Here is a 57,671-nt window from a genome sequence, read left to right as displayed (position 1 = left end):
TAAAATTAAAAACCTTCCCATCAATTATTTTTCATTTCGTTCTTTGAACAAGGTTTTTGATTATTACACGCCGACCCTCATTGGCAACAACCAATTTTTAAAGGCCCATCCTAAACTGGCTAAAGATTTCATGAAAGCAACTGCTAAGGGATATACCTATGTGGCTAACCATCCCCATCAATCGGCCACCATTTTAATGGATCAGGTGCCTGAGCTTAAAAGCAACCAAAAGTTAATTTATGCGAGTCAAACCTACCTTTCCAAACAGTACACCTTAGGTTCAAAGCAATGGGGAAAAATTTCATCAACTCGCTGGAATCGATTCTATCAGTGGCTAAATCAACATAAACTTGTTTCCGTCAAACTCAAGAAAAATCAGGGATTCACAAATCAATATCTTTCTAAATGAGGTCTTAACTATGGCGTTATTACAAACGCATCATATTTCTAAAACATATTCGGATCACCAGATACTTGCCGATATTAATATTCAGCTAAATCAAGGTGAATTAGTTAGTATTCTTGGTGTCAGCGGTATCGGGAAAACCACTCTTTTCAACATTATTGCTGGTCTGCTTTCCCCAGAAAATGGTGAGGTTCTGCTTAAAAATCAACCCATTACAAATAAAACGGGTCAACTCAGTTACATGCTGCAAAAAGACCTTCTGCTACCCTACCGAACAATTATGGGCAACGTTATTCTACCGGCTTTGATGCGGGGCACCTCAAAAAAAGTAGCCGAAGCGAAGGCCGCTCCGTTGTTTAAACTCTTTGGATTGCAACATACCGAAAAACGGTACCCTCAGGCTTTATCTGGCGGGATGCGCCAACGAGCTGCCCTATTGCGAACTTACATGTTCAATAAAGAAGTCGCTTTATTGGATGAACCTTTCAGTGCTCTAGATGAAATCACAAAACATCAGGTACACGCTTGGTATCTCAACTTAATGAGTAAAATTAATTTATCAACTTTACTCATTACACACGACGTTGAAGAAGCGATCCTCTTATCTGACCGAATTTACATTTTAAGTGGCACACCCGCATCAATTACAAAGGAAATCATAATTGATTCTGAACTAAAAAAACAACCCGATTTCGAGTTGAGCACGTCGTTTCTCGACTACAAACGCCAAATTCTAAACTTATTATAAAGTGGGTTAAAAAGTCAGCAGTAAATTAACCAAATCTTTTGCTTTCTATAATGTTTTAGTTTATATTCTAGTTAAAGCACAGACAAGTTTATTCAAATAAACTGATTTCTAAAGTTTGCTTGTGTTTTCCAATATTTTTGATTGTCCAAAGGAGCTGTTAGTTATGGCAAGTGAAATTGTATTTTTTAATCCTGGTGATTCTTTAGGAAATTTTCATGATTACAACGAAGCAGTCCGTAGTGGTCAACTATACCGGCATAAGGATGAAACGCCTCATGAATTAGTGATCGCAACGGATCCTAAAAACGATGAAGAGTATCTGATTTTTTACGCCAAAGATGCGGTTGATCCTGCGAATAATAAAGATAAACACGGAACCAAATATAACATCTCTAAACACTTATAAAAGTTACTACCATACTCTGTGCCAGAAGGAGGACTCGTTATGACTTTTGCAGACCAACTGACCAGTCAACGAAAACGGGCTGGTTACACGAGAAGTGCCTTAGCCAAAGAACTGGGTGTTAGTCTTAATCAGGTTGCCAAGTGGGAAAGTGGCGAATCTGAGCCAAGTCTAACTATCTTGCGTCAGTTGCATTCAATCTATGAAATTAGTATGGATGAACTTATCTTAAATGAGACAACTAGTCAATCGGTGAGTCCTTCTCGCTGGCTGACACGATTTGATAAAGATTTTAAGAAAAAATAAAATCTGTGATCAGGGTAGTTGAAAAACTACTGGTGATCACAGATTTTTTATTATCGGCCTACAGGTTGAAAGTATCAAAATTATTATATCAGTGCGTTGCTTGCAAAGATTAGACTTAGTCTGGAAGCAAATGGGCTCAATAGTGTCTTTATCTTAGCGGGTTTCGCTTAGATAAAGGCCGAGCTTGGAGACGTGGCTTGTGGCCCCAAGTCGTGCCCCCCACGTTCCAGCCCAAATTTGCTGGAAGACGGCCTTTTAATCTGATTTTATTGCCATGAACGTTTTCGTATCAAGCAACAAGATAAGTTTTTGTAGTTTCAACCTTTTATTATCGGTGTCACTTGAAACTGTACTTCTCTATTTTTGAAGCATTTCATAAGGATTCGGTAAATGATTGGCTACCTTATCGGCTATCGCTAGGGCAATTTCGTTAGAAACTGACTTTTCGGCATCTGGCGCCGTATACATATTAATTTTATAATCAACTTCCGCTAAATTTTGTTCAATCTTTTTCTGTTGAGCCACAACTTCCTGGCGATGTTTAGGCAATAATTCACGCCGTTGCTTCACTGAAGCTGGTCCCGCCATTACATAATCAATGTATTTGCGAATATCTTTAATTTTCATGCCAGTATTTTTCAAACAACAGATGGTTTTAAGGAGATTCAAATCCCCAACTGTAAATTCACGATAACCAGCCGCATTACGTGCCACGAACGGTAGCAACCCTTGTTTATCATAAAAACGTAACGTGTAAATCGACAGATTAACTTTGGCAGCAACCTCTTTTATTGTGTATGTCATAAAATAAGCTCCACTTTTTCCTTGCCCTAGAGTAATGTCTAGGGTTTAACATGGCTATCATAACGTAAAACAATAAAAATCACAATCAATTAGAGGAGAGTCAAAAAATGACATAAAAAGTATTAGTTACAGGTGGAAACGGCTTTTTAGCACTGCATATCATCAAGCAGTTACTCGAGGCAAACTACTCCGTTAGGGCAACTCTGCGTTCACTCAATAAAAAAGAAGAGGTCCTTCAAACGCTTAAATTTCATGAGGTTCCAAATCTTGACCGTTTAAGTTTTGTCCAAGCTGATCTAACCCGAGATGATAACTGGTCGACAGCCATGGCCGGCATTACTTACGTCATGAGCGTGGCTGCTCCAGTTTTTGTAAATGGTGAAACTGCCACCAAAGATGTCGCCCGTGCCGCGACTGATGGCACGTTACGGATTCTAAAAGCGGCAGTTACTAGCAACGTAAAACGGGTTATCATGACTGCCAATTTGGGAGCTGTGGGTTTCAGCAATAAAAATCAGCAACATACCACAACCGAAGCCGACTGGACTGATCCAAACGAGTCCGGTCTATCGCTCTATGAAAAATCTAAACTCATTGCCGAGAAGAGCGCCTGGAATTATCTTAAAAAAACGAACAGTACTCTCGAATTTGTAACTGTGAATGCGGGTGCTATGCTTGGCGGCGCCTTAGATGATCATGTTTCAGGCAGTTTTTGGATTGTCCGTAATTTAATTAATGGCACTGTGAAACGCATCCCTAACATCAAAATGAATATTGTCGATGTTCGCGATGTGGCTGATATTCATATTCGTGCCATGCAAACATCTGCTGCAGCAGGAAAACGTTTCTTAGCTGTTGGCGACAAACCGATTTCAATGCCAGAAATTGCGGCGCTCATCAAAACTCACCGACCAGAATTAGTTGCTAAAATTCCCACAAGAACCTTACCAAACTGGATAATTCGTATTGGTTCTCATTTTAATCAACAGGCAAAAGAAGGCCGTTTATTCCTAGAAGTGAACCACAACGTTAGCAATCAGCGCGCAAAAACACTATTAGGTTGGCAACCAATCGGTAGTAACCAAGAAACGATTTTAAACACCGTTGATTCTTTAATCCGCGCTAATCAAATTTAAATCAAAAAAAGATCGATCGTAATTTTTGCAATTACAATCGACCTTTTTTTAACACTGCGATTTAATAAACATCGACATTAGCGCCGAATTCAGCTTCTAAATCTTCTAACAGTGTATGTTTGTCGGACTTACATTCTTTTTCAGAATACTTAATAAATAAAACCTCGCTTTATGTTTTGCCTAAGCAATCACAACTATGCGAGAATGTTTACTGTTTTTGAACATTAACAGCTTGTGGTCCACGGTCGCTGTCTTCTACATCAAAAGTAACTTCTTGGTTTTCTTCCAATGTCTTAAAACCGTCGCCTTGAATTGCTGAAAAATGAACGAATACATCGTCACCATTTTCGCGGTTGATAAAACCAAATCCCTTATCAGGGTTAAACCATTTAACTTTGCCTTTTTCCATGTGAATGAATCCTCCTAGCGCAGTGCGCTTTTTTAATTTTGTATCCCACGAGCCAATTACGAAAGGAGTCACGCTCTTAGAACTTCGAACCCTTAATAACCAAACTGATAAAACACATTAACATAACCTTAACAGGAACTAAGTATGAATACAAATGAAACGACTTCTAAAAACTCTTATAAGTCGATCACTCTCTATTGTTTTGCATTTAAAACCCAGGTATTATTAACTTAGGGAAGTGATTTTTATCATGAATAGTTTTTTTGCTGTCTTAATCGCATTAAGCATTCTGGGTTTTATAGTGTTGGAAGCTATAACCCTCTACAATAAAGTTACGCATCAAATGCTTTTTCATGTACCAACTACTAAATATAAAAGTTATATTTTAGGTACCGTACTGTTATTTTGCGTCGCCATTTTTGGTTTTCAATTCACTAATCCACAACCCGTAACGTCAGCCCCATCTGTCAAAAGAATTTACAAAACAAAAACGGTTGGCAAAAAAGAACTGGAGTCTGCTAAACTACGGGCCTATGCGCTCGCAAAAATATCATCCAAGATCACTTCTCAATCAAATTCAGTTGAGGATTTGTCAGATAAGGTTGAATCGGCTAAAAAAGCATCTTCACAGTCAGTAAATTCAAGACAAGAATCGGAAAGCAAACAGGCCAAAAAAGAAGTTCAACAATCAAGTGTTGCCTCACAAAGTTCAACACAAGTTTCAAATTCAACCAGCGCCGACAAGACTTCTAAACAGGGAGATCTAGACACAACCACCAAGAAGAGAATTATTGGTAATAAAAATTCACGAATCTACCACGTTCCTGGTCAGGCAGGCTACCATATGAATTCTCAAAATGCTGTCTACTTTCAAACGGAAGCCCAGGCTCAATCTGCTGGCTATCGTAAGGCAAAAAGATAGTAAGGGGAGAAATTAATGATGTTTATTGGAATTATCTTTTTAATTATTGGTCTCTTTGCTATCGTCGTTGCTTTCCGCCAACGAAAAGATCGCCTTTGGTTCGTTTTATTAGCCGTAATCACTTTACTGTTAAGTTGGAATCAAGCGGGTTCTTACGCGCGTCGAAAATACTTTAGTGTGAATAGTGTGATGTCCACAAAAGTCATCACTAAGGTAAATTCCAGTGCTAAAGTTTTGGCCAACTCTTTGGAATCTAAAAATAGCAAACTAAATCGTGCCCTATCCTCCCAGTCTGCCTCGATCAAAAAAAGGGCCAGCAGTTTGCATATTAATTTTGCCAAAACACAATCAAATGCAGACAAGACGAGTAGCCAGACTTCCGATGATACCGAATTAGCCAACAAATCATACGCTGGTCAACAAACCATCACCATTAACCAAAACAACCCCAACTTTTCGACTGCCGATCTTTCCACCAGTAAAGGTGCTTGGCAAACTTATGGTAATCTAGATCGCTATAATCGGGTTTCAGCAGCAAATGCACTTCTAAACAAAAGTTTAATGCCTAAAACGGAACGCGAGTCTTTGGATGTAGACCCCACTGGCTGGCATAACAAAAAGACTAGCAACGGTTGGCTGTACAATCGCTGTCACTTAATTGGTTATCAATTAACAGGGCAAAACAACAATGCCAAGAACTTAATGACTGGCACACGTTCCCTCAACGATCCTGAAATGACAACTTATGAAAATGAAGTGGCAGACTATGTAAAAGCCAACAAAAATCATTACGTGCGCTATCGTGTGACGCCCGTTTTTCGTGGAAAAGAATTAGTTGCCCGTGGCATTCACATGGAGGGCCAGTCGATTGGCAGTAACGCCGTCCACTTTAATGTTTATATTTTTAACATTGAATCTGGTTATACCATTAATTATCAAACTGGTACCAGTGTTAAGAAATGAGGTTTGAGAAATGAAAATTGTCTTTCATATTGACGAAAACTCAAAGTGGCAAACTGCCTTGTCAAACGTGGCAAATGCCCTGAGCTATGCTAAACAAAAGCAACTGACTATTTCCATCGTGGTTGTCGTTAACGGATCTGCAATCACTGAGTATTTGGCAAATGATGTTCAAGTATTCATTAGCACCCATCAAGGAACCGTCGAATTCCATGCTTGTCAAAACGCCATGGCTAGTCACCACATTTCAGCTGAGCAATTGCCCAAGACCGTTAAAGTGGTTCCTGCCGGTGTGATTGATCTTGTGACGTTACAAGATCAAGGTTTTCGTTACATTAAACCTTAGTATTAAAACCTTATTTTGGAGATGACCATTATGAAAAAAGAAAGTTTGCTTTTAAAAATAATTTTATTCTTAGTTACCCTCGCAATTATTGCTGGCTGGGGCTTCGGTACTTATGGCTTTACCATAGTGGGTTTTGATTTCAATAATCATTATGCCTACGTCTTTTATAATCTTGCCGTTGGCGTTTTTGCAGCAGGAATTTTTCTTTTGATCACGAGCTACCTTTGTTTTCATCTCTTACTTGCCATTGATAAAAATCAATTCTACAGTAGTTTAACGTCAACAAGGTTGGCTCAAATTAGTCATCTTTTTTGTGGGTATCTCTGTTGTTGCCATTCTGGACCTGCCCGCCTTGTACGTCGTGGCGGATCACACGGATGCTCCTGGAATTTTGTTGATAGGTATTATTTTTGCCGGTGTAGCAATTACGTTAACCATTCTTGCGCGACTGTTTTCTAAATTAGTAACTGCAGCGCTCACCTTAACAAATGAGGAAGCTTAATCTAACTTTTTTGTTCCTATCGTTTTGTATCGTGGTAAGATAGTAAGCATGGTCAAAAAACGAAAGGCGAACTAGCATGGAAAACAACCGTTTTACTCAAGACGAACAAGTCTCAAAAAAATTATTTTATCAATTGTTGGAACTGGAATGATGTCATTTTGTGGCGTCCTACTCGAGACCTCAATGAATGTCACCTTCCCCACTCTAATGAAACAATTAGGGGTATCAGTCTCCAGCATTCAGTGGATTACTTCTGGATATCTCCTAATTGCTGCCCTTGTCATGGCCCTGGCTTCTTATATTCACAAACGATTCAAACTGAGAAACATTTATACCGTTTCCGTAATTTTATTTATATTAGGTCTGCTCCTTTGTGTGTTTGCCACCAGTTTCCCAGTCCTTTTAGTTGGACGATTAATTGGCGGCGTCGCAACGGGACTTACAACGCCTCTCATGTTTAGTATTATCAATCATGAAATTCCCGTTCAAAAACTGGGAAGCTACACGGCGATTGGGGCAATCATCATTTCAATGGCGCCAACGATTGGCCCCACATATGGTGGGCTCGTGTCTTACTACCTTGGTTGGCGATTAATCTTTTGGATCGTCCTTCCCGTTTCATTAATTGCTGCTGTAATTGGGATCCTAAACATTGAACAGCATCGTGATACCCTACGACCTAAGCTTGATATTTTGGGATTTGCCTGGATTGCAGCTGCTTTTATCTTAATTGCCCTAGCTTTCAACGAAGCTTCTACTCATGGTTGGGCAAGCACTGGTTTTTGGTTAATGTTGGTTATTGGCCTGTTAGCTGTTGGCTTGTATGCTTGGCACGCCACCCATACCAAATCACCGTTAATCAATGTTAAAATTTTTACATACCAACCTTTTGTGTTCAGCTTTTTAGCTTATGCCCTTTGTCAGTTAATTAATCTGGGTATGAGTTTCCTACTACCAAACTTTGGTCAATTAGTTTTAGGCACAAACGCCTTATTAGCAGGGTTTTTACTTTTACCAGGAAGTGTATTACGGATTTTTATTATGCCATGGGGCGGTAACTTGCTAGACCGCAAAGGTCCGTCCTTGCCAATCCTAACTGGAATTGGTTGCATCTTAATCTCAGCCATTTTATTTTTATCCTTCATGTCATTTTTAACAATTCCCTTGATGACATTTTTCTACGTATTCTTTAGCGTTGGGTTTTCACTCACGTACAGTAATACACTGGCAAACGGGATGAAACAATTGCCAATGCATTTAAAAGATGACGGTAATGCTGCATTTAATGCTATTCAACAATATTCCGGCTCAATTGGGACTTCATTGATGGCCACTTTAATCGCCATTAGTCAAATGAATGCAACTGGAATTTCCACTAAACAGGCCATTGCTCGTGGAAGTTCCCATGATTTCATTTTGCTGATTTTTATGGCCGTTGCCATGTTAGGCATTCAGGCTTGGAATTTCAAGATTCAAAAAAATCAAATCGTAAAATAAAGTTTAAGGCAAGTCGAACCGAATCGACTTGCCTTTTTGTGTCTAAAATTAGATTTAACGTTTCATGATATGATAAATTAAGAAAGAATTTAGAGGTAAAACAATGCAAACAGATCAATTTATTCCAAACAACAAAGTTTCTAAGAAGACAATTCTAGCAATTATCGGAACCGGTGTAATGTCTTTTTGTGGCATTTTATTAGAAACGGCCATGAACGTCACTTTCCCCACGCTGATGCACGTTTTCGGGGTCTCAATTTCGGCCGTTCAGTGGATCACTTCTGGGTATTTACTGGTAGCATCCCTTGTGATGACCTTATCTTCTTATATGCATAAACGGTTTAAACTCAAGCAAATCTTTGCTTGGGCAGTGATCCTTTTCTTTATTGGCTTATTTCTCTGTGTCAGTGCCACTAACTTTCCAGTCTTACTGATTGGCCGATTAATTAGTGGTGTCGCAACCGGGATGACGACCCCTCTTTTGTTTGGCATTATCAATCATGATATTCCCCTTCAAAAACTCGGACGCTATATGGCCATTGGCGCCATTATTGTATCCATGGCTTCCGTGGGTCCAACGTACGGTGGCATTATTCTTTATAGTTTAGGTTGGCGCGCCATTTTCTGGATTGTCCTGCCAATTGCCTTGATTGCTACAGTGATTGGGTTATTAAACATTGAACAAACGCGCCCTGTGGAAAAACCACGCTTAGATCTAATGGGTTTTGTCTGGTTGGCTGGGGTTTTTATCCTTATCTCTCTTGCCTTCAATGAGGCTGCTGTTCACGGCTGGGGTAGTTTGAACTTTTGGATTTTGTTACTCTTAGGCCTCGTTACCGGTGTTTTATATGTTTGGCACGCCCGGCATTTTGCATTTCCATTGATTAATATTACTATTTTTAAATACCATCGTTTTGTTTTAAGTTTTGTTGCCTATGCGCTTTGTCAATTGATCAATATTGGGATGAGCTTTTTGCTACCCAACTACGGCCAATTAGTTCTCGGTGTCAACTCCTTATTGGCCGGTCTCCTGCTCTTACCCGGTAGCTTGTTACGGCTGTTTCTGATGCCTTTTGGCGGAGTTGTTTTGGACAAACGTGGCGCCGCTCTTCCAATCATCACTGGGATTAGTGCCACTTTGATTTCTGGAATCCTGTTCTTTAGTTTTCAGTCTATTTTATCAATTCCACTAATGACCATTTTTTACGCGTTATTCAGTGGCGGGTTTTCGTTAACCTTCAGTAATCTTTTGACCGATGGCATGAAACAGCTGCCTGGCAAACTAAAGGGAGACGGCAATGCCGCATTTAATGCCATTCAGCAGTATTCTGGATCTATCGGTGCCTCATTGATGGCGGCGTTCATTTCTATTAGTGAAATAAACGCTCACGGCCTCTCCACGGTAAGTGCAACCGCCCGCGGAAGTCAAAATGATTTTCTTGTCCTGATTGGCCTAGAATTGGTCATGTTAGTGCTACAGATTGTTAACTTTCGGAAAGCACGGAAACAAATTGGTGCAAACTAACTAAAAAATGCTTGGACTAACCTAACTACAAGTAGTTTGAGCCAAGCATTTTTTCTTTACTGATTCACGTTTGTACTTAAGTTAGGATTCCGCTGAGCTCTAGGACGGCTCGACAAAGCAAGAAAGACAAGATAAGCATGCCTCCCGCGGGATTGCGATCCCGCATACGTCTTTTGTACTGATTTTTTCCGCTGAGCTCTAGGACGGCTCGACAAGTCAGTAAGTAAAATATAAGAAGGACTCCCGCGGGATTACGATCCCGCATACGTCCTCCTTATATTTTACTTACTAGCGACTTGTCTCGCCCACTAATCTTTTTTCCACCAACTTCTCCGCAATTTGCACCGTATTCCACGCTGCTCCCTTCAAAAGATTATCCGACACTACCCACATATGGTAATTGCCTGGATTCTCCTCATCCGCTCGCACCCTTCCTACAAATGTATCACGCTTTCCTTCCGCATAAATTGGCTGTGGATACAACTGCTTCTCCGGATCATCCTGCAACACTACCCCAGGCGCCTTCGTCAACAACCGCTGAATCTTCTCCCGACTCGCGTTCTTCTCATCCTTCACCTCAAAGTACACCGTCTCGCCATGACCAATACCCACCGGTACCCGCACACAAGTTGCCGTAACCTTGATATCCTTTGCATCCATATCATCCAACATAATCTTCTTGGTTTCATGAATCATCTTCCACTCTTCATGCGTATAGCCACCATCTTCAAACACATCAATCTGTGGCAACAAATTAAACGCCAATGGATAATGCTTCTCTCCACCCTTCACAGGATAAATCGTACTCGTCATTTTTTCGCCATTTAAATGCTGTTGCGCCTGCTCGTTCATTTCATTCCAAGCCTGCTGACCAGCACCCGATGCCGCCTGATACGTTGACACAATCACCTGTTTTAAACCAAATGCCTTCCGAATTGGTTCCAACGCCACCACCATCTGAATCGTTGAACAATTTGGATTTGCAATAATTCCATGATGCCGTTCCAATGCATCTTCATTAACCTCAGGTACCACCAATGGTACCTCCGGATCCATTCGAAAAGCACTTGTATTGTCTACGCAGACTGCACCACGTTTTACAGCTTCTGGCAAAAGCCGCTTTGAAACCGCACCTCCAGCAGATGCTAAAACTAAATCAACACCTTCAAATGAATCTGGTGTGGCCTCTTCAACAACTACCGGTTCACCTTTAAATGCCAACTCTTTGCCAGCCGACCGCGATGAAGCCAAAAATTTCACTGACTTAACCGGAATGGTAGATTGCTCTAACTGCTGAATTAGCCGTGTTCCCACGGCACCAGTTGCCCCCAAAATTGCTACATTGTATTCTCTCATCAACTTAACCTTCTCATTCGCTTTTTTGTCAATTATGCAATAGTTGCGTCTGCATTCACAAAAGCAGCCATATTAGTCATTGCGGCATGTAAATCTTCGACACTTGCCGCATAAGAAATTCGAATATAACCTTCACCACCAGGTCCAAACGCACTCCCTGGAATGACACCAACCTTACCTTTCAGGGCAAGGTCGGTAGCAAAATCTACCGAGTTTTGTGTATATCTTTCTGGAATTTTCGCGAAAATGTAAAACGCCCCTTTAGGAGGAACCGTTTCAAATCCCAATTTGTCTAAACAACCAATGACATAATCCCGACTCTTTTTATACTGGACACACATTTCTTTAGGATCATCTAGCCCGTTTGCCAATGCCTCGGCAGCTGCAGCTTGTGCTGGATTAGACGGTGCGGTGACCAAAAAGGCATGCATTTTAGCTGCATTTTTTATAAAGTCTGCCGGTGCGGCAATATAACCAACTCGATAGCCAGTCATCGCATGCGACTTTGATAACCCATTAATCAAAATAGTTTGTTCTGGAATCATTGAAGCGATTGAATGATGCGTCACACCATATGTAAGTTCACTATAAATTTCATCTGCAATGACAAACATCGGCAGGTTCGCAATCACGTCAGCGAGATCCTGTAATTCTTTTTCGGAATATTCCACACCAGTTGGGTTATTCGGATAAGTCAAAATTAAGGCTTTAACGGCATCCCCCTCGCGGTCTAGAGTTTCTGTTAACTTTTTAGCAGTCAACACAAAGTTATCTTGTGATGTATCAACTTCCACTGGAATTCCACCAGAAATGACGACCAAAGGCACATATAAAGCAAAAGCAGGGGTAGGGATAATTACTTTATCACCAGGGTTTAACATGGCTGATAAACTAGCCGCTAACGCTTCTGTGGCGCCAATTGTTGCCACAATTTCTGTTTTGGGATCGTAGTCTAATCCATGCCGCTTTTTCAAAAAGCCACTAATGGCGTTGCGCAATGCGGGGGTTCCTTTTTGTGCTGAATAGTGAGAATCATTTTCACGAATACTGCGAATCCCAGCTTCTTTAACATGTTCAGGGGTGTTGAATCCAGGTTCCCCTAGCGTTAATTTAACCAATCCCGGCGTGCCTGTAATCTTTTGATCAAACGCCCGAATTCCTGAGGGTCCAATTGAGTTTAGTTTTTGATTGACTGTTCCTTGTAGTGCTGCACTTAACTTTGGCATATAACCACTCCTTAATTTTTACGATAAAACATTTTCTAGACCAACCGTTAGTTCCTTTAATGAACCAACTTTATGAACTGCAATGGCCACACCTTTCATAAAGGAATCACGATTAAACGAATCTTGACGAATTGTTAGCGCTTCGCCTTCGCCACCAAACAAAACTTGTTCATGAGCCACATAGCCTGGCAACCGAACTGAATGAATTCGGATCCCTTTATAATTAGCGCCTCGTGCACCCTCTAACGTCTCTTTAAATTCTGGGGCATCATTGGCCTCGCGAACCTCACTAATTTGTTTAGCAGTGCTTAAAGCTGTTCCAGAAGGTGCATCCAACTTATCTTCGTGATGCATTTCAATAATTTCAACATCTGGGAAGTAAGTTGCCGCTTCTTTAGCGAATTTCATCAACAAAACTGCTGAAATTCCAAAGTTAGGAACGATCAAACCGGCTGTACCTTGTTCTTTAGCATAGGCTTTTAAATCAGCAACCTGCTGATCCGTCAAACCACTAGTCCCAATCACTGGTCTGATATGGTTTTTCAATGCAAATTTAGCATTATCAAACACCCCAGCAGGCGTACTGAAATCAATCCACACATCTGCTTCGACAGGTTTGGTCGTTAAATTATTGAAAATCTGGACATCCTCATCTAATCCATAACTTGCAGAATTTATATCCGTTGCGTCAGGACTGAATGCCCCAACCAATTTAAAATCCTCAGTTTTTTTGATAAGGTTGAGTGTTTTTTGCCCCATTGATCCACGAAAACCCGCTACAATTATTTTAATCATGATTAACTCCTAACTCGGCCAAACTACCCTTGTTTTCTAATGCATCCTCATTCAAATCCAAAGCTTTTGCTAACGTAGCCCGTTCCGCTTTGTTCAAAGGCAAAATTGGTAAACGACATCCGCCGACCTGATAACCTTGTGCGGTTAAGACAGCTTTTACAGGGGATGGTGAAGGATACAAGAACAACGCCTGCATTTTTGGTGTTAATCTTCGTTGTAACTTGCCAGCTAACGCAGTGTTACCTGCATAAAAAGCATCTAACATTTGGCGCATATCTTGGCCATAAACGTGGGCTGCCACAGAAACAACCCCTTTAGCACCAATCGCAATTCCAGGTAAGGCTTGGGCATCTTCACCGGTATAAACCATGAAATCATCTGGCGTATGTTCCACTAAAAACTCCAGATCTTCCAATGAAGTACACTGTTTAACAGCTTGAATATTAGGATGTTGGGCAAGTTTAACGACCGTTTCGTTTGCCATCGTGACACCTGTTCGACCAGGAATATTATAAATGGCCACTGGAATCGGCGAAGCATCCGCCACCGTTGTAAAATGCGCAATCATGCCGCGTTGATTTGGTTTGTTGTAATAAGGAACCACAACAAGTGCCATATCAATCCCTTCAATTTGACCAACTTCTTTAGTCAATTCAGTAGTTTGTAAAGTATTGTTGCTTCCAGTTCCGGCAATAACAGGCACCCTGCCATTCACAATTTTGCCAAATTTCGTATATAATTCAATTTTTTCATCGTGCGTTAAATTGGGCGTTTCCCCCGTCGTTCCGCCAATGATAAAGCCATGACTACCAGTTTCTAATAGGTGATTGGTCAACGTTTCAAGGGCGTCAAAATCAATGTGGTTTTGGTCGTCAAATGGCGTCACAATTGCGGTTAAAATATCTGCATCTTTAAACATCCGTATCCTTCTTTCCTAATTTTCTTTTGTTTGCATTCGATTTAATAGAAATCCTTTAATAGCCTGAATGCCAATCTCAATTGCTTTTGGATTAGGCTTTAATGTGGCTGAATGAAGTTGAGAATCATCGTCAACTCCTAGCCAAAACATGGTTCCTGGAAATTTAGCGAGCAAATAACCAAAATCTTCACCTGTCATTGCGGGTTTCGTTTCAACAAATTGCACATCTTCTGTTTGTTTCATATAGGTAATAAAGTTTCGAGTAAGTTTCGGGTTGTTTTCAACTGGCCAATAGCCGCCCTGATTAAGCTTCACCACTACTTTGGCCTGATAACTTTGCGCAATGCCATCCGCAACCTCTTGAATTCGCTGATCAATATGTTCAATCATCTTTTGTGTTAACCCACGAATCGTGCCTTCCAAACGGGCATGACCCGCGATCACATTGCGAATGCTACCAGCATCAAATTTACCAAAAGTAATGACGCCGCCTTCAATTGGATCCACACTGCGGGAAATAATGGTCTGCACTTGATTAATAAACTGGCTCGCAGCCACCACCATATCATTTGCATCCTGTGGAAAAGCCGCATGACCACCCTTCCCATAGAAATCCACGTCAACTTCAGTGGTTCCGGCAAACAAAGTCCCCATCCGACAACCAATCGCACCAGTGGGTAAATCAGGATTGTCATGCAATCCGTAAAACTCATCTGGACACCATTTACCAGTGAAAATCTGCTTTTCATAAGCAGTTTTGCCACCGTTCAAGCTTTCCTCAGCCGGTTGGAAGAAAAACAACAAGTTATCTTTCGGCTGGTTAGCTGCAAAATAGTCGAGTAAGCCAAGTGCAACACTCATATGAATATCATGGCCACAGGCGTGCATCACATTGGGATGTTTAGAAGCAAATGGCAATCCAGTTTGTTCTGCAACTGGTAGTCCATCAATATCTGTTCGATAGCCAATTGTCCGTTCAGATGCACTCCCGTGAACTAACACGAGTAACGCGGTCGGCATTTCTGCCGGAGTTTGAATTTCCAAATTAGTTTGGTCGAACTGAAGCACCGTTCTTTTAATGAAAGCATGGGTTTCCGTTTCTTGCATCGCAAGTTCTGGAATCTGATGCAAGCTTTGATAAATTTTGATTAATTGAGGCTCTGTTAACATTGCTTGTTTGTTCATAACTTTACAGCTTTCTTAAAGTGTCCTCGAGTTCTGTCTTTGACCGAGTTTGGTCATCAATATCTTTCATTTTGCGGGCAGGCACACCAGCCACCATCGTGTAGGGGGCAACATCATTCGTCACAACCGCACCAGCAGCCACAACTGCCCCTTCTCCAACGTGAACACCTTCCAAAACAACGGAATTTGCCCCAATCATGACATTATCATCAATGCGCACGGGTTGGGCAGACGCCGGCTCAACCACGCCAGCTAAAACAGTTCCGGCACCAATATGAGCATGTTTTCCGACAATCGCACGACCGCCCATGACAACTCCCATATCAATCATGGTGTCTTCACCAACCTCAGCGCCAATGTTGATCAATGCTCCCATCATAATGACGGCATTGTCACCGATCACAACTTGATCCCGGATAATTGCCCCGGGTTCGATGCGCGCATTGATATTCTTAGTGTCCAACAATGGGACCGCTGAATTACGTCCATCATTTTCAACTTCATAATCTTCAATAACTGCTTTGTTGTTCTCAAGAAATGGTTTAACATCTGCCCAATCGCCAAAAACGGTTCCGGTTTTGGTTTCTACAAACGCTCGGACGCCTTTTGGAACATCAAGTTTAGTCAAATCACCTTTTAGAGTGACCTTTACGGGTGTTTTTTTCTTGGCGTTACTGATAAAATCAATGATTTCACGTGCATCTAACTGTGCCATGGATAAAATCCTTCCTTTATATAAACTTTTTTATTTTTCGTTGTCAGGTTATCATAAGGCTCAATGGTTATTTGAACTTTAAAAATTCTCGATTCTTCTATATTATATGGCATTCAGCAACTAAACAAAACTGCAATCCAGTTTGACCAAATCTTCATAACTTTCTCGTTTAACAATGACTTGTGCTTTACCTTTTTCGACAAACACCACCGCTGGCCGCGGATTTCGATTATAATTTGACGCCATTGAATACCCGTAAGCACCAGTAGCTGGAATTACCAAAACATCACCAGGCTGCGATTTAGGTAAGGCTTGTTTTTGAATCAAAATATCGCCTGATTCACAATATTTACCTGCAATTCTAACCGTTTCATCTGGTTTAGCCGTTGCCTGATTAGCTAAAACGGCTTCATATTTGGCCTCATAAAGCGCCGGTCGAATGTTATCGCCCATCCCGCCATCCACCGTCACATATGGGCGAATGCCAGGTACTTCTTTTCTTGAGCCAATTGTATATAAACTATATCCCGCGGGGCCTGCAATGGAACGGCCCGGTTCAATCCAAATGGCCGGCATTTTTAGCTGACGTAACGTGACCTGCTTTTGGACGGCCTTCACAATTGCGTCAACAAATTCTTCGGGTGCCAGCGGATCATCTTCTTTGGTGTACTGAATCCCAAAGCCCCCACCAATATTTAAGACTCGGGTTTCAAAGTTAAACTTCTTTTGCCAGTCAGCAGCCAAATCAACTAATTTTTGGGCTGCCATGACAAACCCATTAACCTCAAAGATTTGTGAACCAATGTGAGCATGAATACCAAGCATCTCTAGTTGTGAATTTGCTAACACCTGCTGCAACGCTTTTTGCGCTTGCCCAGATTGAATATCAAAGCCGAATTTGCTATCCTCTTGACCAGTTTGGTCATACTTATGGGTATGCGCTGAAACACCGGGCGTTAAACGTAACATGACTTTAATTGTCTGTTGTTTTTCTTTCAAGATTTCGCTTAGTAACTCAATTTCGTGAAAATTATCTAAAATCACAACCCCGATATGATGATCCACGGCCATTTCCAATTCTGCGCGTGATTTGTTATTGCCGTGAAAACTAACTTTTTCCATTGGAAAGCCAGCTTTGATGGCCGTATATAACTCGCCACCTGATACCACATCAATGTGCGCGTCCTCTTGATTGACAAGTTGAAACATCCCAACTGTGGCAAATGCTTTGCTGGCATAACTCACGGCGTAATCGACTTGATTACGCTCAAACACCTTTTTAAACCGCCGAATTTGTTGGCGGATTGCTGAGACATCATAGGCAATTAGCGGCGTCCCATAAGTATGCGCCAATTCTACGGCATCAGCCCCATCAATCATTAAATGTCCTGCTTCGTTTACTTGTTGCTCCCCTTGAGTACCCATTTATTTACCCCACTAGTTTTATAATTATTTTATTAAACAAAAAAGAGACCTTTTTGTTTAGCGCAAACAAAAAGATCCCAGAATGAGTTCATTATTATTCTGTATCAATTGTCGATAGCGCCCCGCAGCCGACATGTTTTGCTGCGACAGTCCGCAGTCTGTTAAACTACGTCCCAGCACACCAAACCCCTATCCAGATTTGACGCTTCGGCAACCGCCCCTTTCACTAGCTTCATAATTTGATAGAAATTCCACTAATTACTCTTGTTGGTTGCGACCTCTTAAATTATTAAAAAGTTTATAATACTTCTCACAGATAGTCAACCCCTTTACTCCAATAAAATTCCCTGTAGCTCTTTTGTATCAGTTAAAACAACTTTATCTCCATTTAATTTAGAGCTGCTAATATCGAGCTTGTTTAGTTCTAACATTGCTTTCACATGTAGTTTTGAACTGCGGCCAGCCGCATTGTTTTCCTAAATCAAAAATAAAAAACTTACTACTAAGTATTTCTTATAATTGATTAATTCAAAGAATAATTTAGTTGCTATTCATCAAAAAAATGCTAAAATTCACAATAACTAATCAAACTTTAATAAAATATAATTTTTGAAAACTAGAAAGGATTTTTTTACTCATGAAGGTTGTTAAATTTGGCGGTAGCTCATTAGCAGACGGCGCCCATTTTCAAAAAGTCATCTCCATCATTAAGGCTGATCCTGCACGACAGATTGTCGTTGTTTCCGCACCAGGGAAACGATTTTCTGAAGATACAAAGGTCACCGATCTCCTAATCACCTACGCTCAAAGGGTAATTGATCATCAAGATCCAAAAACGGTTGTGGATAAAATTAGTCAACGCTACCAAGCGATTAGTGATTTCTTTGGATTGCCAGCTAGACCAATTGACAAAATCATCAAAAAGCTTCGGTCACTACCCCTTGAATATTATCCAAGCAACACGTATTTGATGGCTGCCTTCAAAGCGCATGGTGAACGTCTTAATGCCATGTTGTTAACCGCCGTGCTCAATCATCTGAACATCCCTGCTCGCTTTGTGGATCCTTTTGAGGCAGGAATTATCGTAACTGACGATCCGAGTGACGCCTCTGTTTTACCAGAAACTTACGAAAATTTAGCGCATCTAAAGGTTACAGAAGAAAAACTAATTTTTCCTGGTTTCTTTGGGTTTACGCCGAATGGCCAGATTGCCACCTTTTCCCGCGGTGGTTCCGATATCACCGGCGCAATTGTTTCCCGAGGACTAAAAGCCGATTTATACGAAAATTTCACTGACGTTGATGCCATTTACGCGGCCGATCCACGGATTGTAGATCATCCCCATGCCATTAAGAAAATGACCTACCGCGAAATGCGCGAACTTTCTTATGCAGGTTTTTCCGTGTTTCATGATGAGGCAATTATTCCGGCAATTGAAGGCCAGGTCCCAATCAATGTGAAAAACACTAATCATCCCGAATTACCGGGAACTTTAATCGTTCCAGAAGATAGTTTTGAGCCCCACCGCACCATCACGGGTGTAGCAAGTTCCGATCGATTTGCGGCTCTATATCTGCACCGTTACCTGCTAAATAAAGAAGTTGGTTTTACATTAAAACTCCTTCAAATTTTATATAAATATGATGTTTCTTATGAACATATGCCTTCTGGAATTGATGACTTAACCATAATCTTTGACAAAAACCAGTTAGACAACGAAACTATTCATGAGATGTGTCATGACATTAAAAATACGTTGCATCCAGATCAACTTGATTGGATTGATGATTATGCGATTATCATGGTGGTTGGTGAAGGTATGCGGTCAAAAGTTGGGACAATTGAAAATATCATCCGTCCCCTCGCTGAAAACAACATTGGTGTTCACATGATCAATCAGGGTGCTTCACGAATTTCAATTATGTTAGGCACCAAACAAGCAGACGCCAAAAAAGCCGTCAAACAAATCTATCAACAGTTTTTCACATGTCAAACTGACACCCACGAAAGGAGCACTACTCATGCAGATTGATAAAGTTCATGGTTCCGAAAACCACTTCTTTTTACTCGATCAAACTCAGCTACAAACTAAATTAACTGACCAAGAATTAATTAATTTCGCCACAAAAATTACAAATCCGCAAACCGGACTTTTACAGGGAGCAGATGGCGTTTTAGTCATTGACGAGCCCACGCACGAAACGGCCTTGGCCCAGATGCGGGTCATTAACGCTGATGGCAGTGAAGCCTCAATGTGTGGAAATGGGTTACGGACCGTTTCCCGTTATTTAAGTAAAAAATTTCAGGTAGACCAATTTAAAGTTCAAACGCTTAACGCCGATTTAAAAGTCAGTAAAGCAAAGGATTTTGCGCCAAACGTGCCCGCATTTAGTGTTGAAATTTCACCAGTCTCATTTGATGCGGAAAAGTTACCGTTTCACAATGCAAACCATCAGCAATTAGTTGACGAGCCATGGCCAGAACTACTACCAGAACTCAAATTTACCGCACTCGCAGTGCCTAATCCTCATTTGATCAGTTTTGTCTCTGCTGAAGAATTAGCATCTGATGACCTAGGGACTTTAGGGAAACGTCTCAACGAACCCAACCCTTACTTTCCAGACGGTGTAAATGTCAGTTTTGCGGAAATTTTGGGTCAAAATAAATTATTTGTTCGTACTTTTGAACGAGGAGTTGGCTTCACCAATGCTTGTGGAACCGGCATGTCAGCTACTAGTTTGGCATTTGCCCTCACCCATCCTGATGAAGGTCAGTTTGATCAAGAAATCACCGTTTATAATCCCGGTGGCTTAGTTAAAACCAACGTCCACAAACGAAATGGCATCTATGATATTGATTTAATTGGAAATGCGACGGTCACACATCACCTTGAGATTTCCGAAGCTGACCTGCATGCCGCTAAATTAACTGATGTTCAAATCAACAAAACGGATGAAGAAACAAGTTATCAAAAATTTGTGACACAATTGCCAAAAATCAACAATATTTCCGTTAAATCATAAAAAAAGAGGCCGGACAAAAACTATGTTTTGTCCGGTCTATTTATATTTCCCCAAATATTATTTCTAAAACGTGGGAAAAAGCAGATTCTTCCGCCTATCTTCAGAATCTAACGCCTTTTGTCCACTTTTTATTTTATTGTTTTTGATGAGAAACCTTCTCCAACGTCCAACCAGACATTAAATGGAATTCATAGTCTTGGCTGACAAACTGCTTATTGGGAACGCCATTGCTAAATAACAAGCGCATTTCCTCGTTTTTATAAACGCGTGTTTTACGAGTAATCTTGACTTGATTCAACTTAGAATTTCGTTTAATTTTGGTAGTTCCGGTTGTAGGGTCCGTCTTAGCCAGTTTTTGCTGCAATGGATTTGTGGCGTAATAATAAATTCGCTCATCCTTGGTACCAATTTGTTGATACAAGATGGCATGTTTGCCCTTCACACTTGAGGTCAACGGATAAGTTTGCGTTTGATTAACTTCTTTCATTCCTAAATAAATATTGTAGTTTAACGCGATTAACACGACACTCCCAATACTTAAAATAAGACCCAAAGTTACCCAAATCATTTTATTAATACCACGGTGCATAAAAATCATGCTACAAGCAAAAAGGATTGCACCAGCGAACAAAAAAATAATTATCATGTTAATATCCCCCTCGTGCATCTTTTTTCAAGAAGAACGTTAATAGAAAACCAAGTACCGCAAACATTGTGGCAATTAAAAATGCGTAGCGGAATCCTAAAACATTCGCATTTAAAGCAAGTTTTTTAAATAAGATAGGTGTTGCTTGTGAAACGCCGCTGCCTGGGGTGTGAGATAACGTCACACTTGACATGATGGAAACTAAAATGGCTGTTCCCATGGAAGCAAATACCTGACGGGCCGTATTATTCACGACCGTTCCATCACCAATCAAATTTAGTGGTAAATCGTTCATTCCAGTTGTCGTAACTGGCATCATAACCATTGAAATTCCAAACATTCGGACTGCATACAAACAAGTTAAATAAAACACTGGTGTTTGAGCGGTAATTGGAATAAATGAAGCTGTCGTCAAAACTAGCAGAAACATCCCTGCAATTGACATGTTTCTTGCACCCAAACGGTCAAAAATTCGACCGGTAATTGGGTTCATAACCCCCATGGCAATGGCCCCAGGTAACAGAGTTAAACCGGACGCTAGCGGCGATTCACCACGCACCGTTTGGAGATAAAGGGGCAAAACCAATGTGAATCCATTCATGGACATAAAGGAAACAGAAACCAAAATTGCAGACAAGGTAAAGTCTGAATGTTCAAACACTTTAAACTGTAAAAGTGGATTTTTAATTTTAAGCGACCGTAAAATAAAAATAGCAACTACTAAAACACCGACAATCAAGGTTCCATAGACAATTGGATTAGTCCAAGAATAGGTTCCAACTGATGAAAACGCAAATAACATTGAACCAAAACCAATCATTGATAAAAGCACTGAAGACCAATCAACAGGTGCTTTTTTAGTTGGCAAAACTTTTCGTAAAGTAAAATAGCCCGCAACCAATACAATGAAAGAAATGGGCATGATGGACAAGAACAACATTCGCCACGAATAATGAATCAAAATCCATCCAGCAAATGTCGGCCCAATGGCAGGTGCCAATCCGACAACAATGCCGGCACTTCCCATTGCTGCGCCACGTTTAGCTGGCGGAAAAATTGATGTCATAATGGTCTGATAAACTGGGGATGTGATCCCAACACCAGCCGCTTCAATCAAACGTCCGGCTAAAATAGTCCAGAAATTTTGGGCAAAATAACAAACCACAGTTCCTACGAAAAAAATAACAATCGCAGATAAATAAAGCTTTCGCGAATCGAAACGTTGTAAGAAAAAGCCAGTGATGGGAATCACAATTCCCATCATCAACATAAATCCAGTTGTTAACCATTGAACAGTGTTTGCCGAGATATTAAAGGACTTCATCAAAGTTGGGAAAGCTGTTGTTAACATGGTGGACGTCAGAAATGTACTAAAAGTCCCAATTAATAGGGTAAAAACTAATAAAAGTCGATTATACGGGCGACCATTTTGATCGACCGGTTTATCTTCTGCATTAATACTGTTCATGAAAATGTTCACCTCATTAAATTATTTAATTATGTACCTATAAAAAAGTCACAAAGATTATTGTATCATATAAATCTCATAACTCTCAAAGTGTTGTTTGCAAAACAGCATGTCCACATGGAAACTATTTAATGTTGGTTTAATAAATCGCTACTAGCATAACAACTAGCACGCAAAAATAAACTATTTATGATAATCGGTTTATTTACTCGCAAACCGAGAATAAATAGTTGTATTTTCAACTGAAAAGATTGTATGATTGTTACAGTTAAATTACAAAGATTTGTTAATTTAGCGGATTTCCGATTGATATCGTTTAGCCACCCTTCTATAATTTAGGCATTGTGACTATCTGAATCGTGAATCAAGTTCCTTCAAAAAGGATTCAATTTACGTTATGGGGATCAGATTTTTTAACAACTTAGCTACATATTATGAGGAGGAAAAAAATTGATTAAAAATAATTGGTTAAGATGGGTATTACTCGGCTTGGGGATCTTAATCGTTGGTGGCGGAGTGTTTGCCTGGCAATATGGTCAAACTCATTTTGCCCCCAAAACAACAATTAATGGAAAATCTGTTGCTGGACTAACCGCTAATCAAGCTACCCAAAAGTTGGCATCGTCTTCCTCAACTATAACCAATCGGGTTTATTTAAATGGTAAACTGTTGGTTACCGGAAAACAGCAGACATTAGCAAATGTCACCAAAGCACAAGTAAAAACAGTCCTCAAAAATCATCACGGGTTGTTTGCCAAAAAGGCTAATACTGTTGATTTAACAAGTTCCGATGAGGTTGTTACTTACCGAAGCAATACTTTGGAAAAACAAGTTTCAGACGCCCTGACCGCCTATAACAAAACGGCTACTGCGGCTCATCCAACCTATTATTACTTGAAAGACGGCAATATCAAGACACAGGCTGCTACTAAGGGTACTCAAGTTAACGTCACCAAAGCATTAGCGAGCTATAAAAATCAAATTAAGCAATTAAAAGATATAAAACTAAAAACGAGTTCCTCCACAGCAACCAAGGCTGAAACTGTGGCTGCCGAAAAGGTCAAACAAAATTTAAAGGACAGTTTAACCAAAACGTTGGTCTATCACGTGGGTGGTAAAGACTACACGTTAAAAGGCTCAGACTATATTGTAAACACGAAACCTGGTCAAACACCTACTGTAGATTTAACGGCCTTGGAAGCGAAACTGACCAAGATCAACAACTCTGATAGTACTCAGGGAAAGTCCTTCAGTGTTAAGCTTTTGAACAGTGGCAAAACGATCATGACAAATAACACGACTGATTCAAATTACGGCTGGTCATTAAATGTGAAATCAGAAGCGAAGATGTTAGCTGACAAATTCATTAGTTCAACCATCAAGTCAGGCACCAAGGTTGATATGAAGAACTATTCTGGTCAAAATATCAGTTATAACCGAAGTAGTGCCATTGGTTCAACACGCGTTGAAATTAATTTGACCACCCTGCATGAATATATTTATGTAAATGGCAAACAAAAAGAAGATATCCCTGTAATGAGTGGAACTTTGAGTGGCAGTAATAAGACCCCGACCGGCCTATTCCACATTCTCTATAAACAAAGTCCTTCTACCTTAACTGGTAAGAACGATAATGGCTCGGCCTATGCCAGCAAGGTTAGCTATTGGGAACCTTTAACTGAAGATGGCGTCGGGATGCATGATAGTTCATGGCAACCTTCCAAAGTTTATGGAAACCCAACTTACCGTAGCACGTATCATTCTCATGGGTGTTTAAACAATCCACCAAGCAAAATGAAGTCTGTTTGGGATAATACCACTACTACTGAACCAGTTATTATTTATAAATAAAACAAGAGTGTTGAGAAATTCAAAATTCTCAACACCCTTTTTTGTTTACCATCGATAAATATTTTCAATGTTTGTCTGTTTAAATAAACACCCACCATTTTTGACAACAACCTTGTTAGAAGCTTCATTATCTTTATTAACTGAAGCTTGAACTGGCGAAACTTGTAACTTCTCGCATTCTTGAAGAAGCAAAGCTAACAAAGCATTTCCATAATCTTTTCTGCGCTCATTTTTGGCAATTGCATAGGCAACATTACCACCAGACTCAAGTAACTGGGCATTAAGACGAAGGCGAACTCTTCCGATCCCAACTGGATGCCCGTCCCACATCCAGTAAGTCACTTGTGGCACCATTTTTTCATCACCAAAACTAGGATCTGCTTGTGTGTCAGCTTCAATTAGCCACTGTAAATACTGTTCATAATCATAATCTTTAACTTTGTTTTCGAATCCATTTTCAAATCGACCAATATTTTGTAACAGTTGATAGTACGGTTGACCATCTTGAGGTGTTAATTTGATTAACTTCATAATCCGACCTTCTTCGGCGATTAATTTGGTAACGATAATACTGTCTAAAATCTTCAATAACCTTGTGTTTATCCATATATCCCACAATACCGATATCGTGAAAATATTTATGATTTATATTTTCATCACTTTCAACTTCGTTTAAAAATTCCGGAATTTTTATGATTTACCCGTATCGAATATTATTAGTCTTCCAACAGCTTTTCCAGTGTTGTTTTTAACAACTCAGGGTCGTATGAAATACTTTTACTTTGCAATAAATTAGCATAACCTATGATAAATATCCAGATTTGAATAAAAAAGGAATTTTTATCAATGCGTGAATGTTCATCTAAAACTGCTTTAACGTTACGAAAGGTTAAGTTCAATAATGGCCATTTAGCTAACTCATCATCGGAAAAAGAAACAACTGGCGTTTCCAATACAAAGTGGGCTAAATTTGGCTGTGCCACAATCGTTCTCATCAGGTTGTCTCCAAGAAATAACAAGCGTTCAGTTGCCAATGGAATCCCGGCCAATTCTGGTTCAATAATTGCTGCCCACTCTGAAGAAACCTTATTGGCTAGCTCCCTGAAATAGACTTGCCGATTAGGAAAACTTTTATAGAAAGCTCCTGTCGTTACGCCAGCTTCATGGGCAATTTGCCGTAATGTTAATTTTTGCACCGAATTTACTTTTATCAAACTGATCCCGGCATTAATTAGTCTATCTCGTGTTGCCGTTTTATTTTTCATCACATGCCTCCACAGGTAAATATAACGCTGTTATCTGCATCAAACAATAGGTTTGAACAAACACTATCCTTACAGCTTAAAACTCACATTACCGCACTCATCTGCCACATCAGTTGTTATCTTTAAACCCATTTAATAAACAATTAAGAATTCAATTAACCTCTTGTTAAGAACTCCACGACATACTAAAGATAAGAAATCAGGAGGAGGCAAGAAAAATCATGGAAGACATTTTAAAACTTGACCAAGTATCCAAGAAGTTTGGCCGGCAAACCGTTTTAAAAGATGTCAGTTTAACTATTCATCGTGGCGACATCTACGGTTTAATTGGTCGAAACGGTGCAGGGAAAACCACTATTCTAAAAACAATCATTAGGCTGATTCAGTCGACACACGGGACTATCACACTCTTTGGCGTTTCAAAAGGTTCCGCATACATTCACCAACTTAGCCGAACCGGGAGTATTATTGAATCTCCCGTCGCTGTCGATCAATTAACCGCTCGTCAAAATCTAATTTATTACAGTAAAATTCACGGCGTAGTCGATCCCTCCGCGGTTGATGAAACCCTTAAGTTTGTGGGCCTTAACGCCACTGGTAAGAAAAAATTCAAGAACTTCTCGTTAGGTATGAAGCAGAAGATGGGATTAGCCATTGCACTTTTGAACAAACCAGATTTTCTGATTTTGGATGAACCAATTAATGGATTAGACCCAATCGCAATTGTTGAATTTAGAGAACTACTTTTAAAGCTAAATCAAACTCAACAAATGACCATTCTCATTTCAAGTCACATTCTGGAGGAACTTTATCAGTTAGCCACTCGTTTTGGGATCTTAAATAATGGCACAATTGTCAAAGAAATCACGAAACAGGAATTTGAGCAACAGAGCCGGGAATTTATCAAACTTGAGGTTGACAACCCTGACTTGGCAACAAACGTTTTACGTCAACTGGGTTGCCAAAATTTCAAGGCCATCAATGACCACCTGATAAACATTTATCAACTCGATATTTCCAATGCAAAGATTACCGAAGAATTAATTAATAATCATGTTCAAGTAATAACCATTTCACGAGAAGGCTTAAATTTGGAACAGTACTTTAAGCAACTAATTAAAGGAACAGGAGATGAGCAACATGTTTAATATGATTCGCGGTGATACTTATCGTTTGCTACATTCAAAGGGATTTTATATCACTGAATTTCTTCTTATCATTTTAGTGCTAACTTCTGTTTTGACCGGTACATTAGGAACTGTTGGTGTTCAAACAGAATCTTTAGCCAAAATGCAAGATGTGACATCTGTTTGGAACGCCGTCAAAGCGATGAAGTTAATGACTATAATGGCTAGCTTTTTAATTTATCTCATTTTACCGCTCTTCATCATGACAACCGGTTTTGAATTTTCTAGACGGTCTTATAAAAATTTATTAAGTAGCGGCATGACAAGGTTAAATTACTTTTTTTCAAAATATGCCGTTTTTATCATGATTGTTTGCCTTCAATTTATTCTGTTTTATGGCACTACTTTTTTAGGAACTGGCTTAAAAAACGGTTTCGGTACATTAACGGCAAACTTTGGTCTTAAAATTTCACAGACTATTTTATTACAGATCTTGTTCATAATTGCCATTTTTTCAGTATCAATCCTTGTCCTTTTCGTCACCTTTTCAACCATCACGGCTGTGACCACAACTATCATTTTTCCGCTTCTCATTCAGATTATGAGCGCAATTTTTAATAAAGTTAATTGGATTAAATATTTCGATTTTCAAAGCATAATCGATAATGCCTACTTCACACACCTTTCAGCACAAACACTAACTTATTATATTTTGGCGGCCAGTGGTACCATTCTAATTTGCGGATTCCTATCAATTTATGTATTCAAACAAAAAAACCTGTGATGATGATTACAGGTTTTTTGCTTTATTTAAGTCCCACGTATCCAGTTTTATTGATCAGTTTCTGGCCTTCTTTACTTGTTAGCCACTGCACCAACCGCTTACTATTTTCAGTTTGATCACGACGACTAATTGCGTAAACGTTAGCGATAAATGGATACTTCCCATTTCGAATATTTTTGGTAGTTGGCGCATACCCATTTATTTTGAGCAACTTAACATTCTTATTTTGTTTCATTTGCGTTGTATAGAATCTAAATGAGTAGCCAATTGCATTCGTATTATTATTGTAACCGGCAACGTCATCAATCAAACCGCCCATGCCATCTTCTTCTTGATAGCGCATGGGTGTTGCCATTTTCTTACCTTTCATGACCAAACCTTCCATCGCTGTTTGGCTACCAGAGTTCTTGGAACGTTGAAACGCCTGAATTAATGTTGGTTTGCCACCAACACTCAGCCAGCTGATTGTTTTTCTTTGATAAATGGCTTGCACCTGTTTTACAGAGAGATTATTCACTGGATTTTTCTTATTCACAAGAAAAACAAACGCTTCGCTCCCAAGTTTTGTTAAGTTAAGGTGAATATGCTTCTTTTTGGCCGCCTTAACTTGCTCGCTGGAAGGTGCGGCCATAAAGACGACATCCGCTTTTTTATTAATCAAACTATTAAAAGCCTTGGGAGTCGTTCCCACTTGAATAATCTTGGCAGCCTGCTTGGCATTGAGACCAGAATAGATGGTTTGCGCAACTGCCGAATAAATCGGATAAGCTGCAGTTGCGCCGTTTAATCGCGGATAATGATCAGCAATTTTCAAGTTGGCTGGCTGATTCAAATGCGCCAATTTTTTATCATCTCTGAAAGGTCGATACTGGTTCAAATTTAACTCACTGGAATTGCTGGTGTACGTATCCACATAATGCTGGCTTCGAATTATATGCTGATACACAGGCGCTAGACTAACCAACAAAAGGACCACGAAGCCAACCCTGTATCTTCTTGGTAGTTTAAAGAAATGCTTCAACGAAAGACTGTCCCAAGTCACACCCAGGATGGCAGACCAAAACGCCCCAATGAAAAGCCAAGCCAAGTTGTTGTATAAAGCTAGTCCACTGGCAAACAAACTCGCCAAATTATAGGGCATCACCAACAACAAGGGGTAAAGTTCCGGAATTTCTATGTAATTGAAGTCAAATAGCCACATGACTACGACAAAAACACCAAGATAGTAGAGTAACGCAATCAAAAGTGCGCTTACCTCAAGTCTAATTTTATTTTTGAATTCATATTTTTTATTGTAGTGATGCCAACTTAATCCGTTAAGGAACAGGGCTGGGATCAAAGCCCACCACCAACCCAGGCCAAAGACACCCACTGACCCAACGATTAGCGGTGTCCAGACAAAGCTTCTAATCAGTAACCAACAAAAACTCGCTCGATTCTTTTTCCTTATCAACCTTATTTCCCTCCAGTACAGTTCTTTAATATCTAATCATTTACAAGTTATTCTTGGTAAACTGCAATTCAATTGTAAATTTTGTGGCCGTGGTCTCAATCGTAACCGTCCCGTTCAGCAACGTAGTCAGTTTTTTTGTGATATATAAACCTAAGCCGGCATTTTCAGATTTACGGGCAAGATCCTCCGTGTAAAAACGATTGGTTAGCCGTTCTGGATTTTTGATTGGTTGCGCCAACTTATTGGAAAAAGCAATGCATAACTGCTGATCATCTCCATTAAGCGTGATTTCTGCTGCCTCAGTTCCATGCTCCAAAATATTACCAAGTAAGTTTTGAAAGATTCGTTGCAACATATCACGATCAGCCACCCACCAACAATTGGATTGAAGATTCAGTTTTAGCTCAATTTTTTTATTTGTAAAGGCTTCGTACATCCCCAAAATCATTTCCTGAAGCATACTCGTGATGTTAATTTTTTGAAGATTGACCATCAATTCATGTTCATTCAACCGATTGTACATTAAAAGCAGATCTAAATGTTTGGCCACACTGTTCAGATTCTGCTCAATTCGAACCAAACTTTCATGGTCGTCACCGCCTATAGCTGGTTGTTTCAACAAAACTTGCGTATAACCGCTGGCAATGGTAAGTGGCGTTCGCAAATCATGGGCAATGTTATGAATGGCCACATCTTGTGCGTTCTTTAGTTGATAAAGCTCCCGTTCGTTTTTCCGGTGCTTGATTAAGAGTTGATTAATCTTAAGCGCCAAATCCTTAACTAAAAAATTGCGTGAATGTAATTTAAGTTCTTGATTGGTGGGATCTTGCACAATTGAATCTAATTGTTTGACCACGCGACTAACATCTAGTAACACAAAAAATAAATAGAGACTGAAAAAAGCCAACATTAGAATAAAAATCACTAAAATAGTCATGCGAGTTTCACCCCAATCCCCCAAACTGTTGCAATATAGTCATTCTCCGGATCTAATTGTTGCAGCATCTTTCTCAAATTACTCAAATGCACGTTCATTGTATTATCATCATCGTAATAGTCAGCCTGCCACACGGCTCGGTAAATCTGTTCTCTTGTGAAAACTTGCTTTGGATGCTTAAAAAGCAGTTTTAAAATTTCAAATTCCTTTTTCTTTAACAAAACAGTCTGGGTACCATTGGTTACCGAAAAAATATCAGTCAGTAACGTGATATTTTTGTATGTAACTGATGCATTTTCTTCTGGACTAATATGGTCGCGCAGCTGTACCCGGATTCTTGCCTGTAACTCCTCGATATCAAACGGTTTAATGATGTAGTCATTGGCCCCGGCTAACAAAAACTTTGCCACATCAGCACGCGCATCTAAGGCAGTTAAAATAATCACAGGAACTGCCGTAGATTGCCTCAATTCTTTTAAAACTTCATCACCATTCTTACCTGGTAACATTCGATCAAGCAAAACTAAGTCCACTTGATTTTCGTTAAAGACTAACAACCCTTCTGTACCAGAATAAGCACTTAAAATATGGTAATGGGTTTGTAAAACCTTTTTAAGTAGCTGTTGCATTTCGTCATTGTCTTCAACAATTAATACTGTCTCCATGTGACCACCCCCTGCGCCTTTACTATCATTATACCCGATTGAAGCGCTTTCGATACGTCAAAATCAGTTTTCGAAACTGTACATAATATTGGCGTATTTAACCTTTAGTTGCCTACTTAATCACAAACAAATTCTGCGACGGTTAGGAGGTGCACGTACGTTTCAGTTTATATTTGCTCCGCTTCTTGTGGCAATTCTTAATTCATTATTTGTCTATTAGTTGAATAGGCACCACAAGCCGTGAGCGTTAGGCAACCCTCAGCCCACCCGCATCGCATAATAGTTGCCGAAGAAACTATCGTGTTTTAAAAAAATGCGCAAAAAACACCCAAACTACCACAAATAGTCTGGGTCTTGGTGTACCTACGTTTCAGTTTGCTTCAATTACAGTATACTTGATTGGTGTAAGAATTCAAGCCCAAAACACGCATTTTTCAAGCCATTTTAAGATGATTTTTAGTTATGAGGCCAGTGCAATACACAGCGCTATTTGATCATAATTATTTAGATCAGTCTATGGCCTATTAGTGAATTACTGTCTGACAACACCATATGAACCACAAAATCTGGCAGTGATTTCAAATGTCACAATTCTTCATCCAAAAAAATCAACTACGAAAGTTGATTTCAGGTTTTATAAATTAAATTTTAGATTCTTACCATGCAACTACTTTGAGTTCAGGCCATTTAGATTTCCACTTAATCGCTTTATTCATATAGATTGATTCCGTAATCATTTTTTTATTAGGACGCACAATTCCACTAAAAACATCATTCAAGCCATAAGGTGCAAAAGCCTCTATATCTTGCTGTTTATTAAGATATACCCCCAAAAAACTTGCGGTAGTTGGCCATGTACTAATTGCATCCTCAGTGCTTACGTAAGGATTTATCTTTTGACCGAATCTATGCTGATACCAAAGGTGCACACGAGCCTCATTTTTAACATCTATATTATATTTCTTCAAAGGAAGTTCGGACAATAACTGATTGCGAATTTCATTTTCTTTGGCTTCGCTTAAATCTGTATCAAAATAAACAATATCAAGGTCACTAATACCAAATCCTAAGTCTTTTGAGAAAATCTGGTTCCACACTGACTGGGTGATACTGCCGCCACCCACATAACTATTTGGTAAATTCAACTTGGAAATTGTCCGAAGTACGTTATATAGTTCTTGATCACGCATCAATATGTCATTCAGCAGTTTTATTTGCGCATTTAAAGGTACATTCACTCCACTTTGCATCAAAACACTCCTCCGCATTCATATCTTACGCACTAAGTTTTTGTATGAAATTTCGATAAACAGCTGAAGCCGCATTACCTGGGCTATCTGGAAACATAAATTGAGGCGCTTTTCCGGCAGCAATCCATTCTGCTGATGCCAATTCATCAGATAATTTCAAATTTTGTTTCGCCGTTTTACCAATAAAACCATGCATTAAAGCATTGTTCTTTCCAAACCAATACGTCCCCGAATATTCAAGCCTGTTTAAACTAAGACCTAGTTCTTCTTGCACCTCACGTTTAGCAGCAGCCTCTGCACTTTCGCCAGGTTGCATGTATCCAGAAATGAACGATGCATAACGGTGCGATAAGTAAGGCATTTTGGCCAACACAATTTCATTATATTCATTAGCTACAAGCACAATCACGCAATCGGAAAAAGTCGGAAACCAGTAACGATCACAATGTTCACAATACGGTGTTAACCCATCGTCACCAGCAGCCTTATCAACTAATATTGTGCCACATACCGGGCAATAACTGTATTTCATAAGACTTCAGCCTCCATGTCTATTTTGGTTCTTCTTTACTCTTATTCATTCTTCTAAATTTAAGCTGTGCGTTAATCCTCTGTGCTGTCAATCGCCAATAAGTGCGTAGTGCGATCCAAATACAGACATATATAATCATGAAATTAATCAAAAAAATAACTAAATTATTGCCAACTAACCAATTCCAATGAAACAAAAGATTAAATCCACTCACGCTCAAAAAAGAAACTATAATCAGAATGGTCAATTCACCCTCGTCGATAGCATCAGCATTGACCTTACTTTAATAAACTAAATTTCTTAGTTAAGTTTCGAACCACTGTGTCTTCTCCACTGATTGCAATTCCAACCGGATCGGTTTCCTCTAGTTTACTACTTGAAATTTTCGCTGCATATTCTTCAAATTGGTTATTAAGTGATTGACCCGTAGCTGTGAACACAACACTCACCACCTGATCGTTGGCAGTCAAGCTTTTAGCGAGATTTGCAATTTGGCCTTTGCCACCTTTCAACACCACTGTGCTGTATTTAATACCTGCATGAAGTACTTGGTCTTGATCAATAACTGGCTGCTCTGAAAATACGGCAGGGTCTAATTTGGAAATTTGGCCCATTAATATCGCGGCCACATTACCAACTTGACCAATAGAAAGATTTCTATCCAAAATTATTGCATTTCTCTTCATAAGGGATTCACCTCGTTCATAAGATATACATACTATACCTATTGTTGGTAACTAAAACTAGCAAAAGTTTTGTTTGTCCAAACAATTCAAAAAAACAGCCTAAACCATTTCATGCAAAATTTTTGCGTAAAATTGGCTTAGCCTGTTTTTTATCAGTAATTTATTATTTATTAGAAACTAGTTATCCGCATCTGTATCGTCATCCAATCGGGCTTTTAAAACTTCAATCGCCTGGTTAGTCGTTTCGATCTCTTCAATCACTTCCGACAAAGTCAGACCCTCGGAGCTGTAGCCTTTGTACGTAGCAGTCACGTATTCGTTTTCTTCCAATTGGCGAACACGTTCCCTCAAGTTGCCCAATTCTTCAATCATTTGGTCGTATTCACGATCGGTCATTTAGCCTACCTCACATTCATCGTTTTAACCAACTATTTTCCTAAGCTAAAGCTTCTGGTGCATCCAATTGGGGACCTTTCCCTTCACGTGCCAGCACCCAATCATCATAGTTCCATTCTTCAGTTGCCCGTCTCGAACGCATATAGTCCCACTCCGATTCACGTTCAACTTCCATAATCTGCCCACCAGGCCCAATCGTCACCCAGTTGTAGGAACCATTATTATGGGCAAATTTTATCCACAGCACGTCAAAATCGATTCGTTTTCCCTTGCTAGTTTTATAAAATCGTTTTAATCTGTCAATTCTCATAAATTGTAACCCCCGGGCATAATCTGCGTCCAAATTCTCCCAAACATCGGTGGCAAGTTGCACCAGATTGTTTTCAGATGGAAGCGGTAAACTAGGGTTTCCAAAAAAATTATTGTAGCTAATCAAGCGACCATCTTCACCATAAACTAAGGTCAGATGGGCATTATTGGAAACGACCTCTTTTTCTTGTTGATAACGTTCAACGCGAACTTTTTCACGATTGCGCTGTCGTTGTGTCGAAGAAACTAATTTAAATTCATCAGGAATTATTAGATCACGATCGATTTGATTCTTAACTAATACATACTCTGTCATATCACTCACGCTCCATTTTCTCTGCAAACTATTGAGTTTTCAATCTAATAACGCATCCAATCCAGTTTCCATTTTCCCAACTAACTGTTTCAAAACCACAGCTTCTTTGGGATCTAACGTTTCAACGACTGCTTGATTAATCGTCGGGAGGCAACGAACTAATTGATCGTACTTTTGCGTGCCAAGTGGCGTCAACTTGATAATGCGCGTACGACCATCTACTGGTGATTTTTCTTTTGAAATATAACCTAATTTGATCAACCGATTTAATCGCCGGGTCACATTACTTGGATTGAGGTAAATTTGTTTAAAAAGCTCTTCTTGCGATAATTCGCCCATATCGCCCACTTTTAGCACAAAAAAGTAGGTACTTGATGTCAAACCCAAATCCTTTAACTCTTTATTCATATACTGACTCACCTTATGTGAAACTGTATTAATTGCCCTAAGGTAACTATCTAATTCTCTTTTTGCCATGTTTGAAGTCCTTTCGAATCGCGTAAATTATATAAAGCAGTGCCATGCCTAATAACAATAAGCCGACCGCATATGTCCAACGTTGGTCAACTAAAAATGAACTTTTGGACACGCCAATTGCGGTATCTATTTCGCGATGATTGATGATAGATAGCACGCGATAAAAAATAATGGTCGACAATGTTGTGCCTAGAACTAAACCAAATTCGCGCACTAATGAATTGGTTGAACCAGCCATTCCCCGTAATTTTTCAGGTACCGACTGCATGATAATCACACTGTTGGGGGTGCCAAATGTGGCCGTTCCGACAGCCATGATAGCAGAAAGCCCAATAAAATAAAGCGGCTCGGATTTCCTAGTTAAAAATAATAGTCCAATTTGAGTCATCATAAGAATGCTCATTCCAATAGTCATTTCCACATGTTGGTCATAATGATCTGAAATGTACCCGGCCATTGGGGATGCAAACACTGACACAACGGGAGCAACCATTAATAAAATCCCTGAGAATTGCGTGGAATAGTTTAAAACAAGCTGTAAATATAACGGAGCTAAAATTGTAAAAAAGTAAGAGACAATAAAACTCAAAAACACGACGATAATGCTCTTTCTAAACATCTCATTGCGAAAAATTGTGAAGTTCAATAATGGTCGCAATGCTTTTTGTTCTGTTTTGACAAAACACCAACTAAAACCACCTAACAGGATGAGCAGTCCCGCCAAATAGGCAATGTGCGTATTCAGCTGAGTGGTCAACAAATATAAACATGTCGCAGCCAAAGCAAGGAGAATTGCACCATACCAGTCAATCCCCTTTTCTTTATGGCGTATACTTTTCGGGAAAACTAAAACCTCTATAATCAGACAAATTATTCCAATTGGTAAGTTAATCCAAAAAATGTAGCTCCACGGAAAACTGCCTAAAATAAGTCCACCTAATCCGGGACCTGCCAGTGCACCTAGAGAAATAAAAATACTTTCAACACCAAACGCACGTCCTAACTGTTTGGCTGGAAATGTATCGGTGACAATTGCATAGCTATTAGCCATGGTCATACTGGCACCAATTCCTTGAACAAAACGGCCTCCCAATACAAACTCGATTGTGTGTCCAGCTCCGGCTAAAAATGAACCGACCAAGAAAATAAATGTGCCAATTTCAAAAATTTGCACTCGTCCGTATTGATCACCAAATTGGCCAAATAATAATAACGTCGCACAAATGGTAATTAAATAGACCGAAATAATTAAGGTTGTCGTACCAGTTGCTGCATTTAAACTCTGTGCAATTTGAGGAATCGCGATAGCCACAATGCTCCCATCTACGATCACCATGAAAAAGAATAATCCTAGTACCGATAATATCAACCAGCGTCGTTTTTGTGATAGCATTTGACCACCCTCTCGATGGTATCATGGACCAATTTATTTGCTTAAGCAAATAAAAAGGCTTGGTTTTGTCAAACTCTTTCAAAAAAATTATATTGTGACATCCTACAAATAACCTGCCAACACTATTCTGGAAAATTCGAAGTACAAAGTTAGGACTGTTAGATTTAAAAGTTAATAGAATTTCGTAACTTTTCTAAGTTAAGGGGTATTTTAATTACAGAGGCAATCTTCATTAATTTAAATTAGTAATCAAATTTTTTTAATTCAAATAACGATGTGCTACATTTGGAGTACAAAAGGAAGTGATACAAATGCCCGCTACTGATCGTATACAAGTACGTATTGACGCTGCTATAAAGAAACGTGCCGAAGAAAAACTAAGAGAAAAGGGCTTTACAATTTCTGAATTCACAAGGATGATCCTGGCAGATGTTGCCAATAACAAACTGACCGTGAGAATTGAAACTGCAAACAATCAAGTAAACGCAAGCCTTGCTGAAGTTGTAAAAAGATACTGACAACTCAAAAGAAATCAAATCGTATTCAGATATAGACTCTTTGGAAAGGGAATTATTTAAGTAAATGCAAAAATTCACTTTAACTCCTACCAAACAATTTAAAAAAAGCCTAAAACGGGTAAAAAAGAACCCACGCTGGAAACCAATCTGTCAAAAATCATCAAATTACACCGAAACCAATCCGTTACCATGGCGATACGTTCTTCAATGCTTTATAGAAGACTCTGAAATTCCGGATTACTTTACGCACATCCACTAATGGTCAAACAAAAATACCCAGAACGCAAGTAGCAGTCTGAGTATAATTTGAAAAGCACATTGCCATAATACGTCTCTGTAAGCTTTTAACTTAAAAATGATTTGGTTAGTATAAAAAGTATTTGTAACGAGCGTCCCCACCCCTATAAAACAGCCATAGCCTCCTAAAGTTTAGGGATCCTATTCTTTTTCCTTTGCCACCACATTTATATTATTACTGACTACAAATGAGCTTGGCGTTTCATTCGCTAACACCATACTGGACAATTTTGGATACGAAACGGGGGCAGGTAGATAATAGAAAGTTGGCATTTTTTTGTAATAGTGCCATTTTTTTAGATCTTTTTGATTGTACAACCGTAATGGCAATAAAATCAGGTACTTTTGTCCATCCTGAGTTGTCATGAAATAATACTGATCACTTTGATATCCCTCAGAATTGGGAATTGCCCCTTGATAATAACCGACTGAAATCGTTGATGTGTAATCATAATCGTATTCAAGTGATTCATCATCACTTAAAGTGGATTTGGTAATTTTAGCAACTGATAAATTCAGAAATTCAGCCCGCTGTTTAATAAACGCACGCCACTGGTTATCAGTATACTTAGGTTTGTAGGTTGCTTTTAAAAACCGCTTTTTGAACGTTCGGTTTGAAATCCTTTGACTATGAGATCGAGCTTTGTCGGCCTTTTCCTGTTTTTGGTAAAGACTCTTTGCATGCTTTTTAAGATAAACCTGTAATTGCTTGGCATCTTTAACGCTCAAAACATGTTTGAAAATCCAATGAACCGCTGAATCATACTGCTGTTGTTCGCGTTTGAGTGATGCCTTGGATTCCAAGGGCTTACTCCCTACCTCATAACTAGTATGAGCAGCACCCAAAGAATTTGTTCCGGCATTAATCAAATAAGTGCTAGAGAATCAGCACGAGATTGTTTACTAAAATCATCATCGTTATTTGAGTAACTCAACCTAATTTTATGTTTACTAAAATCACCGCCGAATCGCACCACAAAGAGGTCATCACTATCCTGACTCATAAAATCTAGGAACCCTCGACCCCTTATCATCTTCAATATATGTCAAATTAAATATCATTGCCGACCTATTTTTCGTCTTTGGCACCTTAATTGGTTTTTTAAACGTGATATCGTATTGGTCATCGGTTCCCTGATCCTTCGCTACTGTTGCAATCGGATACTTATTAAGAAATTTCTTAGCGCCATCAGTTGACCCGCTGAAATCAATAGCAAGAAATCCAACTATCAACGCACAAACTACGACCGCAACTGAAATCACAAGCGTCTTTCTTTTCATCTTTTCCCCTATCGTCTTTCAAATTCGTTTTTAAGTCATAAATTATGGTCAAACGTTCTAATCTTAGTATTACTTTTCCGCCAACTTACGTGACCTGGTCAATTTAATAATCGACACGATCGGAACAACTACGAAAGGAAGCACTATTGCCACGCCAACCATCGCCGAAATTGATAAGTACATCACAATAAAGAAGAAACTGTTATAAACACCATAAAGAATAACAAGGAGAAATAAATAACCAATTTCGCCAAGCCAAATTTTAAATCTGGTTCGTTTAGGTGCATTCTTAGTAAACAACGGCAATGCAAATACCACCATCGCACCGATCAATTGTAGAAACAATGCGATCAACCCAGCATTATAAGGCCACTGAAGCATCGTTGTTGAAGTCCCAATCATTTCACCTTTTGTCTGCAGCTCATCTTCAACAAACCAGACTGTCTCGCCAACAATTAGTAAGGCATATGGCAAAATGCAATTGATCCACAATCGGTAGTTTCTGGTGAACCAACGGCTATCTAATTGATAATTTTCCGGTTTATAATGATAAGCCAGCCAACCAAATACAAGTCCAAGAAGCAGTGCACCTACCAAATCCAAACTCATAAAGCTGGTTAGCAGTAAAGCAGAAAGTCCGCTCGACGCCACGCCAAAAACGAGCATCAGACGCATACCAACAAGATAAATGGTCACAATCAAGCTCACCATCGCCAAGATAAAATATAGACGGGCTTTTTTCATCTTCTCATCCTCTATTTTCAATTTTTTATATTAGGTCGTAAATTTGACCCTTCGGCTAGCTTATTTAAACAAAACAAATGACGTCTTGTTGTTATGAAGCTTCGCAAAACGTCATCTCAAAACTACTTAGTTTAAATAAAATAATCAATCAATTGAAACAATCCTAATCCCACAAAAAAGATTCCGTAGATATAGGTCCAAATTCGGTTTGGAATAAAGAACAGTGCTGATCGGTCTTTAACTTCAACTTGTTGCAAAGTTTGCTCATCAACAAAGACTCTTTTTTCTTTAGAAATAAAATACTTGCAGAATAAATAGTTAATTCCTGCTGATACCAGTCCAAACACAATCAGTGTAATCCCCGTCTGTAATAAAGTTGCCATATTCGTGCTTTCTAATGCACCTGAAATTAGACCAACACCTAAGCCGCCGAGCATTCCAGAAACTAGTACTAAAAGCCCTTTTTCTCGCCACACACGCATATTAATTCCTCCTAATATTTCAATTATAAATATGATATTACAGTATTTACTGCTTATTGACAATAGTAATTTAAGCAAATTTGCAAGTTACTATTAGATAAAAAGATTTATCGAGATCAGTTAAAAATTTGAATACTAGTTTTTCACAAATCCACCTCGCAAATTACGCTTCCACATTGGGGTAGAACATTGAACTAATTTTTGTAAAAAAATACCCAGCCACATACAGCGGCCTGGGTATAAGTTGAAAACCTATTGTAATATTAATACCTTTTTAAAAATTGAACTAGCAAACCAACAATTATGGCTAGCATTACGGCGCAAAATGCTAAAAGAACCACAAAAATAATCGAACCCTACATTAACCCAACCTCATTTCAAAGATTAGCTAAATTTCCGATGCATTCCTACATTCACTGCCAATGACCCAGCAAGAAACAGAATCACGGCAACGTTAGAAATCACTGCAAACACAGTGGCTGCATTCAAAAATCCAAAGGCAATCAACACAAAAAGCCAAGATTGAATTGCTAGCCAAATGACTACACCATCTACTAAAGAGAGTTTAAATAATTTGATATTTAAAATATCCAAAAACGCTGGCAACCGAAATTCAAAATCACTAACTACTTTTCTACACAGATGGTAGCTCACTAAGCCAAGTAAAACCTGTGCTAGAAAGAAAACAACTAAAATGGCAACCAAAGAATTAACTTGATCTCCAGTAGCTACTGTAATGGCATATACTGGGTGACCCCAGAAATTAATCAGTGTCGGAATTTGCGCCAGAATATACTTTCCAAAATAGACAACTGTCAAAACCTCAACAAAAATATTCACTAACATAAATGCACTAAGTTTGTATCTGAACTTTATCATAGTAAGCCTCCATCCCCGCTTGTGATCTCATAACTTCAAATTAAAATGTAAGCGCTTTATTTACAACTTCATTATACTAGCAATTTATGAATTAGCAAACTTCTAATTTTTAGTGCTACAAAATTTTTTCAATCAAACAGTGCATACTGTTTTCTAAAAAATCCAAAACAATAGACCTCAAGTTTTTTACAACCTGAGGTCTATTGTTTTATTTCGTGTCAGATCCATACACAATGGTTTGGACCTTCTTCGTTATTTTGGCTATCTTAGGGAATCCACTAAACCCGCTTTGGCTATGACCATGTGTCATGACAACTAAAATGTAGCGTTCGCCATTTGGCAAAGTCACAATTCCAGCATCATTATTCGTGTCATTCAAGAAGCCCACTTTATCGGCCACCTTCGTCCCACTTTCTGCAGCTTTAGCGCCAGCTGGAATTCCAGTTCGATAAATTTGTTTACGCATTAAAGCCAAAATTTTCTTCTGATCACTACTATTCTTAAATGGGCCTTTCGCTTGGCTCAGCTTTTCCAATAAGAGCATTAGGCTGTGGCTGGTCGTTGTCGCAACTTTTGTTTCTTGAAAAACGGGATTGTACCAGCCCTGTTTCTTAACAAAACTATTGACCGTTGCCATGCCATAACTTTGTAATTCATTATCCGCGTAAGTGTTGTCACTATTCACGATCATTTGATAAAAACCATTAGTATTGGTGGCTGTCCAGCTAAACTGCCCTTTTTGCTTTTGATTCATCAAAAAAGCACTGATGAATAATTTAAACGTGCTGGCCGCGACTTCCGGTGTATGTGCATTGGATGATTCGGTTGTTAAGCTACCTTTTTCGTAAACCGCCGCGTTCTTTATCTTCTTAGTAGCCTTTTTAGAAGCCCCCAGATTATAAAAACTAACGCTTGTGGTTCCGTCTTTTGTCACTTTATTCAGATAAGTTTGCAGCTGAGACTTAATTTTTTGGCGTTGTTTTACCACTTGTGAACTTCGCGAAGCGTTATCCGCCTGCGAAGCACTGCTAGCCGCGTTGGAATTTGATTGTGCACTACCTGAGTTTATTTTGATGTAAATTAATATAATCAAGAGTACTCCCATTACCCATGGGAAAGCTTTGAAAATAATTCTATTAATACTAGGTTTATTATTTCGATTCATTAATTTCAATCCTTCAGTGACGACAACCCAATTTTTTTTCCCCAATAACAAAGTTGTGCCTCTTTGATACTCTCTTTCAAGAATACTACTTAACTTGCATGTTTTGAACAGTCTTTTAGAAGCTTAATATTAACGTTTCATTACATTCCAAAAAAGTCTAGATACTCAGTAAAACACACCCAATTTAACTCGCGCTTCACGACTCATTTTGTCAATCGTCCAAACGGGTTCCCAGACCAAATTGATTTTTACCTGCTTAACTTCATCGGCCGCCATCAGTGCATCAGAAATGGCATTATTTAACAGATCGGTCAGCGGACATCCCATCGTGGTCAGTGTCATTGTCACTGTGCATAAGCCCGTTTCATCAACTTCAACGTCATAAATTAATCCCAAACCTACCAGATCAACACCAAGCTCTGGATCAATAACAGTTGATAAAATTCGAAAACCTTGATCTTTAAAATTTTCTTTTTCTAAGGTCATTCAAGGTACCCCCTAACCAATTGCACCTTCCATTTCAAAACTAATCAACCGGTTTAATTCCACCGCATACTCCATTGGCAATTCTTTCGTGAAAGGTTCCACAAATCCCATGACAATCATTTCAGTAGCTTTTCGTTCGGAAATTCCCCGGCTCATCAAATAATAGAGTTGCTCTTCCGAAATTTTTGATACCTTCGCTTCGTGCTCCATTGAAACATTACTATTCAAAATTTCATTGTATGGAATCGTATCACTAGAAGAATCATCATCCATAATAATGGTGTCACACTCTACATGAGCAAACGAGCCGGCCGACTGACGCGCAAACTTAACATTTCCGCGATAATCAACAATTCCGCCGTCTTTAGCAATTGATTTTGACACGATGGAAGATGACGTCTCAGGCGCGTTGTGAATCATTTGGGCACCCGTATCTTGATCCACATTATGACCGGCAACTGCAATCGACAACATGGTTCCCCGTGCGCCTCTTCCGTTTAAATAAACGGAAGGATATTTCATGGTTGTTTTGGAACCGAGATTACCATCTACCCATTCCATCGTGGCATTTTCAAGTGCCTGCGCTCGTTTAGTTTCCAAACTATACACATTGTTTGACCAGTTTTGAATGGTGGTATATCGGCAATAAGCGTCTTTCAACACATTCACTTCAACGACCGCGGCATGTAAACTATCTGTATCATATTTAGGGGCTGTGCAACCTTCCACATAGTCAATTCGACCCCCCTCGTCCACAATAATAAGTGTCCGCTCAAACTGACCAGAATTAGCGGCGTTAATCCGAAAATAAGCCTGAACGGGAATTTGTGTTTGGACACCTTTAGGAACGTAAAGAAATGTGCCACCGGACCAAACAGCCGCATTCAATGCAGCAAACTTATTATTCGTGGGTGGTACAAGTTTGCCAAACCATTTTTTGAATAGTTGCGGATATTTTTGTAAAGCGGTGTCCGTATCTGTAAAAATAATCCCTTTCTTCGCAAAAGATTCGCGCATATTATGATAAACCGCTTCGGACTCATATTGCGCGGAAGAGCCGGCTAAATATTGTCTTTCCGCTTGCGGAACGCCTAACCGATCAAATGTCTTTTTGATGGTTGCTGGCACATCATCCCAGTTTCGAAACTTCTTATCCGTTGCCTTTTGGTAGTACAACATATTTTTCAAGTCCAGATCATCCAGTTTGGGACCAAACTTTGGAATGGGCATCTTCTGATAAACTTTATAAGCCGCCAATCGATAGTCTAACATCCATTTTGGTTCATGCTTTTCGGCCGAAATTTGCCGAATAATTTTTTCATTTAAGCCTTTACCAGTTGAAAAAACAGGCTTCACATCATCATGAAATCCATATTCGTAATCTTCTGTTGCCATTGTTAATTACCTCCTTCCAAAGCTTCTTGAGCTGCATGCCAAGCTAAAGTGGCACATTTGATTCGCGCGGGGAACTCCGCCACACTGCCTAAAATTTCTGCATCGCCAAGCCATGCTTTCGCTTTTGTTGAAATTTGCTTGCCCATAACCAACTGAAAAAAAGCTTCACAACCTGCAACTGCCTCAGTTTTAGTTAACCCGGCAAGCGCATCTGTCATCATGCTTGCTGATGCTTGTGAAATGGTACAACCATTTCCTGTAAAAGACACCTGCTGCACCTTGTCGTCTTTCATTAAGATAAAGGCACGAATATCGTCGCCACAGGACACATTATGTAATTCCACACTAGTCGTCGCATCCGGTAACGCCAGTTTGTGGTGGGGATGACTTGCATGATCCATGACGACCGCCATATATAGCTGATTTAATTTATTTAGACTCACCTGCAAAAAACTCCTTCACCATTTGAATTGCCTGGACAAAACGATCCAGATCTTCAACTGAGTTATAAAAACTCAAACTTGCCCGAACGGTGGCTTGTACCCCTAACGTCGCCATTAATGGTTGCGCACAGTGGTGACCTGCTCGAACCTCAACGCCTAACATGTCCAATCCAGTGGCCACGTCATGAGGATGAAGCTGACCTAAATTAAACGAAATGATCCCCGCATGTTGACTAGCCTCTTTTGACCCGTATATTGTGAGCTTGTTAACAGCAGTCAGTTTCGGAAATAAATAAGCGGTTAATTGCTGTTCTCTGGCGTTAATTTCAGCCATGCCAATTTCAGACAGATAGTCAATTGCAGCGCCTAACCCAATAACACCACCAATATTTGGGGTTCCGGCCTCAAACTTCCATGGTGCTGCTTGCCAAGTGGCATTCGTGCGGCTAACACTTTCGATCATTTCACCACCAAATTGAACAGGTGGCATTTCTGCCAGCAATTCTGGTTTGCCATAACACACACCAATGCCCGTTGTCGCTAGCATCTTATGACCAGAAAAGGTCAAAAAATCGGCATCTAAATCCTGAACATCAACTTTTTGATGGGCAACAGATTGAGCAGCATCCACCACAATATACGCTTGATGTTGGTGGGCTAATTTTGCGATTTCTTTAATGGGGTTAGTCACCCCAAGTACATTGCTGGTTTGCGTGATTGCCACAATCTTCGTTTTATTTGTTAATTTGTGTTTCAAATCAGCCATGTCTAAAGTCTGATCCGCATTTAACTCGACATATCTCAAAGTTGCGTGTTTCCGTTTCGCCAATTGTTGCCATGGAATCAAATTACTGTGATGTTCCATAATTGTAATCAGAATTTCGTCGCCTTGAGTTACCACTAAATTGCCAAAACTAGTGGCAATCAAATTTAAACTATCAGTAGTGGACCGGGTATACACAATTGATTTAGCACTCGGTGCATTAATAAATGCAGCAACTTGATTCCGTACCTGTTCGTAGGCAGCTGTTGCCTCGTTAGCCAGGGTGTAAACGCCACGATGGACATTGGCATTCGAGTGTTGATAAAAATCACCAATCCAATTCAAAACTTGATTAGGAGTTTGCGAAGTCGCTGCATTATCCAGATAGACCAAGGGCTCATCATTAATTTTGCGTTTTAAAATCGGAAAGTCATGAGACAAATTTTTAAACTTATTAGGCATTGGGCAACTTTCTTTCTAAACTTTTTTGGAAGCTTTGACGTATTTGAGGATTGGCTATTTCTTTTGCCAATTCACCAATAAATCCCCGGACCACTAATCGCTTGGCAGTTGGTTTTGATAGGCCGCGACTCATTAAATAATACAATTGTTTCTTATCCAAACGGCCAACGCTAGCAGCATGACCTGCTTCCACATCATTTTCATCAATTAACAAAATGGGATTAGCATCCCCACTAGCCTTGTCTGATAACATTAAGATGCGATTTTCTTGTTCCGCAATCGTCCCATGCGCCCCGTGGATAATTTTGCCAATTCCATTAAAGACTAATCGTGATTCATCCAAAATGACTCCTCGCTGTCGAATTTTACCCACAGAATGGGGAGCAAAATTAGTAACTCGCGTATTCATACCCTGTGTTTGTTTTCCAGAAGTGATGGCCGCATTGTTAATTGTGGCAACTGCCCGTCTACCAACCAACTCGGCGTTCATTTCCGCAATGACGTTGCCATCGCTAAAGGATCCGATCGACCAATTAAGATGCGCATTTTCACCAACAGAAGCTTGACGATTCAAATAAATTGGTTGAGCGGCAGTAAAATCATCCAAATTAATTAAATTCAAGTGACTATTGGCCTCTAAAACAATTTCTGAAATTCGATGGCCGGTTTTGGCGGTTCCTGCCCCATTGCTCTGTATCCCAATCGTCGCCTGTGCGCCTTCACCTAGAATAATCAGGTTATGACTTATTTCCTGCTCAAACTTTGTCTTTGAGTTTTCCGGTAAAAGGATTGGCTTCGTTAATTTTGTGTTTGCAGGAATATAAAGAAAGCTCCCAGCATTCACAAAGGCCGTACTAAAATTAACCAATCGATCTGTTAAAGTCGTCAGTGCTTTTTGAAGATAATACTTTTCCACTAGCTTTTCATGCTTCATTAACGCCGTAGCCAACGTGCATAAAATATAATCATTTGTACTACAATCCATCTCTTGATCGATAGACGGTTTAACTTGAGTCATTAGTTCGCCTAATTGCCAATCTTCATAATGAACTTTGGCAAACCGGGGCAATTTAGTATTCCGATAATTCTTTAAAGCAGTTTTTCGAATATCCGTAAACCAAGCAGGCTCATTTGGAAATAAGCCTAACTCTGGTAACTTTTTCATTATGGGTTCACTCATCTTCGTTAGACCTCCGAATCAGCCAAATCAATATGAATTCCTAACTCATCTCGTAAACCAGAATAACCTTCATCCTCCAAGCGATCGGCCAATGAAGCATCCCCCGTTTTTACGATGCGGCCACCCATCATAACGTGCACTTGATCAGGTTTAATATATTTCAAAATTCGTTTGTAATGGGTAATCATCAACGTTCCAAAATCTGGACCCATAACATGATTCACCCCTTTAGAAACAACTTGAAGCGCATCAATATCAAGCCCGGAATCCAATTCATCTAAAATGGCAAAAGTCGGTTTAATCATCAGTAATTGCAAAATTTCATTGCGTTTCCGTTCGCCACCAGAAAAGCCCTCGTTTAAATAACGTTCTGCCATGTCACTCGTCATATTTAAAATGGCTAACGCACTATCTAACTGAGTTAAAAAATCTTTAATTGGAATTGGGGCACCTTCTGGTCGGCGGGCATTAATGGCAGCACGTAAGAATTCCATGTTGGTAATGCCTTTTATTTCTGCCGGATATTGCATAGCCAAAAATAATCCTGCACGTGCCCGCACATCTACCGCTTGCTTTAACAAGCTTTTACCGTTCAATAAAATGTCACCCTGTGTCACGTGGTAGCGGGGATTACCCATAATGGTTTCCGACAAGGTAGATTTTCCTGTGCCATTTGGACCCATAATTGCATGAACTTCACCGGTATGAATCGTTAAATTGACGCCGGTTAGAATTTCCTTCATTTTTTGAGTATCCTCATCTTTAACTGCCACATGTAAGTCTTTAATTTCTAAAGTTTTCATTCTCTGTCCTCCATTATCCCGATACCGCCACGCCAAGTAATGTCCCGATAAAATAGGTCACTAACGTGGTAAACACACCCACTGAAATGTTTCGAATCACCGCCTTATAAATCGGTGTTCCAGCTTTTTGATAACCAATAATCGCGTTGATCGAAAGAGCTGCAATCATTGCCAACGACGTATTCCAAACTCGCCATTGACTAGTTGAAAGACTGATTGCCAATAGTGGGATTAAAGCCCCACATAAAAACGAAAAGAAGGAAGCCGTAGCAGCATGAATTGGATTTAAGACATCAATTTCTCTAATCTTTGTTTGATAGGTTTCTGAAGTTTTGTAAACCGTGCTGGCTTGCCCTTGAATACTTAACCGGTTCAGCTGGACCTCTTTTTGGGCGCTTACGGAAATAAATTCACCACCAGCCATCGAACAGGCCCCAGCAAGCATACCGGAGACGCCGCTGATGAAAAGTGTATAACTGTTTAAATTGGCTGCTGCTGCTCCCAAAACAATTCCAGAAACAGAAATAATACCGTCATTGGCTCCTAAGATTCCCGCTCGAATCACATTTAAACTATCCCAAAAATGAAATCTTTTAGATGTAATCAATTTATGAATTTCTAACATCTAATTTCTCCAATCTTATGTCGTCCTGTTAAATTCTTAATTTTTTTGACGAAAAATGCATGAATCGGGAGCATCAAAAATTCATGCATTCAAAACAAATTTAGTTACCGGACTAATTTATCCCAGATTACAACTTTATGGGTAGCCAACGATTTTGGCACATCGATAATACGCTGATTGGCGCTCCCTCGAAATTGAAGGGTTAAATCTTTTTGTTCTTCCAGAAAACGCCCGTCAACCAAAATATCCAATAGCGACAACATTTCCAATTTGTCGTCTGAATCCTTCAGCAATTCATCCCAGGTATAACCAGACCAAGACCAAATATCCTTGCTATGACCAAATTCTTGACGCACCCGTTTACAAATTCTTAGGCAAACTTGGGTATTCAAAAAAGGTTCACCACCCAATAAGGTCAATCCCTGCACATAATCTTGACTGAGATCTTCAATAATCTGATCTTCCAATTCTTGAGTGTAAGGTTTGCCATAGTGAAAATTTTGTGCCGCCACATTGTAGCAACCAGGGCAGTGAAATGGACAGCCACTCACATATAAGCTACAGCGAACACCTTCGCCATCCACAAAGTTAAAAGCCTTATAATCGGCAATATACTGGAGACTAAGATCTTTAGCCAACCACTCTTTCGGAGTCGGATTGTTTGGACCGTGCATTTTTTGCGGCATTCTTTATCATCTCCATCGTTAGATTTTTTCTTCGTGAAGCAATTTCTACGTGTCGGCCATGGACCATTGGCCGTTGTTGCGGATTTCCCAAATATCCACAGGTTCGTTTGACGACATCGCAATATTGCGGATCGTGGTTGCCACATTGTGGACACTGAAAGCCACGAGCAGTCGCTTTAAATTCACCCTTAAACCCACATTTATAGCACTTATCAATCGACGTGTTGGTTCCTAGATAGCCCACATGATCATAGGCCCAATCCCAAACTGCTTCGAGAGCTTTCGGATTTTGCGTCAAATTCGGATATTCACAGTAATGGATAAAACCACCCGAAGCGTATTTAGGAAAGTCCTGTTCAAAGGTTAATTTTTCAAATGGGGTCGGATGTTTACGGACGTCATAGTGAAAACTATTTGTGTAATATTCTTTATCTGTCACATTGGCCACTTTACCAAACTTCGCAATGTCGTCACGACAAAAAGTATCCGTCAAGGACTCAGCTGGCGTGGAGTATAAACTATAATGATAACCACTGGCCTGAGCCCACTCATCACATTTCTGTCGCATGGCTTTCACAACTTTTTCTGCAAATTCGTGCGCTTGGGCATTGTGCTCCCAGTTTTCACCATAAAACACAGTGCACACTTCGTATAACCCGATGTATCCTAACGAAACAGTCGCCCGTTGATTCTTAAATAAGTCATCTACATTCCCATCGGCCGGTAATCGTTTGCCAAATGCCCCATACATATACAGTAATGGTGCATTTTTTGGCTGTGCTTCTTTCGTGCGTTCAATACGATAGGCTAAGGCTTGGTGACACAAATTCATCCGTTCATCAAAAATCTCCCAGAATAACTTTTGATCACCATTAGCAGACAACGCCAACCGAGGTAGGTTTAGCGTGACGACGCCTAGATTCATTCGGCCTGAGTTTACTTCTTTGCCGTTTTCATCATGCCATCCCTGTAAAAATGACCGACACCCCATTGGTGTTTTGAAACTGCCCGTTAATTCCTTGATCTTGTCGTACATTAAAAGATCTGGATACATTCGCTTCGTTGAACATTCAACTGCTAGTTGTTTAATATCGTAATTGGGATCAGTTGGCCGTAAATTTAAGCCACGTTTCAACGTGAAAATTAACTTTGGAAAAATAGCCGTTCGATGCTCTGTTCCCAGACCCTTGATCCGAATTTCCAGAATTGATTTTTGAATTTCTCGTTCAATCCAACTAGTGCCCAGACCAAAGTTAACGGTGGTAAACGGTGTCTGCCCTTGTGAAGAATATAAAGTGTTGATTTCATATTCCAGTGCCTGCATGGCATCGTAAATGTCCTTACGTGTTTTTGCTTTGGCATAAGCCGCTTGTTTATCAGCAGCCACCCACTTTTTGGCATCAGTTAAGTGTTTTTGATAATTAATCTCCGCATAAGGAGCCAAAAGCTGATCAATTCGGTTGGCGGAACAGCCACCATACTGAAGTGAAGCCACGTTCGCAATGATTTGTGCCATCTGGGCCGTAGCGGTTTGAATGGAGCGTGGCGAATCTACTTCGGCATTACCAATTTTGTAGCCATTTTTTAACATGCCATCAAAATCGATCAAACAGCAGTTAGTTTCGGGAGTCACGGGTGAATAGTCCAAGTCATGCCAGTGAATATCACCCCGCAAATGAGCTTTAGCTACTAATTCTGGCAACATTTTAAGTCCCATCGCCCGACTGGCAGCGCCAGCCTCCAAATCTCGTTGCGTATTAAAGATGGTGCTATCTTTATTGGCATTTTCATGGACAACTTCGGCATCCCGTTCAAAAACTTTTTCAATTCTTTTTTGCACATTCGTGGCATCGGCAAATTTTTGCTGATCAGCTAAATAAAAATCTCGATACTTTTGGGCTGCTTCAGCGAATCCCTGATTTTTTAATTGGGTCAGAACAGCATCATGAATATCACGCGTTTGAATAACTGTTTGATCATGAAACTGATCATACAAAGCCTCATAAATTAATTCTCTGTCACTTTCATCTGGTAAAACCTTGGATAAGCTAAAAATTAACTTATAAGGATGAAACTTGGCCGTTTCGCCATCTCTTTTTTGAATTGGAATTGTTCGTAATAGTCCTAATTTGTCTTTAATTGTTGATATCATATTGTACCTCCTACTGCTTTATATATTATCTATTATTGTGTTTTAGTAAGTAAAATACCACAACTTGTTGTGATTTTATCTTATGTGCATACTATATATAGTAGTCCTTTTGAGTTCGTTTGTGTATCACTTTTTTAGTCGATTTTCTAACCAAATATCCACAATGCCGTTTCGCCGCAGATTAGCGACCCAAACTTTTTTTATTTATTTGAAAGCCTTCCCACTTTGGGTACAAAAAAAGGATTATGACAAAAACTAAATTTTTGTCATGATCCTTTTGCTTAAATTTTTATTATGTCGATCAAACCTTATTGAAGTGCTGTAACTACTTCAAGTGTTGCTGAGAAATAATTCTTTTTTTCAATCTTCTTTGGCAATTGTTTAGCCGTCTTCTTTTGCAAACTAGTGTATTTCATTGTTTTTGCTGCAAAGTTAACCGGAGCAGTAAAGGCCGTATTGGTGTAACTATGAACAGCTCTTCCAGTCAAAGTGTAAACAGCTGTAATCTTCTTACGTTTGTTAAAGAAATTCAATTGTTTCTTTAACGCGTTTTTTGTCACGCTATCTTTGCTGATTTTATAAGTTTGTGCTAACCGCCATGGCACTCGGCAAGCATTATAACCATACTCATCATCTTGTGCACTCTCGATTTGATAAGCCTTGAATGCCGAAAGTTTGATGCTCTTGCCAGTTACCTTGATGAAATCAGGGAACAAGCCAGACTTGTGACGCGCACTTAACTTCTTAACTGCTACCTGGCTTTGTTTGGCTACTTTTGTCCAGGTGCTATCTTTGGTGTAACTTGCAAATGTCTTGAAGTATCCCGTCATCAAATCAGACGTCCGAAGTTTACTCTTATCATAGCTGCTGGTTGCCCAGTTACCCATTTTTGGCAAGTAAGTGGTTGTATTAATTTCTCGTTTTTTGATAGCCTTTAACAAAGTCTTGGCCGCTGCTTTGTAATTTGTTTTCTTACTTCCCCATTTTTTATCAGCTAAAATGAGTGAATAAGCAATATCCAAGTCACCATCGGTCGCACTATTTTTCTCTGAACCAACACTCTTCAATTTTCCTGAACGACTCGCTTGTCGCCACGTCATAAGAGCATCTTTACTGGAAATTCGATGGGCACGATAATAAGCGTACATTTGATTATATGTGGTGTGCGTATTTGCACCCTTTTTAGCAGCTAAAACAGTTGCCAACATGCCATATCCTTGACCTTCGGAAGTGACGTAAGTTGCCCCTGATCCATTATTGTTCTTCACATACTTTTGAGATTTTCCACCTACATAAGCTTTCTTCCACTGATTATATAAGGTAACCGCTTGACTCGTTTTTGCTCGTGCAGGTTGTGCCTTGAGATTGGTTAATCCCACGACCACCCCTGCAACAATGACAAGTCCTAAGAGGCTCACCCATAATTTTTTCTGCTTCAAACTTAAGTCCCCCTTCCATTAGAATAACCTACTTTTATTATAGCTATAATCATTGAAAGGTGTAACAACTAGCTTGAAATTTTTTTAAATCAACTACCCTATCATCCAGCCACTAAAATTCAATGCTATTTAGTGGCGCGTTTTAATAGCCAGGTCAGGCCAATTGCCAAAATTCCCATCAAAACTCCTGCATATGGTGTCATTGCCAGACCAGTAGTTTCCACAATTTGACTGCCTAACCCGGAGCCAATCATAATCCCAATGTTAAACGCCGAAATATTCAAGGCAGATGCTAGTCCAATATCTTCGGGATGATCCTGTTCAGCTAATTGCACAATAACTAATTGTTCACCCGGCACATTCATGAAGGCAAATAATCCCAAAAGAAGGACCATCAGTAGTCCCATCCATTTGAAACTAATAAACACACCCAAGAAGAGTTGTGTGACAGTCAACAAGGTAAACATCCACAAAAGACCAGTTAGTGGCGTTTGATTTGCAAACCGCCCACCCACTGTGTTGCCAATAGCCACCATTAATCCGTAAACAATCAAAATAATCACAACCGTACTTGGCTGAAAATGCATCAAACGGGTCATAATTGGGCTGATATAGGTGTAACTCGTAAAGGTGCTCCCATATCCAAAAATAGTTAGTAATAGTGCTAACAATATTTTTTTATCAAAGATAAGTCTGCCAATATTTTTAATCTGAATGGGTCTACCCACCGGTAAATTTCTAGGAATCAATATCCAAGTCGCTAATAAACTGACCAAGCCAATTAAAGCTAAAAATAAAAACGAAAACCGCCAACCAAACTGTTGACCAACAAACGTTCCCAGTGGTACTCCTGTGACGGTAGCAACCGTTAATCCCGTGAACATCAAGGCAATGGCACTCGCTCGTTTAGAAGGCGCCACCACATCTGCGGCGATCACACTAGAAACTGACATGAATAAGCCATGAATGACTGCCGCAATCAAGCGACCTACAAGAAGCCAGGCAAAGTTTTGTGCACTAGCCGCCATTAAATTGCCCAATATAAACACGACCATGATACCGACCATTAGCGTATGGCGATTCCATCGAGCTGTTAGAATTGTTAGAACTGGTGCTCCAATCATGACACCAAAAGCATATCCCGAAACGGTTAAGCTCGCCATTGCTAATGAAATTTTAAATTGGCTCACTAGTAAAGGTAATAAACCCACGCTAATGAATTCGGTTGATCCGATGGCGAAGGCACTAATCGCCAAAGACCAAAGAATTAGCGTTGCGTGTTGTGTTTGTTTTTCTGTCATTTGATAACCTCCCCAAAATTATGTCGCAAGATTTTATTATAGAGGTTATAAAATGGTCCACAAGTACGCACTTTACAGTCAGATAGTTACCTAAAAGTAAGAATTAGAGTACCTTTTGATAGTATGGGCTTTGGGTATCTAATAAATTAATTTTTTGGCCCGCTTTTCTTTGCCGTTCAATATGTCGTTCGCCCCAGTGGCACATTTGATCCGTCAAATCGGCCAATGTTTGACCATAATCTGTTAAGCAATATTCAACCCGGGGTGGAATTTCCGGAAAAACTTCGCGATGGATAATGTCATCATGCTCTAATTCGCGTAACTGCTGGGTTAAAACCTTTTGGGTAATGTTTGGAATCACTCTCAAAAATTCACCATTCCGCATGGATTGGCGTTTTAAATGGCATAAAATAATTGCCTTCCACTTACCATTGATCACGGACAATGTCGCTTCGACCCCAATGTTGTACGTTAAAGTTGGTTGTTTCATAATTGCAAACTCCTTTTTAATTCAAAAATAAAAACAAGTCACCAATTATTTCACGATAACTTGTTCATAAGCTTTATGTTGCCCCTGCCAAGGAGTTTTATTATAGCATTTCTTCATTCATTTGACGCGTTGCAAACCTTCTATTTTCCGATATAACCGATCCACATCCCAATCAACAAAATGACTAAAACAAACGTTGTAATCCATACATACAAATGATCCCGTTCTTTCACAAATGCATAAATAGAAACCACAACCCGTAAAACGGGGGTTAGGATCAATAGAAATAGCCCCAACATTAGAATTGCAAACGGCTTTAGTGCCACAATTCCACTCAAAATTGCCTTGACCGTGGTGGGATAAAAATTAGCCGCATAACCAGTTTTGCCAGTGAACACAACTAAGAGGACACCGACCAAAATAACGGCCGCAGAAATGAGTACGCCAATTCGGAGTACTTTGCCGATAATTAACTCAATCTCGTTCATTTCTTCCATTTTTTTTAATTCTTCAGCTGTTTCTGGTTGTTTATTTTGTGCCATTAGATTGTCACCCCAAATCCTTTAAGAAACATTTGTAGTCCAATATAAAAGAGGATGGGAATAAAAATCATCCGTAAAACGTGGGCCCGTAAATGTTTCATAATTCTCGACCCGATCAGTGCACCGACCAAAATGCCAATCGCAAGAGGCGCCGCAATTTCTGGTCTGATTGATCCATTAAAGAAATAAACAGTTGCACTAGCCGCTGCGGTAACTCCCATCATCAGGTTACTAGTGGCACTTGAAGGCTTAAGTGGCATCTTCATGATGGTATCCATTGCAATGACCTTGAAAGCCCCACTCCCGATTCCCAGTAGTCCACTCGCTAACCCCGCACCCAGCATCATAGTGAACCCACCTGGAACATTTGAAACCTGATAGTCGATTTTTTTATCAATCGCATTATCATAATAGCTACCGTTTAATTTCAATTTTGTTGACAAAGAATCAGCCTGAATGGCTTCCGTTTTTTCTTTGCCAGCCCTCATTTTTCGATACATATTCCAAGCTGAAAACAAAAGCAAAACACCAAATAAGACATACAGAACGGCTGATGGCAACACGCCGGTTAAAACTGCCCCTGCAATGGCACCAATTGTCGTCGCAATCTCTAAAAACATGGCCACACGTAAATTAAGCATGTCATCTTTTAGATACGCTACCGTTGCTCCAGAACTTGTTGCGATGACAGAAATGATGCTTGCTCCAATTGCATATTTAATATCAAGCCCCATCAAAAGTGTCAAAACAGGTGTCACAATCATGCCACCGCCAATTCCAAAAATTGCACCGAAAATGCCAGCTCCCAGTCCGACAATAATTAATAGTAAAATTGTATTTATCATGGATTTTTCCTCTCCCCTTGAGTTCTCCATAGCCTGTTACTAAATTCCATAATAAAAGAAATTGCGCAGGCAATCAATAAACCCTGAAGATTCAGTTAAGATTTACTGCCCCTTCAAGGTTAGCTGTTCGTAATTTAATTAGTGTAACATACTATGAAAAACGACTTAAAATCCAAAATAAAAATCCACCGACTGCAAAAATTAGCCACCAGTAACGCGCCAAAAAAATCCCAACCGTTCAAATGATGTGGTGTTGTGTCAACTTTATACATTGTTTGCTCAGTTCCACGAATTAACTGATCCAAACTAATTTCAAAAACATTACTCAAATCAATTAAATTTTCGACGGTGGGATATTTTTCTCCCTGTTCCCACTGGTTTACGATTGTTTCACTTACTCCTAATCGTTCGCCCAAATCTGCTTGAGAGAGCTTCATTTCACGTCGATTATGATAAATTTCACTTTGCAGCTCCATCGTCATCACCCTTTCAAATTAATTATGATGACTATAAGATATTAAGTAAAGAAAGGTGATTACTAATTCTAATAAAAAAGCTTTACAAAAAGAACGCGTGTTCGTATAATGGTTTTTAAAAGGAGTTGCTTGTGTTATGAAACAGTTATCTGGAAAAATTTCATCGTCGATTAAGGTTCTCAATCTAACGCCCCTTGTGCGTTTCGAGTTAACTGATTTACAAAATCAAAAAATCAATTGTTTAGTCCACCAACATGCACTCAATTTTCCTGCCATGGCGCAACCCAACTCTCGGATTGCAATTTATGGACATTACAATAAACGCCACCAATTTGTCGTCCAAAAGTTTATGGTTCAAGCTTCAGAAAATAATGATTTTTTCTCACATTCAGCTTAACTTTAAAAGTGAACCACACTAGGTGTTGGCTGTTGAATACCACTTTCTAGGATTTCAATATCCAACAAAGTTTCTTCATCACTAACCAGTTTTTCTTTACCATTGATAATACTGTCATATAAGGAATCATAAATCCGTCCATAATCGCCCTGCAAAGATGGGATTTGTTTGGAAATCCAATCGCCATTTTGATTATGATATTTAACTTTACCGTATTTATCAGGGGTATCTAAGCCAAAATTTAAGTCTCCGGGCATAATTCCTAGTTTAAGATCATTTTCCTGCTGATCAATATCATACTTTACGTATGATCCAGCTGTTCCATGTAAAATAAATCGCGGATTTGGCATTGCCACTAACGGATCCGTTTTGACTGTGACCTTTAGCTTGCCATAATGCAAATCCATTTGATAATAATCATCAAGCGTACTCTTGGTATTCTGAATCGTGCGAATATCGTAGGCAACTGACTGGGGTTTCCCAAACAAGGCCAGCATTTGGTCCAGCATATGAATTCCTAGTCCATAAAATGTACCGTTAATTTTATCACCAGTGTGAACACTATTGTCAGGTCGATATTTGTCCAAGTGAGATTCAATCTCTAAAGGTTCACCTACATACCCTCTATCCAAAACTTCCTTTAAGGTGAGATAGTCGCTGTCAAAGCGCCGATTTTGATAAGGCATTGCAATTAGATGTTTTTGTTGGGCCAATTTTAAGAGCTGTTCCGTTTCATTAGCTGTTTTGCAGAATGGCTTTTCTACCAAAACATTTTTGCCATGGTTTAACACCTGTTTAGCAAAATCAAAATGTGTATCAGCTGGTGTACAAATGGTAATCAACTGAATTTCATCGTCATTTAAAACTTCATCCAAATCCGTGGTGAAGGTAATGCCCATTCCTTGATAATTTGCTTCTCGTTCAGGATGACGGCGATGATTATAAATATACTTTACTTCAATATTTTCACGCTGTTTCAGGTAAGGTAGATGGTAACGATTTGCACTTTTTCCAAAACCAATAATTGCCATTTTTAAAGTCATTTGAGTGATCCCCTTTTTATTTATTAACTTCATCATAAGCGAGGTAGAAATCGTTTTCAACTGACTTGATTCCATCTTTTCTATTTCACGTTTGTAGCGAAATAAAAAGCAACTAAATTAGCGAGTTAGTTCGCTAGCTTGGTCGCCAGTTGCCAAATCAACAATCACATTTATTTTCTAATCTTACCAAACCCATAATACGACAAAGCTCCAAATGGCGGTAAAACAAACACCAATGCGCTCCAGATTAATTTATTGCCGCGTTTGAATTCATGACTTTTTAAAATATCAACAAGCGCAAACAACTGAATTAAACCACCCAAAACAACAATTGGCCAATACTCTTTTTTAAATGCATGATCGTTCTTCATTAGCTTCACACTCCTCATTTTTATTGTTCCAATAAACACAGTATGAGCTATCTTGTAAGCGTTCGCAACTATTATTCTTATTTAACTAAAGGTTGAAAGTATCAAAATCATTATATCAGTGTGGTGATCGCAAAGAGTAGACTTAGTCTGGAAGCAAATGGGCTCAGTAGTGTCATTTATCTTAGCGGGTTTCGCTTAGATAAAGGCCGAGCTTGGAGACCTCCAAGTCGTGCCCACTATTCC

The 57,671-nt window shown here is 39.5% G+C and carries 64 protein-coding genes, 1 pseudogene and 1 riboswitch (1 of these 66 only partly in view); of the genes and pseudogenes, 18 read left to right on the top strand and 47 right to left on the bottom strand.

Going from position 1 to position 57,671, the window contains the following annotated elements:
- The 4 genes from DD627_RS06840 to DD627_RS06825 all read left to right on the top strand — a co-directional run.
- Positions 1–409: the end of an ABC transporter substrate-binding protein gene (locus DD627_RS06840; RefSeq protein WP_260274650.1), read on the top strand. 599 nt of this gene lie to the left of the window's left edge; 409 of the gene's 1,008 nt are visible here — the last part of the coding sequence; its start codon lies beyond the left edge, outside the window; the stop codon is at positions 407–409.
- 10 nt (positions 410–419) lie between these two features.
- The gene (locus DD627_RS06835; protein ID WP_057782872.1) at positions 420–1,154 is read left to right on the top strand and encodes an ABC transporter ATP-binding protein; all 735 of its coding nucleotides are present in this window, start codon (positions 420–422) and stop codon (positions 1,152–1,154) included.
- Between the two features lie 163 nt (positions 1,155–1,317).
- On the top strand, positions 1,318–1,560 hold the full coding sequence (locus DD627_RS06830) for a hypothetical protein (RefSeq protein ID WP_068806147.1): 243 nt from the start codon (positions 1,318–1,320) through the stop codon (positions 1,558–1,560).
- Between the two features lie 39 nt (positions 1,561–1,599).
- Entirely contained in the window at positions 1,600–1,863 is a 264-nt protein-coding gene (locus DD627_RS06825) for a helix-turn-helix domain-containing protein (RefSeq protein ID WP_057782868.1), read from the top strand.
- Between the two features lie 357 nt (positions 1,864–2,220).
- Here DD627_RS06825 and DD627_RS06820 read toward each other — a convergent pair whose 3' ends face one another.
- Complete coding sequence (locus tag DD627_RS06820; protein ID WP_260274649.1) at positions 2,221–2,667, bottom strand: MerR family transcriptional regulator; 447 nt, start codon at positions 2,665–2,667, stop codon at positions 2,221–2,223.
- Positions 2,668–2,786: 119 nt separating this feature from the next.
- Between DD627_RS06820 and DD627_RS06815 the strand changes: the two are divergent.
- A pseudogene (locus DD627_RS06815) lies at positions 2,787–3,803 on the top strand (NAD-dependent epimerase/dehydratase family protein); the annotation flags it as partial.
- 208 nt (positions 3,804–4,011) lie between these two features.
- Here DD627_RS06815 and DD627_RS06810 read toward each other — a convergent pair.
- Positions 4,012–4,212, bottom strand: coding sequence for a cold-shock protein (locus DD627_RS06810; RefSeq protein ID WP_057749326.1), 201 nt, complete (start codon positions 4,210–4,212; stop codon positions 4,012–4,014).
- Positions 4,213–4,462: 250 nt separating this feature from the next.
- On the opposite strand from DD627_RS06810, the gene DD627_RS06805 reads away from it, so the two are divergent.
- From DD627_RS06805 to DD627_RS06780, 6 genes are all read left to right on the top strand, one after another.
- Entirely contained in the window at positions 4,463–5,134 is a 672-nt protein-coding gene (locus tag DD627_RS06805) for a sunset domain-containing protein (RefSeq protein WP_068806141.1), read from the top strand.
- A gap of 18 nt (positions 5,135–5,152) precedes the next feature.
- Positions 5,153–6,097 (top strand): DNA/RNA non-specific endonuclease, encoded by a 945-nt coding sequence (locus DD627_RS06800; RefSeq protein WP_367366019.1) that lies wholly within the window; start codon positions 5,153–5,155, stop codon positions 6,095–6,097.
- 10 nt (positions 6,098–6,107) lie between these two features.
- Positions 6,108–6,440, top strand: coding sequence for a DsrE family protein (locus DD627_RS06795; RefSeq protein WP_260274648.1), 333 nt, complete (start codon positions 6,108–6,110; stop codon positions 6,438–6,440).
- A 30-nt stretch (positions 6,441–6,470) separates the two neighbouring features.
- Positions 6,471–6,899, top strand: coding sequence for an Asp23/Gls24 family envelope stress response protein (locus tag DD627_RS09225; RefSeq protein WP_260274647.1), 429 nt, complete (start codon positions 6,471–6,473; stop codon positions 6,897–6,899).
- Positions 6,900–7,089: 190 nt separating this feature from the next.
- Positions 7,090–8,439 (top strand): MFS transporter, encoded by a 1,350-nt coding sequence (locus DD627_RS06785; protein WP_311317562.1) that lies wholly within the window; start codon positions 7,090–7,092, stop codon positions 8,437–8,439.
- 103 nt (positions 8,440–8,542) lie between these two features.
- Positions 8,543–9,964, top strand: a complete 1,422-nt coding sequence (locus tag DD627_RS06780; protein ID WP_260274646.1) for an MFS transporter — start codon at positions 8,543–8,545, stop codon at positions 9,962–9,964.
- A gap of 288 nt (positions 9,965–10,252) precedes the next feature.
- Here DD627_RS06780 and DD627_RS06775 read toward each other — a convergent pair whose 3' ends face one another.
- The 7 genes from DD627_RS06775 to lysA all read right to left on the bottom strand — a co-directional run bounded on the left by DD627_RS06775 (position 10,253) and on the right by lysA (position 17,585).
- Positions 10,253–11,323 (bottom strand): aspartate-semialdehyde dehydrogenase, encoded by a 1,071-nt coding sequence (locus DD627_RS06775; protein ID WP_260274645.1) that lies wholly within the window; start codon positions 11,321–11,323, stop codon positions 10,253–10,255.
- 29 nt (positions 11,324–11,352) lie between these two features.
- Complete coding sequence (locus DD627_RS06770; RefSeq protein WP_260274644.1) at positions 11,353–12,546, bottom strand: aminotransferase class I/II-fold pyridoxal phosphate-dependent enzyme; 1,194 nt, start codon at positions 12,544–12,546, stop codon at positions 11,353–11,355.
- Between the two features lie 18 nt (positions 12,547–12,564).
- Complete coding sequence (dapB, locus tag DD627_RS06765; protein ID WP_057782840.1) at positions 12,565–13,341, bottom strand: 4-hydroxy-tetrahydrodipicolinate reductase; 777 nt, start codon at positions 13,339–13,341, stop codon at positions 12,565–12,567.
- Positions 13,334–14,260, bottom strand: coding sequence for a 4-hydroxy-tetrahydrodipicolinate synthase (gene dapA / locus DD627_RS06760; RefSeq protein WP_057782838.1), 927 nt, complete (start codon positions 14,258–14,260; stop codon positions 13,334–13,336). The genes dapB and dapA overlap by 8 nt, the downstream gene beginning before the upstream one ends.
- A gap of 15 nt (positions 14,261–14,275) precedes the next feature.
- Complete coding sequence (locus DD627_RS06755) at positions 14,276–15,430, bottom strand: N-acetyldiaminopimelate deacetylase (protein ID WP_260274659.1); 1,155 nt, start codon at positions 15,428–15,430, stop codon at positions 14,276–14,278.
- 19 nt (positions 15,431–15,449) lie between these two features.
- Positions 15,450–16,160 (bottom strand): 2,3,4,5-tetrahydropyridine-2,6-dicarboxylate N-acetyltransferase, encoded by a 711-nt coding sequence (gene dapD / locus DD627_RS06750; RefSeq protein ID WP_260274643.1) that lies wholly within the window; start codon positions 16,158–16,160, stop codon positions 15,450–15,452.
- Between the two features lie 120 nt (positions 16,161–16,280).
- Positions 16,281–17,585, bottom strand: a complete 1,305-nt coding sequence (gene lysA, locus DD627_RS06745; protein WP_057782834.1) for a diaminopimelate decarboxylase — start codon at positions 17,583–17,585, stop codon at positions 16,281–16,283.
- 107 nt (positions 17,586–17,692) lie between these two features.
- Positions 17,693–17,876, bottom strand: a riboswitch (Lysine riboswitch).
- A 346-nt stretch (positions 17,877–18,222) separates the two neighbouring features.
- Here lysA and DD627_RS06740 point away from each other — a divergent pair.
- Both DD627_RS06740 and dapF read left to right on the top strand, forming a co-directional pair.
- Entirely contained in the window at positions 18,223–19,617 is a 1,395-nt protein-coding gene (locus tag DD627_RS06740; RefSeq protein ID WP_260274642.1) for an aspartate kinase, read from the top strand.
- On the top strand, positions 19,607–20,608 hold the full coding sequence (gene dapF / locus DD627_RS06735) for a diaminopimelate epimerase (protein ID WP_068806115.1): 1,002 nt from the start codon (positions 19,607–19,609) through the stop codon (positions 20,606–20,608). Before DD627_RS06740 ends, dapF begins: the two co-directional genes overlap by 11 nt.
- A gap of 133 nt (positions 20,609–20,741) precedes the next feature.
- Here the strand turns inward: dapF and DD627_RS06730 are convergent, their stop codons facing one another.
- On the bottom strand, positions 20,742–21,254 hold the full coding sequence (locus DD627_RS06730; RefSeq protein ID WP_068806112.1) for a DUF4811 domain-containing protein: 513 nt from the start codon (positions 21,252–21,254) through the stop codon (positions 20,742–20,744).
- A gap of 1 nt (position 21,255) precedes the next feature.
- Complete coding sequence (locus DD627_RS06725; RefSeq protein ID WP_260274641.1) at positions 21,256–22,722, bottom strand: MDR family MFS transporter; 1,467 nt, start codon at positions 22,720–22,722, stop codon at positions 21,256–21,258.
- A 450-nt stretch (positions 22,723–23,172) separates the two neighbouring features.
- Here DD627_RS06725 and DD627_RS06720 point away from each other — a divergent pair, with 450 nt between their 5' ends.
- A complete protein-coding gene (locus DD627_RS06720; RefSeq protein ID WP_260274640.1) occupies positions 23,173–24,573 on the top strand; it encodes a L,D-transpeptidase in 1,401 nt (466 codons plus the stop codon).
- Positions 24,574–24,618: 45 nt separating this feature from the next.
- Here DD627_RS06720 and DD627_RS06715 read toward each other — a convergent pair whose 3' ends face one another.
- Positions 24,619–25,104, bottom strand: coding sequence for a GNAT family N-acetyltransferase (locus DD627_RS06715; RefSeq protein WP_260266743.1), 486 nt, complete (start codon positions 25,102–25,104; stop codon positions 24,619–24,621).
- Between the two features lie 185 nt (positions 25,105–25,289).
- On the bottom strand, positions 25,290–25,838 hold the full coding sequence (locus tag DD627_RS06710) for a TetR/AcrR family transcriptional regulator (RefSeq protein WP_260274639.1): 549 nt from the start codon (positions 25,836–25,838) through the stop codon (positions 25,290–25,292).
- A gap of 221 nt (positions 25,839–26,059) precedes the next feature.
- Here DD627_RS06710 and DD627_RS06705 point away from each other — a divergent pair, with 221 nt between their 5' ends.
- Positions 26,060–26,986, top strand: a complete 927-nt coding sequence (locus tag DD627_RS06705) for an ABC transporter ATP-binding protein (protein WP_260274638.1) — start codon at positions 26,060–26,062, stop codon at positions 26,984–26,986.
- Complete coding sequence (locus tag DD627_RS06700) at positions 26,979–27,749, top strand: ABC-2 family transporter permease (RefSeq protein ID WP_057782815.1); 771 nt, start codon at positions 26,979–26,981, stop codon at positions 27,747–27,749. The genes DD627_RS06705 and DD627_RS06700 overlap by 8 nt, the downstream gene beginning before the upstream one ends.
- A 22-nt stretch (positions 27,750–27,771) precedes the next feature.
- Here the strand turns inward: DD627_RS06700 and DD627_RS06695 are convergent, their stop codons facing one another.
- The 11 genes from DD627_RS06695 to DD627_RS06650 form a co-directional block, all read right to left on the bottom strand.
- A complete protein-coding gene (locus DD627_RS06695) occupies positions 27,772–29,202 on the bottom strand; it encodes a PstS family phosphate ABC transporter substrate-binding protein (protein WP_260274637.1) in 1,431 nt (476 codons plus the stop codon).
- Positions 29,203–29,242: 40 nt separating this feature from the next.
- Entirely contained in the window at positions 29,243–30,139 is an 897-nt protein-coding gene (locus DD627_RS06690; RefSeq protein WP_260274636.1) for a sensor histidine kinase, read from the bottom strand.
- The gene (locus DD627_RS06685) at positions 30,136–30,804 is read right to left on the bottom strand and encodes a response regulator transcription factor (RefSeq protein ID WP_260266749.1); all 669 of its coding nucleotides are present in this window, start codon (positions 30,802–30,804) and stop codon (positions 30,136–30,138) included. The genes DD627_RS06690 and DD627_RS06685 overlap by 4 nt, the downstream gene beginning before the upstream one ends.
- A gap of 656 nt (positions 30,805–31,460) precedes the next feature.
- The gene (locus tag DD627_RS06680; RefSeq protein ID WP_260274635.1) at positions 31,461–32,054 is read right to left on the bottom strand and encodes a nucleotidyltransferase family protein; all 594 of its coding nucleotides are present in this window, start codon (positions 32,052–32,054) and stop codon (positions 31,461–31,463) included.
- 25 nt (positions 32,055–32,079) lie between these two features.
- The gene (locus DD627_RS06675; protein WP_057782808.1) at positions 32,080–32,586 is read right to left on the bottom strand and encodes an NAD(+) diphosphatase; all 507 of its coding nucleotides are present in this window, start codon (positions 32,584–32,586) and stop codon (positions 32,080–32,082) included.
- A 19-nt stretch (positions 32,587–32,605) separates the two neighbouring features.
- Complete coding sequence (locus tag DD627_RS09190; RefSeq protein ID WP_057782806.1) at positions 32,606–32,833, bottom strand: DUF3021 family protein; 228 nt, start codon at positions 32,831–32,833, stop codon at positions 32,606–32,608.
- 31 nt (positions 32,834–32,864) lie between these two features.
- Complete coding sequence (locus DD627_RS06670; protein WP_068807766.1) at positions 32,865–33,272, bottom strand: DUF2000 domain-containing protein; 408 nt, start codon at positions 33,270–33,272, stop codon at positions 32,865–32,867.
- Positions 33,273–33,449: 177 nt separating this feature from the next.
- Positions 33,450–33,668, bottom strand: a complete 219-nt coding sequence (locus DD627_RS06665) for a hypothetical protein (RefSeq protein ID WP_057782802.1) — start codon at positions 33,666–33,668, stop codon at positions 33,450–33,452.
- 40 nt (positions 33,669–33,708) lie between these two features.
- Positions 33,709–34,293 (bottom strand): hypothetical protein, encoded by a 585-nt coding sequence (locus DD627_RS06660; protein ID WP_057782800.1) that lies wholly within the window; start codon positions 34,291–34,293, stop codon positions 33,709–33,711.
- 39 nt (positions 34,294–34,332) lie between these two features.
- On the bottom strand, positions 34,333–34,770 hold the full coding sequence (locus DD627_RS06655) for a MarR family winged helix-turn-helix transcriptional regulator (protein ID WP_057782904.1): 438 nt from the start codon (positions 34,768–34,770) through the stop codon (positions 34,333–34,335).
- Positions 34,748–36,163, bottom strand: coding sequence for an MFS transporter (locus DD627_RS06650; protein ID WP_260274634.1), 1,416 nt, complete (start codon positions 36,161–36,163; stop codon positions 34,748–34,750). Before DD627_RS06650 ends, DD627_RS06655 begins: the two co-directional genes overlap by 23 nt.
- A 311-nt stretch (positions 36,164–36,474) precedes the next feature.
- On the opposite strand from DD627_RS06650, the gene DD627_RS06645 reads away from it, so the two are divergent.
- Positions 36,475–36,681, top strand: coding sequence for a type II toxin-antitoxin system RelB/DinJ family antitoxin (locus DD627_RS06645; protein WP_057782796.1), 207 nt, complete (start codon positions 36,475–36,477; stop codon positions 36,679–36,681).
- Positions 36,682–37,119: 438 nt separating this feature from the next.
- On the opposite strand, the gene DD627_RS06640 is transcribed toward DD627_RS06645, so the two are convergent.
- The 21 genes from DD627_RS06640 to DD627_RS06540 form a co-directional block, all read right to left on the bottom strand.
- A complete protein-coding gene (locus tag DD627_RS06640) occupies positions 37,120–37,782 on the bottom strand; it encodes a hypothetical protein (RefSeq protein WP_260274633.1) in 663 nt (220 codons plus the stop codon).
- A 186-nt stretch (positions 37,783–37,968) separates the two neighbouring features.
- Positions 37,969–38,259 (bottom strand): hypothetical protein, encoded by a 291-nt coding sequence (locus DD627_RS06635; protein WP_057782793.1) that lies wholly within the window; start codon positions 38,257–38,259, stop codon positions 37,969–37,971.
- Between the two features lie 69 nt (positions 38,260–38,328).
- Positions 38,329–39,003, bottom strand: coding sequence for a hypothetical protein (locus DD627_RS06630; protein WP_057782791.1), 675 nt, complete (start codon positions 39,001–39,003; stop codon positions 38,329–38,331).
- Between the two features lie 131 nt (positions 39,004–39,134).
- On the bottom strand, positions 39,135–39,485 hold the full coding sequence (locus tag DD627_RS06625) for a hypothetical protein (RefSeq protein WP_260274632.1): 351 nt from the start codon (positions 39,483–39,485) through the stop codon (positions 39,135–39,137).
- 384 nt (positions 39,486–39,869) lie between these two features.
- Positions 39,870–40,364, bottom strand: a complete 495-nt coding sequence (locus tag DD627_RS06620) for a hypothetical protein (protein WP_057782787.1) — start codon at positions 40,362–40,364, stop codon at positions 39,870–39,872.
- A 208-nt stretch (positions 40,365–40,572) separates the two neighbouring features.
- Entirely contained in the window at positions 40,573–41,580 is a 1,008-nt protein-coding gene (locus DD627_RS06615) for a serine hydrolase (protein WP_260274631.1), read from the bottom strand.
- Positions 41,581–41,694: 114 nt separating this feature from the next.
- Entirely contained in the window at positions 41,695–42,015 is a 321-nt protein-coding gene (locus DD627_RS06610) for a metal-sulfur cluster assembly factor (protein ID WP_057782785.1), read from the bottom strand.
- Positions 42,016–42,027: 12 nt separating this feature from the next.
- The gene (gene sufB, locus DD627_RS06605; protein ID WP_260274630.1) at positions 42,028–43,410 is read right to left on the bottom strand and encodes a Fe-S cluster assembly protein SufB; all 1,383 of its coding nucleotides are present in this window, start codon (positions 43,408–43,410) and stop codon (positions 42,028–42,030) included.
- Between the two features lie 2 nt (positions 43,411–43,412).
- Positions 43,413–43,853, bottom strand: a complete 441-nt coding sequence (sufU, locus tag DD627_RS06600; RefSeq protein ID WP_057782781.1) for a Fe-S cluster assembly sulfur transfer protein SufU — start codon at positions 43,851–43,853, stop codon at positions 43,413–43,415.
- The gene (locus DD627_RS06595) at positions 43,840–45,078 is read right to left on the bottom strand and encodes a cysteine desulfurase (RefSeq protein WP_260274629.1); all 1,239 of its coding nucleotides are present in this window, start codon (positions 45,076–45,078) and stop codon (positions 43,840–43,842) included. The genes sufU and DD627_RS06595 overlap by 14 nt, the downstream gene beginning before the upstream one ends.
- Entirely contained in the window at positions 45,071–46,258 is a 1,188-nt protein-coding gene (sufD, locus tag DD627_RS06590; RefSeq protein ID WP_057782777.1) for a Fe-S cluster assembly protein SufD, read from the bottom strand. Before sufD ends, DD627_RS06595 begins: the two co-directional genes overlap by 8 nt.
- A 5-nt stretch (positions 46,259–46,263) precedes the next feature.
- Complete coding sequence (gene sufC, locus DD627_RS06585) at positions 46,264–47,061, bottom strand: Fe-S cluster assembly ATPase SufC (protein ID WP_260274628.1); 798 nt, start codon at positions 47,059–47,061, stop codon at positions 46,264–46,266.
- Positions 47,062–47,074: 13 nt separating this feature from the next.
- On the bottom strand, positions 47,075–47,686 hold the full coding sequence (locus DD627_RS06580; RefSeq protein WP_260274627.1) for a VIT1/CCC1 transporter family protein: 612 nt from the start codon (positions 47,684–47,686) through the stop codon (positions 47,075–47,077).
- Positions 47,687–47,790: 104 nt separating this feature from the next.
- The gene (gene nrdG, locus DD627_RS06575) at positions 47,791–48,372 is read right to left on the bottom strand and encodes an anaerobic ribonucleoside-triphosphate reductase activating protein (RefSeq protein WP_057782773.1); all 582 of its coding nucleotides are present in this window, start codon (positions 48,370–48,372) and stop codon (positions 47,791–47,793) included.
- A complete protein-coding gene (gene nrdD / locus DD627_RS06570; protein WP_068807797.1) occupies positions 48,317–50,524 on the bottom strand; it encodes an anaerobic ribonucleoside-triphosphate reductase in 2,208 nt (735 codons plus the stop codon). The genes nrdG and nrdD overlap by 56 nt, the downstream gene beginning before the upstream one ends.
- A gap of 308 nt (positions 50,525–50,832) precedes the next feature.
- Positions 50,833–51,963 (bottom strand): family 8 glycosyl hydrolase, encoded by a 1,131-nt coding sequence (locus DD627_RS06565; RefSeq protein ID WP_057782769.1) that lies wholly within the window; start codon positions 51,961–51,963, stop codon positions 50,833–50,835.
- 125 nt (positions 51,964–52,088) lie between these two features.
- A complete protein-coding gene (locus DD627_RS06560; protein ID WP_260274626.1) occupies positions 52,089–53,264 on the bottom strand; it encodes an MFS transporter in 1,176 nt (391 codons plus the stop codon).
- A gap of 103 nt (positions 53,265–53,367) precedes the next feature.
- Positions 53,368–53,754, bottom strand: a complete 387-nt coding sequence (locus tag DD627_RS06555) for a winged helix-turn-helix transcriptional regulator (RefSeq protein ID WP_057782765.1) — start codon at positions 53,752–53,754, stop codon at positions 53,368–53,370.
- Positions 53,755–53,894: 140 nt separating this feature from the next.
- Positions 53,895–54,251 carry a DUF1634 domain-containing protein gene (locus tag DD627_RS06550; RefSeq protein WP_057782901.1) on the bottom strand — a complete coding sequence of 119 codons (357 nt, stop codon included), beginning with the start codon at positions 54,249–54,251 and terminating at the stop codon, positions 53,895–53,897.
- A 44-nt stretch (positions 54,252–54,295) separates the two neighbouring features.
- Positions 54,296–55,141, bottom strand: coding sequence for a sulfite exporter TauE/SafE family protein (locus DD627_RS06545; RefSeq protein WP_260274625.1), 846 nt, complete (start codon positions 55,139–55,141; stop codon positions 54,296–54,298).
- Positions 55,142–55,275: 134 nt separating this feature from the next.
- Complete coding sequence (locus DD627_RS06540; protein ID WP_260274624.1) at positions 55,276–55,617, bottom strand: helix-turn-helix domain-containing protein; 342 nt, start codon at positions 55,615–55,617, stop codon at positions 55,276–55,278.
- Between the two features lie 136 nt (positions 55,618–55,753).
- Between DD627_RS06540 and DD627_RS06535 the strand changes: the two genes are divergently transcribed.
- A complete protein-coding gene (locus DD627_RS06535) occupies positions 55,754–56,014 on the top strand; it encodes a hypothetical protein (protein WP_260274623.1) in 261 nt (86 codons plus the stop codon).
- A gap of 2 nt (positions 56,015–56,016) precedes the next feature.
- On the opposite strand, the gene DD627_RS06530 is transcribed toward DD627_RS06535, so the two are convergent.
- Together DD627_RS06530 and DD627_RS06525 are read right to left on the bottom strand one after the other, a co-directional pair.
- A complete protein-coding gene (locus tag DD627_RS06530) occupies positions 56,017–57,057 on the bottom strand; it encodes an oxidoreductase (RefSeq protein ID WP_057782758.1) in 1,041 nt (346 codons plus the stop codon).
- Positions 57,058–57,227: 170 nt separating this feature from the next.
- Positions 57,228–57,428, bottom strand: a complete 201-nt coding sequence (locus DD627_RS06525) for a PLDc N-terminal domain-containing protein (RefSeq protein WP_057782756.1) — start codon at positions 57,426–57,428, stop codon at positions 57,228–57,230.
- Between the last annotated feature and the right edge of the window lie 243 nt (positions 57,429–57,671).

Origin of the sequence: Pediococcus sp. (assembly GCF_003533255.1) — a bacterium.
GTDB lineage: Bacteria > Bacillota > Bacilli > Lactobacillales > Lactobacillaceae > Pediococcus > Pediococcus parvulus.
Note: the sequence above shows the minus strand (reverse complement) of the source record. Positions and strands in the feature narration are given on the sequence as shown.

What these genes read in the sequence shown, in the direction of transcription:
- sufB (WP_260274630.1), bottom strand. Translation starts at nt 43,410, where the DNA reads ATGGCAACAGAAGATTACGAATATGGATTTCATGATGATGTGAAGCCT.
- DD627_RS06800 (WP_367366019.1), top strand. Translation starts at nt 5,153, where the DNA reads ATGTTTATTGGAATTATCTTTTTAATTATTGGTCTCTTTGCTATCGTC.
- DD627_RS06660 (WP_057782800.1), bottom strand. Translation starts at nt 34,293, where the DNA reads ATGACAGAGTATGTATTAGTTAAGAATCAAATCGATCGTGATCTAATA.
- DD627_RS06670 (WP_068807766.1), bottom strand. Translation starts at nt 33,272, where the DNA reads ATGAAGAGAAATGCAATAATTTTGGATAGAAATCTTTCTATTGGTCAA.
- DD627_RS06540 (WP_260274624.1), bottom strand. Translation starts at nt 55,617, where the DNA reads ATGGAGCTGCAAAGTGAAATTTATCATAATCGACGTGAAATGAAGCTC.
- DD627_RS06705 (WP_260274638.1), top strand. Translation starts at nt 26,060, where the DNA reads ATGGAAGACATTTTAAAACTTGACCAAGTATCCAAGAAGTTTGGCCGG.
- nrdG (WP_057782773.1), bottom strand. Translation starts at nt 48,372, where the DNA reads ATGCCGCAAAAAATGCACGGTCCAAACAATCCGACTCCGAAAGAGTGG.
- DD627_RS06545 (WP_260274625.1), bottom strand. Translation starts at nt 55,141, where the DNA reads ATGATAAATACAATTTTACTATTAATTATTGTCGGACTGGGAGCTGGC.
- DD627_RS06645 (WP_057782796.1), top strand. Translation starts at nt 36,475, where the DNA reads ATGCCCGCTACTGATCGTATACAAGTACGTATTGACGCTGCTATAAAG.
- DD627_RS06635 (WP_057782793.1), bottom strand. Translation starts at nt 38,259, where the DNA reads ATGAAAAGAAAGACGCTTGTGATTTCAGTTGCGGTCGTAGTTTGTGCG.
- DD627_RS06655 (WP_057782904.1), bottom strand. Translation starts at nt 34,770, where the DNA reads ATGGCAAAAAGAGAATTAGATAGTTACCTTAGGGCAATTAATACAGTT.
- DD627_RS06530 (WP_057782758.1), bottom strand. Translation starts at nt 57,057, where the DNA reads ATGACTTTAAAAATGGCAATTATTGGTTTTGGAAAAAGTGCAAATCGT.
- DD627_RS06780 (WP_260274646.1), top strand. Translation starts at nt 8,543, where the DNA reads ATGCAAACAGATCAATTTATTCCAAACAACAAAGTTTCTAAGAAGACA.
- DD627_RS06755 (WP_260274659.1), bottom strand. Translation starts at nt 15,430, where the DNA reads ATGTTAACAGAGCCTCAATTAATCAAAATTTATCAAAGCTTGCATCAG.
- DD627_RS06740 (WP_260274642.1), top strand. Translation starts at nt 18,223, where the DNA reads ATGAAGGTTGTTAAATTTGGCGGTAGCTCATTAGCAGACGGCGCCCAT.
- DD627_RS06805 (WP_068806141.1), top strand. Translation starts at nt 4,463, where the DNA reads ATGAATAGTTTTTTTGCTGTCTTAATCGCATTAAGCATTCTGGGTTTT.
- DD627_RS09225 (WP_260274647.1), top strand. Translation starts at nt 6,471, where the DNA reads ATGAAAAAAGAAAGTTTGCTTTTAAAAATAATTTTATTCTTAGTTACC.
- sufD (WP_057782777.1), bottom strand. Translation starts at nt 46,258, where the DNA reads ATGAGTGAACCCATAATGAAAAAGTTACCAGAGTTAGGCTTATTTCCA.
- DD627_RS06700 (WP_057782815.1), top strand. Translation starts at nt 26,979, where the DNA reads ATGTTTAATATGATTCGCGGTGATACTTATCGTTTGCTACATTCAAAG.
- DD627_RS06630 (WP_057782791.1), bottom strand. Translation starts at nt 39,003, where the DNA reads ATGAAAAAAGCCCGTCTATATTTTATCTTGGCGATGGTGAGCTTGATT.
- DD627_RS06835 (WP_057782872.1), top strand. Translation starts at nt 420, where the DNA reads ATGGCGTTATTACAAACGCATCATATTTCTAAAACATATTCGGATCAC.
- DD627_RS06595 (WP_260274629.1), bottom strand. Translation starts at nt 45,078, where the DNA reads ATGCCTAATAAGTTTAAAAATTTGTCTCATGACTTTCCGATTTTAAAA.
- DD627_RS06825 (WP_057782868.1), top strand. Translation starts at nt 1,600, where the DNA reads ATGACTTTTGCAGACCAACTGACCAGTCAACGAAAACGGGCTGGTTAC.
- DD627_RS06625 (WP_260274632.1), bottom strand. Translation starts at nt 39,485, where the DNA reads ATGCGTGTGTGGCGAGAAAAAGGGCTTTTAGTACTAGTTTCTGGAATG.
- DD627_RS06550 (WP_057782901.1), bottom strand. Translation starts at nt 54,251, where the DNA reads ATGGAAGAAATGAACGAGATTGAGTTAATTATCGGCAAAGTACTCCGA.
- DD627_RS06715 (WP_260266743.1), bottom strand. Translation starts at nt 25,104, where the DNA reads ATGAAGTTAATCAAATTAACACCTCAAGATGGTCAACCGTACTATCAA.
- DD627_RS06620 (WP_057782787.1), bottom strand. Translation starts at nt 40,364, where the DNA reads ATGATAAAGTTCAGATACAAACTTAGTGCATTTATGTTAGTGAATATT.
- lysA (WP_057782834.1), bottom strand. Translation starts at nt 17,585, where the DNA reads ATGGGTACTCAAGGGGAGCAACAAGTAAACGAAGCAGGACATTTAATG.
- DD627_RS06795 (WP_260274648.1), top strand. Translation starts at nt 6,108, where the DNA reads ATGAAAATTGTCTTTCATATTGACGAAAACTCAAAGTGGCAAACTGCC.
- DD627_RS06785 (WP_311317562.1), top strand. Translation starts at nt 7,090, where the DNA reads ATGATGTCATTTTGTGGCGTCCTACTCGAGACCTCAATGAATGTCACC.
- DD627_RS06820 (WP_260274649.1), bottom strand. Translation starts at nt 2,667, where the DNA reads ATGACATACACAATAAAAGAGGTTGCTGCCAAAGTTAATCTGTCGATT.
- DD627_RS06830 (WP_068806147.1), top strand. Translation starts at nt 1,318, where the DNA reads ATGGCAAGTGAAATTGTATTTTTTAATCCTGGTGATTCTTTAGGAAAT.
- DD627_RS06560 (WP_260274626.1), bottom strand. Translation starts at nt 53,264, where the DNA reads ATGACAGAAAAACAAACACAACACGCAACGCTAATTCTTTGGTCTTTG.
- DD627_RS06665 (WP_057782802.1), bottom strand. Translation starts at nt 33,668, where the DNA reads ATGACCGATCGTGAATACGACCAAATGATTGAAGAATTGGGCAACTTG.
- DD627_RS06690 (WP_260274636.1), bottom strand. Translation starts at nt 30,139, where the DNA reads ATGACTATTTTAGTGATTTTTATTCTAATGTTGGCTTTTTTCAGTCTC.
- DD627_RS06725 (WP_260274641.1), bottom strand. Translation starts at nt 22,722, where the DNA reads ATGAACAGTATTAATGCAGAAGATAAACCGGTCGATCAAAATGGTCGC.
- DD627_RS06525 (WP_057782756.1), bottom strand. Translation starts at nt 57,428, where the DNA reads ATGAAGAACGATCATGCATTTAAAAAAGAGTATTGGCCAATTGTTGTT.
- DD627_RS06555 (WP_057782765.1), bottom strand. Translation starts at nt 53,754, where the DNA reads ATGAAACAACCAACTTTAACGTACAACATTGGGGTCGAAGCGACATTG.
- DD627_RS06650 (WP_260274634.1), bottom strand. Translation starts at nt 36,163, where the DNA reads ATGCTATCACAAAAACGACGCTGGTTGATATTATCGGTACTAGGATTA.
- dapF (WP_068806115.1), top strand. Translation starts at nt 19,607, where the DNA reads ATGCAGATTGATAAAGTTCATGGTTCCGAAAACCACTTCTTTTTACTC.
- DD627_RS06710 (WP_260274639.1), bottom strand. Translation starts at nt 25,838, where the DNA reads ATGAAAAATAAAACGGCAACACGAGATAGACTAATTAATGCCGGGATC.
- sufC (WP_260274628.1), bottom strand. Translation starts at nt 47,061, where the DNA reads ATGAAAACTTTAGAAATTAAAGACTTACATGTGGCAGTTAAAGATGAG.
- DD627_RS06730 (WP_068806112.1), bottom strand. Translation starts at nt 21,254, where the DNA reads ATGATAATTATTTTTTTGTTCGCTGGTGCAATCCTTTTTGCTTGTAGC.
- DD627_RS06810 (WP_057749326.1), bottom strand. Translation starts at nt 4,212, where the DNA reads ATGGAAAAAGGCAAAGTTAAATGGTTTAACCCTGATAAGGGATTTGGT.
- dapA (WP_057782838.1), bottom strand. Translation starts at nt 14,260, where the DNA reads ATGTTTAAAGATGCAGATATTTTAACCGCAATTGTGACGCCATTTGAC.
- dapD (WP_260274643.1), bottom strand. Translation starts at nt 16,160, where the DNA reads ATGGCACAGTTAGATGCACGTGAAATCATTGATTTTATCAGTAACGCC.
- DD627_RS06675 (WP_057782808.1), bottom strand. Translation starts at nt 32,586, where the DNA reads ATGAAATACAGTTATTGCCCGGTATGTGGCACAATATTAGTTGATAAG.
- DD627_RS06680 (WP_260274635.1), bottom strand. Translation starts at nt 32,054, where the DNA reads ATGCAAAGTGGAGTGAATGTACCTTTAAATGCGCAAATAAAACTGCTG.
- DD627_RS06685 (WP_260266749.1), bottom strand. Translation starts at nt 30,804, where the DNA reads ATGGAGACAGTATTAATTGTTGAAGACAATGACGAAATGCAACAGCTA.
- dapB (WP_057782840.1), bottom strand. Translation starts at nt 13,341, where the DNA reads ATGATTAAAATAATTGTAGCGGGTTTTCGTGGATCAATGGGGCAAAAA.
- DD627_RS06610 (WP_057782785.1), bottom strand. Translation starts at nt 42,015, where the DNA reads ATGACCTTAGAAAAAGAAAATTTTAAAGATCAAGGTTTTCGAATTTTA.
- DD627_RS06580 (WP_260274627.1), bottom strand. Translation starts at nt 47,686, where the DNA reads ATGTTAGAAATTCATAAATTGATTACATCTAAAAGATTTCATTTTTGG.
- DD627_RS06535 (WP_260274623.1), top strand. Translation starts at nt 55,754, where the DNA reads ATGAAACAGTTATCTGGAAAAATTTCATCGTCGATTAAGGTTCTCAAT.
- DD627_RS06770 (WP_260274644.1), bottom strand. Translation starts at nt 12,546, where the DNA reads ATGCCAAAGTTAAGTGCAGCACTACAAGGAACAGTCAATCAAAAACTA.
- nrdD (WP_068807797.1), bottom strand. Translation starts at nt 50,524, where the DNA reads ATGATATCAACAATTAAAGACAAATTAGGACTATTACGAACAATTCCA.